The following is a 57,671-nucleotide window of genomic DNA, read 5'->3' on the forward strand; positions in this document are numbered from 1 at the left end:
CGCATCGATTGTCCGTCTCGTCTTCTTCATGGTCCGCTCCGTTTATCAAAACGGAACGGCATCCGCACCACCTAAGCCGCCGGTCCAAAATCCGGGGTCCACTTCTCTATGCAGGAGCGCCGCATGATGGCGTTCAAGAGGCGCGGCATCGCGATGTGAAGAGCGCGGTCCGTCACCGCCCGCGGGACGACTTTCGAGACTGCCAACACCTTCGTCCCGGCAGGGACGCATGTTCCGTCGAAGGCGGATCTCGCCGGCAGCTACATTCGATCTCATCCATGCATCAATGTGACGGTGGCGGATGTCTAACATTCTGTTCAGCACGCGACAGCACTCGCCCAAACACCTCTGATAAATCAGCTCTACACGCTTGGCACGACTCTTGATTATAGCTAGCGCACTCAAGTGACCCCGGTTTACATGGAGATGATCTGTGCTTGAAGTGCGAAAGAGTGTGATCTCGAAGCTGAAGGTGGCTGCCCCTCTGACTGCAATGGCGGTAATCTTGCCGATAGCGGCCAAACCAGTGATTTGGAGTTCGAGCGCTCAATACGGAAGCTATAGGTTCGACGGCTATACTTGGAATAACGACGTATTTGGCTCAGGTGCGGGGCCTCAAACAATCTCGGTGAGTTCAATCAACCAATGGAGCACCGGCGGCGTCAAGAGCTATCCCCACGAGGCCCACGATGTTGCCAAACCGCTAGACTCGATCATCACCCTGAAATCGAGCTTCAACCAACTCGTACCCTCTGCGGGTGCCTGGGACACGGCCTACGATATCTGGAGCAGTTCAAACGACCAGGAGATAATGATCTGGACGAACTATACGGGAGATTCGAACGGAGGAGGAAACGTCAAGCCGATCTCGTACAAATATGACCCTCATTCCGGAGCTGCGATACCGGTCTACACGAACGTCAACTTGGCGGGCGTGAACCGCCCCGGGTTTGCCGGAGGCTCCAACTCCTGAGAGGATGGAGCCATGACAAGCGAGACGACGAACAAGTTTTCACCCGAGGTCCGGGCCCGAGCGGTCCGGATGGTTCTGGATCACGCGAGCGAGCATCCCTCGCGCTGGGCGGCGGTGACCTCGATTGCCGCCAAGATCGGCTGCTGCGACGGGACTGGTTCGGCGCGTTTTTCTTCGGGGTTGCCCAGACGCGTTGCTCTACTGTTTCGAGCCTGACCGCCGGGCGCTTGATCCAATAGAGGGTGATGTGTTGCTTAGGAAGATGAGCCTTTAGAGCAACCGACCCCCGCTTCCCTCATGCTACGGGCTTGGTCGCAATCGCCGCATTTATGAACGTGGCGTGGCCAGACTTGTTTGCGAATTGGCATCAACTTCTGGAATGCGAGCGTCTGCGATGGCATTTACCGAACTTTTCATAAGGCGTCCGGTGCTATCTATCGTGGTCAGTCTCCTGATCCTGCTGATCGGCCTGCGCGCGGCCACAGTTCTGCCGATCCGGCAGTATCCCAAGCTGTCGAACACGGTCGTCAATATCACGACCTCCTATCCGGGTGCCTCCGCGGACATGATCCAAGGGTTCATCACGACCCCGTTGGAGCAGGCAGTCGCTTCGGCCCAGGGCGTCGACTTTACAACGTCCTCCTCGGTTCTCGGTACCTCGGCGATCCAGGTCTACATCAAGCTCAACTTCGATCCAAACGAGGCGCTCACCGAAGTCCTCTCTAAAGTCAATTCGGTCAGATACTTAATCCCGAAGGAAGCGAACGATCCGGTCGTGACTAAGTCTACCGGTCAGACGACAGCTGTCATATATATGGCCTTCTCCAGCGAGGAACTGACGGCTAGCGCGATCTCCGACTATCTCTCGCGCGTAGTGCAACCGGTTCTGTCAACCGTGGACGGCGTCGCAGCGGCGGACATCCTGGGCGGCCAAAGTTTTGCGATGCGGCTATGGCTCGATCCTGCGAGAATGGCGGGGCACGGGGTGTCGCCGGCTGATGTTTCGACTGCAATCGCCGCCAATAACTTTCAGTCCGCAGCCGGCCAAGCTAAGGGCTATTTCATCGTCTCTGATGTGACGGCCAATACTGATCTGCGAAGCGTCGATGACTTCAAGCGCATGGTCGTCAAAGCCAACGACGGCGGCTTTGTGCGCATAGAGGACATTGCGACAGTCGAGCTTGCCGCACAGACCGCAGACGTCAGCATTGCCATGAACGGCGAGCACGCCATCTTTATCGGCGTGCAGGCGAGCCCGCAAGGCAATCCGCTCAACATAGTGCGAGACGTTCGGGCACTGTTTCCAGAAATGGAACGTAATCTGCCGCCATCGATGAAAATGAATGTGGCCTACGACTCCACCAAGTTCATTCAATCATCGATCGATGAGGTGGAGAAGACGCTCATTGAGTCCGTCGCGATCGTGGTGGCGGTGATCTTCCTGTTCCTGGCTACGCTGCGGTCGGTCATCATTCCCGTCGTCACCATTCCGCTGTCGCTCGTTGGCGTCTGCAGCTTGATGCTGACGCTGGGGTTTTCATTCAATCTCCTGACCCTCCTCGCGATGGTGCTTGCGATCGGTCTCGTGGTCGATGACGCAATCGTTGTGGTGGAGAACATTCATCGCCATCTGGAGGCAGGCGCGCCGCCAGCGCAGGCAGCTAGGGAAGGCGCGCGCGAGATCATCGGCCCCGTCGTCTCCATGACGATTACGCTGGCCGCTGTGTACGCGCCCATCGGCTTTCTCGGCGGCCTCACCGGGGCGCTGTTTCGCGAATTTGCCTTTACGTTGGCGGGGTCGGTAATCGTGTCGGGCGCGGTTGCGTTGACGCTGTCGCCGATGATGTGCTCGATCTTCCTGAAGAGCGCTGAGGAGGGGCGGTTTGCGAGATTTGTGAACCGCGTGTTCGGCGCCATGACACGCTGGTACGGCCGCAAGCTCGACCGCTCGCTCGACTATCGCCCGATTACCGGGCTGTTTGCGCTGACCATGCTAGGCCTCGTCGGCTTTCTCTATATGCATACCTCCAAGGAACTCGCACCCGAGGAGGATCAGGGCATCGTATTTGCGCTGACTAAGGCGCCGAAATATGCCAATATCGACTATCTCGACTATTACGGTGCCAAGCTCGACAAGGCGTTTCAGGAATTTCCCGAGACCGACTTGCGTTTCGTGCTCAACGGCACCAGCGGTCCGCAGGGCGGCATGGCCGGCATGTTGCTCAAGCCTTGGGACGAGCGCAAGCGATCATCAATCGCGCTCAAGTCATTAGTGCAGGCGGAGCTGTCCAAAATCGAAGGTATCAACGCATTTGCCTTTAGCCTACCGCCCCTTCCGGGCAGTTCGGGAGGGTTGCCAGTGCAGATGGTGATCAACTCGACGCTGGGTTTCCAGTCCATCTATGAGCAGATGTCGACGCTGAAGGATGCCGCGCGCAAGAGCGGTCTGTTCATGGTCAGCGACTCTGACCTTGAGTTCAACCAGCCGGTGGTGCGAATCAAGGTCGATCGGTCCAAGGCCAACGAACTAGGCATCACCATGCAGAACATCGGTAACGCGGTCGCGACCCTGCTTGGCGGAAACTACGTCAACCGCTTCAACCTACAGGGCCGCTCCTACCAGGTAATCCCGCAGGTGCCACGCGAGCAACGCCTGTCGCCGGAATCACTCGGGAATTTTTATGTGAAGGCTGCGACGGGTGCGATGCTGCCGCTGTCAACGGTGGTCTCCATCGAGACTGCGACCGATCCGAACGCGCTCACCCACTACAACCAACTCAACTCCGCAACATTCCAGGCCGTACCGATGCCCGGCGTCACGATCGGTCAGGCTGTGGACTTCCTGGATGGGGAGGCAAAGAAACTGCCCGCAGGCTTCAGCCACGACTTCCTCGCCGATGCCCGCCAATATGTGCGGGAAGGTAGCCAACTCGCCATCACCTTTGCGTTTGCGCTCATCATCATTTTCTTGGTGCTTGCGGCGCAGTTCGAAAGTCTGCGCGATCCTCTCATCATCATGGTCAGTGTGCCGATGGCAATCGTCGGCGCCTTGATCCCGCTATTTTTTGGCGTGGCGACGATGAACATCTACACCCAGGTCGGATTGTTGACACTGGTCGGGTTGATTTCCAAGCATGGTATCCTGATGGTCGAGTTCGCCAATGAGCTGCAGTTCAAGAAGAGGCTCGATCGTCGCTCGGCCATCGAGTTGGCGGCGCGCGTCCGACTCCGTCCAATCTTGATGACCACTGCGGCGATGGTTACTGGCCTTTTACCCTTGTTGACTGCAGTGGGTGCTGGCGCCGCGAGCCGCTTCTCGATCGGGCTCGTGGTCGTCGCGGGCATGTCCATCGGCACACTGTTCACGCTCTTCGTGCTGCCGGCGGTTTATGTCGCGATCGCGTCCGATCACCGCGCCGACGCGCGTGCGCGCCACGCCAAGATGGCCGCCGAGCTCGAACTCACAGGAAGCTGATATCGTGCCGCCCCGAGCAAGTGGGGCCGATGATTTTGCGGCTCTAATGCCAGCCGTGATACGGGCTGCACCAGCCCGAGCGTTCGTTCATCACGCCGGATCAGCCACGTGCCAGGGCTTGCCGCGAAGGACGGGATCGACATCCAGGTCACGGTGGACGATGCGGCTCTGGTTGAGGAGTCCGTGTTCGAACGAGAGAGCTTCGAGCGCATCAGCGGTCAAGATCCGGAAAGGGGCGGTGTGAGGAGCCTATTCCTCGGGAGGAAGGACACGCATCTCCTGCCCGGCGATGAACTTAAGGAGAACGGACTTACGCGCGCAAAGCATCGATCCAAAGCGAAAGACCGGCAATTTCGACCGCTCCGCCAGATAGTAGACCTTGCGTCGATTGCGATCGCGCTCGGCATCGTTCGTGCCAAACAAGAATTCGGCGATAGCGTCCGCACCTTCGAGTATGTCGTCGGCAAGCTTGTCGGGCTCAGTCTTCGCTATCGCATTCGGCTTCATTGGACCCCCTGTTGCTGTTGAACAGTTCTCCACGGACGCGGAGAACATCCCTGTCAGACAAAAAGGGAGCGTTCGCTCGAACGTGGATTCGTTCGCGCGACTTGGCCTGGTTGCCAAAAATGGGTAGCTCCCTGGGTCTGCGCCCGCTCCCTGTGGTAGGAAGTCAGGGCACTTGCGAACAAAGTCGGCCTTCAGCGAGGGCACGTCGATGCCCCGGGGACAGGACAAAATTTTCCGCGTTGCTCAGACAGGGCTGCTCATTGCTGGTGTATGCGTGCCATGTCGACGCCTTTCTCAGGTCCTGGCGTGCGTATCAATGAATTCCGAAGGAGATCGCCTACATGTCCGTTGTTCGGGCTAGCCCGTCTTATTCATCAGCGGATTGTTGAGAGGTTGGCGAGCGTGGCGTAAGCCGCTGAGGTGGCGTAGGATTCGGTTGCTGACACCCACCCTCCGCGCATCGGGCCGCCGCCACACTCGCCATGACTGACAATACGAGTCTGCCGTTCTCATTTCCAGCCGTTTCCCGCAAGAAGATCACAGCCGCGTTTGACGGCGGCAGGCTGACGTCGGATGGCGGCGTCATGCTTCTGGCCATGGCGGACCAGCGCCTCGGCTTGGCCGCGAAGTTGTCCTGCGTATTCCCCGAGCGGCGCGATCCGGGACGCATCGTGCACAGCCTTGGGGATATGATCCGCGCCCGCATCTTCGCCATCGCGTGCGGCTACGAGGATGGCAATGATCTCGATCGGTTACGCGGCGATCCGGCGTTCAAGCTGGCCTGCGGCCGGCTGCCGGACACTGGCCGTGATCTGTGTTCGCAGCCGACGCTATCGCGCCTAGAGAATGCACCACACCTGCGTGAGGTGATCCGGCTGAGCTATGCGCTGGTTGACCTATGGATGGACAGCTACGCGCGAGCGCCGAGCGCAATCACGCTCGACATCGACGACACGGTCGACGTGGTGCATGGCCGTCAGCAACTCTCGCTGTTCAATGCCCATTATGACGAACACTGCTTCCTGCCGATCCACGTCTACGACACTGAGCACAGCCGGCCTGTTGCGGTCATGCTGCGCCCCGGCAAGACGCCGAGCGGCATCGAGGTGCGAGCACATCTGCGCCGCCTGGTTCGGCGCATTCGGCGGCGCTGGCCCGACACGCGTATCACCTTCCGCGGCGACAGCCATTACGCCTGCCCCGAGGCGATGACTTTTTGCGAGCAAAACGGCATCGATTACGTCTTCGCGCTGGCCGGCTGCACCAAGCCGCTCGCCAGAAAGGTCGACGAGGTCTGCGATGCTGTTCGAACCAAACGTGCGGTCGAGAACAAGATCGTGGTTCGCGGCTACACCGAGACCCGCCACGCGGCAGGTTCCTGGCATCGTGAGCGCCGCGTCATCGCCCGCATCGAGGCAACCCAACAAGGGCTCGACATCCGCTACGTCGTCACCAGCCTGAATATCGGCTCGGCCGAGTGGATCTATGATAGCCTCTACTGCGCACGCGGACAGGCCGAGAACCTGATCAAGCTGCACAAGACCCAGCTCGCCTCCGATCGCACCAGCTGCCGCTCGGCGCTCGCCAACCAGGTCCGCCTCGTCTTCCACACCGCCGCCTATTGGCTCATCCTCGCCGTGCGCGACGCCATCCCGAAGCCGCGTGATCTGGCAACCGCCGAGTTCAACACCATCAGGCTCAGACTTCTCAAGATCGCAGCCCGTGTCATCGAGACCGCCACCCGCGTCCGTCTGGCCTTCGCTGCAGCTTGCCCCGACGCCGACCTGTTCCGCGGCTTGGCGAACGCTCTGGTCCCGCAAGCGCCCTGACGCGCGGGGCATGAGCCCCGGTCATTCCCGCCGACGTCCTCCAACGCGTTCACGAAGTCCGGTCGAAAAGCGGCGACAAAGCCGAAGCGCTCGCGCGCGCCTTCAACCCCGACCGGAAATGTTCCAGAAGCCCGCCCGGCAATCATGAATAAGACGGGCTAGAACGGAAAGGCGCGGTGCGCAGTCAACCCGACGCCTGTTGGCGGGGATCGATCTGCTAACCGGGAAGGTCCACGCTCTTGTCAGAGACCGCCACCGCAGCCGCGAGTTCGTCGAATTCCTCAAGTTTCTCGACGCGGCTTATCCCCGCAGCACGGCGATCAAGCTGATCCTCGACAATCATTCCGCACACATATCGAGAGAAACCAAAGCCTGGCTCGACACACGACCCGCAGGCCGCTTCGAATTTACCTTCACGCCCAAGCACGGCTCCCGGCTCAACCTCATCGAGGGCTTCTTCTCCAAATTCGCACGCTCCGTCCTGCGTCACATCCGGGTGACCTCAAAACACGAACTTAAGGAGTGCATCATGGCCGGCATCCACGACGTCGATCGGTACCCCGTCATCCACACCTGGTCCTACAAGCTCGCCCAGGCTGCCTGATAAGATTCGAACCACGAAAACGCAGACCTAGTCCAGTACTCCATTCACCGTGACCGGAAGGGTCGTATTGGCCTCAGTCAAGGCCGTTCCACCGAAGTAAATTAAATTACGCCGCGTTCGCCGCTACTGACGGCGAATCAGCCTCACCAACCTCCAAGAATCTTGAGGGTTCTGTGAGGTCGCGTGGCAGGCGCGAGCCGCGCGCCCGGTTGTGCGTGCGACCTCATAGAAGCCGGATTGAACGAAGCTGCGGAGTTGTGGGCGCTATGGGAATAGTGCAGCGGTTGGGACTGCGGGGAAGGCGCGCCTGGGGTCGCCGCGCGTCGGCGAGTCATGGATCGGATCTGAGGGGCCGGATTGATCGGGCCAAGGGCGCGATCCAGCGAGCGACTTGCTGCGCTGGGATGCGTGGCCGAACGATTGGCAGGGTGTTCGGTGACGAGCGCGGCCACGGCGACTTTGGACGTTGCCGACGAGAAGGTGATCACAGAAGGGGTGGGTGGAGGCGCTGGTCATGACGTATCACAGCGAAACGGCTGGTCGCGGGCGCAGGCTCGCGGGACAACATCGATGCGCCGCATGGTGCCGCCGCAATGCGGGCAGACGGGGATCTCACATATGGTGAGGGGATCGTCGCCGGCTTCTTGATCAGTCGGAGCGTTGCGGACAGCAAGGAGTTGACGGCAGAGAGCGATTTTACCGTTGCGTCCGCCATTGGCGAGGAAGCCATAGTGGCGGATGCGGTGGAAGCCGTCCGGCAGGGTGTGCAGGAGAAAGCGACGAATGAACTCATCGGCATCAATCGTCATCAGTTTGGCTTTACGATTCTGCCGATAGTCCTTCCAGGAAAAGCTCACCCTGCCGTCGGCAAGCGAGATCAGCCGACTGTTGGCGATGGCAACGCGATGCGTATAGCGGCCGAGATAAGCCAGCACCTGTTCGGGCCCGCCAAATGGCGGCTTGGCATAGACGACCCAGTCGGTCCGTCGAAGTTGATTAAGGCGCGCGGCGAATGCAGCTGGATCGGCGAGATGGGCGAGAGCGCCGAAGAAGCCCAGCTCGCCAGCCGCGAAGGCAGCTTGCAGCTCTTGCAGAAACAGGCGGCGGAACAGCCGGGAGAGGACGCGCACTGGCAGGAAGAAGCCGGGCCGGCAAGCGACCCAGCGTGTGCCGTCGAGCGAGGGTCCACCGCCCGGCACGACGCAGTGGATGTGAATGCTGATCGAAAAATGACCCCCATCGGCGTCGTCGGGACCCCTTCAGGCCATTGATTTCATTGAATTGAAATGATGGGACCCCCACGCCGATCATGGTTGAGACCCCACGCCGAAACACAGTAACTCGACGCAACGCTTTCCATTCGACGCGGAATATTTCCGCAATCATGCAACGGCTAGCCTCTCTTTGAGAGACGCCGGCAACTACAAGGTGGTGATTATCTTCACGGATCGTTCCCTCTCCCGAGAAATGAGACAGGACCGATCGAGGCCGTATTCGACATTAGCGTGAAGCAATAATTCTGGGACCGTCCCATTTAACGATTTTCTACCAAATTGCTAACAGCCTATCTCCATTGCAGATAGCTCGCGATGAGCGACAGCGACGTGTTTGGACTTTTCAATGCGTTCTCGCAAGCTCCTATGTTCTTAATGCCACGCGGGAGCATTACCGCGACCGCAAGAGGACGCAGATGTCAGATCCAGAAGTTGCCCGTCAATCGGCAGGTCGCTCACCCGTCTGGCTCGCAGCTGATCCGCTCGTACCACTTCGCATCCGCAAGCTCTGTCTATATTCGATAGCCTCAGCTACTTCGCGAAACTCCAATAGTTGCCCAGTTAACTGACCGAGTTGCGTCTTCACCTCTGAGGGCGTCGCCCGAAAGAACTCTCGCCTTCGGTTCACCTCGTTCACGCGGCAGCCCGACAGCCGATCATGCATCAAAGTTTCGATTCCTATAGCATCATCAGAGAAGAAGAGTGCATGAACATCAAAGTTGAACGGCACCGATGCGTCGCTTAGTTCCCGAATGCGCTCCATTGGATCGAGCCGTCTCGTCATTCCAATCTTTACCATCCTCTCGCCGAATGACCCAATGTTGGAGATCACGTACACATAGCCTGCGCGTGTATTGGCTGCGCGAGCTTCCACGCTCTCGATTGCCTTATCCACGTCGGCGATTTGCTCCCGAAGCCGCTCCATGCCGTGCTGGTCGCCATTTATGGTAACTGCTTCCAGCGCATTCTGGTAGTGCTGCTTCTCCTTAGCCAGTTTTGCGCGCTCGCGCTCGATCTCTTGCTGCGCTCTCCGCTCATCTCGCATCCGCTCGCGTTCCTGCCGTTCAGCCTCTTTTTCTTCAGCTTGCTTCTGGAGAAAATCGGCAGTGAGTTCGAGTTCGTCGATTCGCAGTTGAACGTACGCGGGCGAGATGCTCACCTGCAACGTGGCACCCAGCTTTCTCACGGTCTCCTCTACCTTCTTCAACCGCTCGATTGCACTTTGCAGCTTGTATGGTTTCAGGCCCCGCACAAGGTTGTCAGCTTCGGCGTTGAAGGCGCGCAACATGAGCTTGGAAACTTCTAGCGTCATCTTGCGGCCTTCAGCTTCGGAGCCGCCGACCGTCCAGCTAGTGGCAGCGAGTACCGCGCTGCCATCCTTTTTTGCCGTTGCCTTGGTGGCATCTTGGAGCCGATCCAACGCTTTCTTGTAAGCCAGCGTATCTGTGAGAGGGTGCCGGTAATCATAGATTCCAATTTCTTGAAGCAGGGCAGTCTCCCTCGTTTCGACGATAGTTTGGCGAGCTTCTTCGACCTCTTTCCGCAAGGCGGCTTGTTCAGCAGCAATGTCCGCGCGAGCCTGTGCAAGCTGTTTGTTCAGTGCATCCACCTGCACCTGTAATTCCCGTCGCCGCGCGTCGATGTCGAGGAGCGGAGCGGCTCCGATTGACTCAAGCTGCTTCCGCCCGAGATCGCGCTCCGCTCGAACTTGCTCTATCTGGGTCCTCAGTTGTTCGACAGTCGCGCTGAGGTCGGCGTTTTTCGACAGAACTTCCTCCCGCTCCCGCTCGGCGGATAGAAGGTGTGAGTTGAGCTGATCCACCTCCGCCAGAAGTTTGCGGGCAAAGGCGCGAGCACCGAACATTGGCACGGTCCGGATTGGCTTGTACGCAACTTCCTGCATCGAAATACCCCAAAGAATCAAAATCTGGACCGCGCCAACGCGACCTCAGGTTGATGGATAATTCCAGAGCAACATTCCGCTTTCAAGCAGAGTTGTGTGTTTGCGACTTGCGACCTTGGGCGTAGCGGAGAAGCCGCCCGAGAGGCCCGAAGCGCTCGCAAGTGCGGATCATTTTGCCGACTCGCAGCTGGCGCAGATCAGGGGTGGCGCACTGTGAAAGCAGAAACCAAGCAGTGGTGGGAAAGGTGGCCGACGAGGACATCTGAGCTGCCACTGAGTTTTCATCCAGCGACGGTTAGAGTCTCGGGGGTTTTGACGTCCGCCGGCCATCTGCTCGGACGAGTTGCCCAGGCTCTCTAGCCCGTCTTATTCATGATTGCCGGGCGGGCTTCTGGAACATTTCCGGTCGGGGTTGAAAGCGCGCGCGAGCGCTTCGGCTTTGTCGCCGCTTTTCGACCGGACTTCGTGAACGCGTTGGAGGACGTCGGCGGGGTGACCAGGGGCTCATGCCCCACGCGTCAAGGCGCTTGCGGAACCAGAGCGTTTGCCAAGCCACGGAACAGGTCGGCGTCGGGGCACGCCGCAGCGAAGGCAAGACGGACGCGGGTGGTGGTCTCGATGACGCGGGCCGCGATCTTGAGAAGCCTGAGCCTGATCGTGTTGAACTCGGCCGTTGCCATATCACGCAGCTTTGGGATGGCAGCGCGCACGGCGAGGATGAGCCAATAGGCGGCGGTGTGGAAGACGAGGCGGACCTGGTTGGCGAGCGCCGAGCGGCAACTCGTGCGATCGGAGGCGAGCTGGGTCTTGTGCAGCTTGATCAGGTTCTCGGCCTGTCCGCGTGCGCAGTAGAGGCTATCATAGACCCACTCCGCCGAGCCGATATCCAGGCTGGTGACGACGTAGCGGACGTCGAGCCCTTGTTGGGTTGCCTCGATGCGGGCGATGACGCGGCGCTCACGATGCCAGGAGCCGGCCGCGTGGCGGGTCTCGGTGTAGCCGCGAACCACACTCTTGTTCGCGATCGCACGTTCGGTTCGAACTGCATCACGGACCTCGTCGACCTTTCTGGCGAGCGGCTTGGTGCCGGCCAGCGCGAAGATGTAATCGACGCCGTTTTGCTCGCAAAAAGTCATCGCCTCGGGGCAGGCGTAATGGCTGTCGCCGCGGAAGGTGATACGCGTATCGGGCCAGCGCCGGCGAATGCGCCGCACCAGGCGGCGCAGGTGTGCCCGCACCTCGATGCCGCTCGGCGTCTTGCCGGGACGCAGGATGACCGCAACAGGCCGGCTGTGCTCGGTGTCGTAGACGTGGATCGGCAGGAAGCAGTGTTCGTCATAATGGGCGTTGAACAGCGAGAGTTGCTGACGGCCATGCACCACGTCGACCATGTCGTCGATGTCGAGCGTGATTGCGCTCGGCGCTCGCGCGTAGCTGTCCATCCATAGGTCAACCAGCGCATAGCTCAGCCGGATCACCTCGCGCAGCTGTGGTGCATTCTCCAGGCGCGATAGGGTCGGCTGTGAACACAGATCCCGGCCAGTGTCCGGCAGTCGGCCGCAAGCCAGCTTGAACGCCGGATCGCCGCGTAACCGATCGAGATCATTGCCATCCTCGTAGCCACACACGATGGCGAAGATGCGGGCGCGGATCATATCCGCAAGGCTGTGCACGATGCGTCCGGGATCGCGTCGCTCGCCGATACCACAAGCCGGTGCCTGTCGTGATATCGAGGTGTTTATCGGTTTGCCCGCCATACCAGCTTGAGGCGACGATGCGTTGCCACACCGTCTTGGGGTTGTTGAGGACGGCTTTTAGCTTGGGCAGGGGCATGCCTTTTTGTGCAGGCCGTCCAAGCGTGTGTTCGTGTCGCGGATCTGGCTGGGCAAACAGACTGGCGTCTAGACGCAGGCGCGTGATGAGGGTGGCCCTGTCTGGCAGCGCTGCGGCCAATGTGTGGACAGCAAAACTGCTGTCGCCAACAAAGATGAGATCGCGTCCAGGCAGCCAGCGGCAAAGTTGCATCACGCCCTGTCTTGCCCAATCTGTCAGCAGTTTGTGCTTTCGCCCCTTCTTTTTGTCGTAGCGCTCTGAGCTCGACTTTGGCCGATTTATGCGGCGTAGGCGAGCGCGTTCTCCATCCGGCGCCAGATATGGCGCGGAATTTCTATGCTGTCACGGCGCGGCCGGGACATGAAAGAAATCTGATGAGCCCATATTTGGCGTCGAACGGCGGCGATCGCATCGCTAAAGGTCAGGGTGGCTTTTGGATACCAAGCTGCGGTTCTGGGCTTCAGCTTTCGTGCCTTGGCGAGGTCGTGGGTCCATAGAGTGATGATGGAGTAGAGGCCGAGCAAAATCGGGGTGGAGCGCAGAATGGCTTTGTCCGACCACTGGCGCTGGGTCTCGACACCGAGGTGAGCGCGAACTTCCTCGAAGGTGACTTCGACCTGCCAGCGACTGACGAACCAAGCGAGGATGTCGCGGGGATGAGCGTTGAGATCGGTCGCCAGGAAAGCCTGTGGGTCGAGTTCGCCGGTTGGGTCGCGGACGAGCAGCCAGCGGATCGGCACCGGCGGAACACCGCCGCGATACCACAGCGCAGTGCCGGTTGCGATCTCGACGGTGCGATTGGTTCGGCCGTACCAGAGACTGACCCGATAACGCGTCCAGGACACGTTGCGATCCTTGAGGATGGCAGAGAGTTTTTTGTGGGGCTTGCCTCGAATTGGAGGGCGGCCACGAGCTTTGCGCTTTGGTCGGGGAAATTCGAACAGGTTGGCATCGAGGCGCAGGCGGGTGACGACGCAGACGTGCTTGCGGACTGCGGCAAGGAATTCGATGGCCGCAAAGGCGCTGTCGGCGACCAGTACGATATATCGATCGGGCAACCAGCGGCGGATTTGCCGGGCGGCCTGGCGGGCCCAATCGAGCAGCGTCTTGGGCGAGCGCGATTTGCCGTCATAGAAGCGTTTGGAGGGGGCGAGCAGCGTGAGGAAAGGCAGCGCCATGACGCGATCGGCCCACGGCACGCGCACCAGCAACATGGCAGAAAGCCAGCGCAGGCCGCTGGCTTTGACGAAGTGCCCCTTGGAGGAGCGCACCGGATCGCGATAGATGCCGCGGGCGCTGATCTTGGGCCCCCAGCGCCGCTCAATGGTGTCATCGAGCCCGATCACCACCGCCTCGCCGGCCGGCACGAAGACCTTGATCAGCAGGAGCAGCAGGTGGCCTGCCGCGGCCCGCGACGACCACGCCACTCGGTTGAGGACGCGATGGAAAGTACAGAAATCGCGATCGCGCTCCCGCCCTAAGATGCGCAGCGCCGCCGTGACAGTGCGCCGGCCGGGCGCCAGGATAACGCCGGCGAGCAGCGTCAGAACATTCAGCCAAGTGGGGCGTGTGAACAGATCGGTGAAGACGGCAAGCCGGGCCACAAAACGCGGCGGCAGCGGATCGCAAGAGCGGGGGAGAAGGCGGGCATGTTGCATCCCATCGGTAGAATCGGCACGATGAATCGCAGCAACCTCGTCCAGCTGCGACAAATTGAGTCGGCAAACCGATTCATCCTGGCCCGCGCGGCACCCATCGAGCACATTGAGCGCTATGGCAAAATCCGACCCAACGCTTGCCCAGATTGCTGCTCAGTTCACGCATCACGACATAGAAAAGAGCAGTGGCGGTTATTTAATTATCAACCGTCGGACATCAAATCCGGTCGCACGGCTGCGCCCCATTCCAGATACCGATCGCTTCGAGCTCTTCTACTGGTCGAACGTGAAGGGGCGCTGGACAACCTTTGGCAATATGGGGCGCATGAAACTCATGCTCACGAGCGCTCATGAAATCGTCGAGAACGATCCGATGTTCAGGGTTCCGCGTACAAGATGAACAAGTGTAAAATTGGCCAAAGTCAAGCTGAGGGGCATAAAAGCGTCAAGACTGGTAGGGCCTTGATGCATTTGGCCCATGGGACCGGGGCAAGAACCATGAAGCTCAACCAGCGCAAGCCGCTGGCTTTGACGAAGTGACCATGACTGGAGCGCACCGGATCGCGATAGATGCCACGGGCGGCAATCTTTGGTCCCCATCGGCGCTCGATAGTGTCATCCATGCCAATCACAATGGGACCGTCGGGTACGAGGCTAGCGACAACGACCGATAGCAGCCGCGAAGCCAGCGTGCGCGGATTCCAACGCGCTCGATTAAGGAGCTGATGGTAGAGGGAAAACTTGCCAGCCTCAGCGCGGCCGGTGATCCGCAAACAGGACGTCACCGTTCGTTTGCCTGGAGACAGGATCGCGCCCATCACCAGGACCAGCAGATGCTCCCAACTGGGTGCGGTGAACCAGGGACGAAACGACGACAGCCACTGGCGAAGGATGTGCGGAACAGGATCTCCAGACCCGACGCAGTTCTCGTTATGATCGGTCATACACCGGTTCGAATCCGGTCAGGCGAAGTAGGCAAGTCAGTGAGAGTGAGACTGCGGCGAATTGATTCACCCCGTTCAAATTGCCACAAAATGAGAGGACCGCGCGCACCTCACGCTGCCAGTACGCGGAAGATCAGCGCCGCCGCTACAAACCTGAAATGCCCAAGGGATTTTGTACAAAGTCAAGCTTAGAGTCTTCTCTATTCGGCCGGATTTGGTCAAGGGCTTTGGTTGGGCGCCTCCTCGGGTTCGGTGCCGCTCGCGGGGCCGTGCTTCTCTTCGGGATCAGCCGTATGGCTCTCCCAGCATGGGATCAGTAGAACGAGACGGAACAATCTGACTCGCGTGCTGATCGCAGGGACGCGACCGTACAAGAGCCCAAAGCGAACTCATCTCGTCCATCGTCCCGCGAGGGACCTCGCCCCACTAAACAACGAGTGTGTGGACCGCGCGTCGCACTATTGTGCCGCGGGCGAGACCTCCCGTGTCCAGCGGAATTCCGTTCCATCGCTCCAAATGCGGTGCATGATGACGGCGAGCCGCCGCGCCAGAGCGACGATCGCCTTTTGCTGCCCGCGTCGTTTGGCGATCTGCATGGCCCACGCCTTGAGCCAGGACCATTTCTGGACCCGCGTCAGCATGACCTGCGCGGCCTCATAGAGTAGCGCTCGCATGGCTTGATCGCCGCACAGCGAGATCCGACCGATGCGGTGGCTTTCACCGGACTGGTTGAGGACTGGCGTCAATCCGAGGGAGGGCCCGACGGCTTTCGAACTCTTGAAGCGGGCGGGAACGTCGATCGTGCTGATAAAGGCCAACGACGTGACGGGACCAACACCGGGGATTGTCATCAACCGGCGACAGACCTCGCTTTCCCGGGCAAGCAGAACCACATTGCGATGCAGTCGCGTGAACTGTTCGCGTAAAACGCGTCGGGCGACGAGAAGCGGTTCCATGAGTTCGGTCAGCTCCGGCTGACCAACGGTGAGTTCGTGGATGCGTTGTTCGAAGCCGATCACCCCCACAATTCCAACCTTCAAGCCGAAGTTGCGCAACAGCCCACGAATGTCATTCTCGATGGCAATGGCCTTCTCCTGAAGCAGCTTGCGACCGGCAAGCAGGACCCGTCGCTTCTGACTGGTCAGGGTCTTGACGTGGACAGGCCGGAACAAGCCGACACGCATCATCTGCGCAATGCCACGCGCATCATTACGGTCGCTCTTGTTCACCTGCGCCTTGAGGAACGCCTTGGCGTGCCGTGTCTCGATGCAGATTGCCGGCAGGCCAGCTTCCGCCAGCCCGCTGAACAGCCATTGTGACAGCGGCCCGGCCTCGAGTCCGATCCGGTCAAACCGCCAAGTCGGATCGTTGAGTACAGCAAGAAGATCTTCCGGGTGGCTCTCCACTTTCACTTCCCGGCAGATGCGGCCTGTTTCATCGACAATGCATAGGGACGTCTCTTTGACCGACACGTCTAATCCGGCGTAATGTTTCATGCTGCGCTTCTCCGTCCGATGCTTGTGGCTGCTCGACACAGACCACGTTTATCATCAACCTGAAGCGCACCACCCTGCTAACACGGGGCTCAGCAACAGGCCGAATACCCCATCTGACTCAAATTGCATTGCTGTTTTTATGGCTGCGATGCGCCTTGTCATGAGTTGGACGGAGGCGAGGAAGAGCCAGGCAGTTGCGCTTTCGATGGTTCGCTCGAAGTCCTTGGCCAATCTGCGGTTGCGGCCGAGCCAGGCGAAGGTTCGTTCGACCACCCAGCGGCGCGGAAGCACCTCGAAGCCCTGTGCGGCATCGGAGCGCTTGATGATCTCGACAGTCCACCGGCCGATCTTTTCTAGCACCGCCTTGAGCTTTTCGCCGGCATAGCCGCCATCGGCGAAGACATGGCGCAGCCAGGGGAAGCGGTAGCGAATGCTGCACAGGACATCTGGCGCGCCATCGCGATCCTGGACGTCGGCAGCGTGAACGATCGCGCCGACCAGGAGCCCTTGGGTGTCGGTGACGATGTGGCGCTTTCGACCCTTGATCTTCTTTCCCGCGTCGTAGCCGCGAGGGCCGCCACCTTCGGTGGTCTTGACCGATTGGCTGTCGATCACACCAGCCGTCGGCGAGGCCTCCCGGCCGATCGCCTCGCGCGCCAGCATCAGGAGTGCGTGGTTGATCGATTGCCACAATCCGCTGTCGCGCCATTGGTAGAAATAGTACTGCACCGTGGTCATTGGTGGAAACAGAGTGGGCGGCAGCATGCGCCACGGCAACCCGCCGCGCAGCAGATAGAGCACTGCCTCGACGATGTCCCGATAGCTCCATTTCGGGCGCCGCCCGCGCTTGGCCCGCACAGGAAGCAACCTCTCCAGCACGACCCATTCCGCATCCGTCAAGTCGCTTGGCAAACGCAGCTCCTCTCGGGCAAACTGTGCCCGGGTGATATCAGTCCACATTCTCGATCCCTTTGATGCTTCGCAACACCAATGGAATCAGAACTCGCTGATATCACTCAACTTATTTTTCGGTCGGACACTTAGCCGCCGACCAGCCTGGGGAAGAAGACGGTTTCTTCCGCGTTCGGGTCGAACGATCGGATCTGCGAGACCTGACCTGGACCGGTCCGGACCGCTGCGGTGAAACCGATATTCGTCAGTTCGTAGAACCGCTGCTCCGCCTTCGCCAGTTCTTGTGCGTCGTCGAGGTTGAAAGGATGACGGCTGTCGCCGCTGTGGTCCATCACGATCTGGATTGCCATAATCGCCCTCCTCGGATTGCTGATAGCCATGGGACCTCGATCGAGTATCGAGCCAAAGTCGTGGATTTTCAAGGGTGGAGCATTCCATCGCAAGTTGCCGCTGGTCTACTGATCGCAGCGGCGCGCAGCCCAAGGCCGTTGCGCATCCGACCGACGCGCGGCAGATGCATCGGGCAATCGTCAAGCTCATTGGGCTCGCCAAGCGCGCCGCCATCACGATCGGCCGTATACCCACGCTGACCAGTTCAAGCGCGCCCGGCGCCAACTCAAGTTCCTGCGAACACGGCTTGGCCGGATCATTCGCGGCATCCGCCGCAAGATTGATGGCGATGCGGTGCTGGAAGCTCGCTTCGGCCCGCTGCTCGGTTACACAATGTACTTTCTGCACCGGCTCCTGAAGCAGCTTGGACTGTTGCATCGGTATCACCGAGAGCCAGGGAATTGGACGACGTTGCTTATTGCTGCGCGCGTGCGAGCGGCTCTTCCATCATGCTGTTCGGCGAACACCCACACCTGCCAAACTCAGAGAGCCTGGGCAACTCTCCGAGCAGATGGCCGGCGGACGTCATCAGCCGCCGGCCATCCTACGCTGCCTTGGGCCTGGGGGCTGGATAAGGCAGCGATCCACTGAGTGATCGCAAGCTTGCCCATCGCCGATTAACAACCCGCGAACCAATTTCGGCAAGCTCCGGGCTTGATCGAACCCTAGAAATCGGTGGTCTTGCATTATTGAGCAAGCCCCCCGTTAGTCGGCGTTCAGCGTCGCAGCGGATTCTATGGCTTTTGCTTATTCGCTGTTTCTCGCGTGGCCAAGCTAAGCTCCAATACTCTGAGCTGCTCGATCAGCAGGTCCACGATCTCTTCGTATTCAGCTGGCTTTAGTGAATCAACGCCGCGTAATGCCATTTGGTTCTGCAGGATCGTCGCCATCATGGCTTTGACGTTCATGGGGCCTCGTCTGGAAATAAGATCGCGTCCAATTCAATTTGAAGTAGATGCCAAACATCACCGATGTGCAACGCCCGTAGAATTACGGGCAGCCTGTAGTGCCGCGAGATGTTCGCAGCGCACAAATAGGATGTCCTCGTCGGCCACCTTTCCCACCACTGCTTGGTTTCTGCTTTCACAGTGCGCCACCCCTGATCTGAGAGCTGGCTCCGCAAATTCGGACAGTAGCTTGAGTGGATTTTCTGCCTGACAGCGGCGAGGATTCTTGCCGCGAATCAGGAGCGAAGATGACGAAGAGGAGTCGCCGGACGCATTCTCCGGCATTCAAGGCGAGGGTGGCTTTGGCGGCCGTGAGGGGGAGAAGACGCTGGCCGAGCTGGCGCAACAGTTTGATGTTCATCCGAACCAGATCACGACCTGGAAGAACCAGCTTCTGGAAGGCGCCGCCGGCGTGTTTGGGCAGGACAAGGGATCGGCCGAGGCACCGGTCGATTTGAAGGCGTTACATGCCAAGATCGGCGAGCTTGCGTTGGAGAACGATTTTTTGTCCGGCGCGCTCACCAAGGCGGGCCTGCTGAGCGCAAAGCGATGATCGACCGCGATCATGATCTGTCTGTTGTTCGCCAGGCAAAGGTCCTGAACCTCGCCCGCAGCACGGTCTACTATGAGCCTCGGCCGGTTTCGGCCGAGGACCTTGCCTTGATGCGTCGGCTCGATGAGCTGCACCTCGATTACCCCTTCGCGGGAGCCCGGATGCTGCGATCGCTGTTGCGGCGTGAGGGCGTGCGGGTTGGCCGCCGCCACGTCGCGACGCTGATGAAGCGGATGGGGATCGAGGCGATCTATCGCCGTCCGAACACCAGCAAGCCGGCACCTGGCCACAAGATCTACCCGTACCTGTTGCGCGGATTGAAGATCGAGCGGCCCGACCAGGCGTGGTCGATGGACATCACCTACATTCCGATGCGGCGTGGCTTCGTCTACCTCGCGGCGGTCGTTGATGTGTTCAGCCGACGGGTCCTGGCCCATCGCGTATCGATCACGATGGAGGCGGCCTTCTGCGTCGAAGCGCTCCAGGAGGCATTGGTGAAGCACGGCAGGCCCGAGATTTTCAACACGGATCAGGGCAGCCAGTTCACCAGCCTCGACTTCACCAGCGTGCTGCTGGACGCTAAGATCGCCATCAGCATGGACGGCAAGGGCGCCTGGCGCGACAACGTGTTTGTCGAGCGGCTCTGGCGGACGGTCAAATACGAGGAAGTGTATCTTCGTGCCTACGACAGCGTGTCTGCGGCGCGAGCGTCGATTACCAAGTATTTGACGTTCTACAATCAGGGACGCCCTCACTCGAGCCTTGACGGACGCACGCCCGACGAGGCTTACTTCGGCGCGCAAGCAATGGTGATGGCCGCATGACCGTCGTTTACGATTTTGTCGTCGCTCAGGTCGGGCTACGCCCTCCCGACGCAACGACAAAATCGTAGAGCCCCGCGTTCAGCGTAACCCGGCAGGAATCCACTTAATTTCCGCGGGGCGCTGTCCAAACAACCGGAGCCAGCTCTCTGCGCCAGCTACGAGTCGGCAAAATGATCCGCACTTGCGAGCGCTTCGGGCCTCTTAGGCGGCGTCTCCGCTACGCCCAAGGTAGCAAGTCGCAAGCACACAACTCTGCTTGAAAGCGGAATGTTGCTCTGGAATTATCCATCAACCTGATGGTCGCGTTAGCGCGGTCCAGGTTTTGATTCTTTGGGGTATTCCGATGCAGGAAGTTACGTACAAGCCAATCCGGACCGTGCGCATTGCCTCATCGAGAATGTTACCGAAGGATTCCACGCCGATGACTGGGGCCGCGCCACCGAATCAGGTCGGTGGCGCCAATGGCGAGCGGGATCAGCATGGGCGCACGGCGCGAGGTGTTGGCGGCGGTGGCGAAGCGCTACCGTACGGCAGGGCGAGTTGAGAAGGGACGCATCCTTGATGAGTTGACGGCAACGACGGGTTGGCATCGCAAGCACGCGATGCGAGCATTGTCGGCAGCCGGAAGGAACAGGACCGGATTGCGATTGAGCGAGGAGGCGACCGTCGCAACCGAGCCTGCGAGCAGTCGGTGGCGCAAGTACGCCAGTGTGCGCGACGCGCTGATCGCGCTGTGGGAAGCCTCCGATCGCGTCTGCGGCAAGCGCCTCGTATCGATGATCCCAGCGCTGTTGCCCGCACTCGAGCGGCATGGTCGGCTGAAGCCGACGAGCGAAGAGCGTGCGCTGCTGGCAACGATGAGCGCGGCGACAATCGATCGGATGTTGATTGACGCTAAAGTTGCGGCTGCTGGTGGTCGCCGGCGCCGGGGCGGGTTCAGGTGGATGCACTGAATAAACAGCTTGCACAGGCTCGCGCAGACATTGCTGCTGAACAAGCCACCTTGCGGAAAGAGGTCGAAGAAGCTCGCCAAACTATCGTCGAAACGAGGGAGACTGCCCTGCTTATCTGTGAATGCTGATCGAACATTGCCCCCCCCCATCGGCGTCGTCGAGACCCTTTCAGGCCGTTGATTTCATTGATTTGAGATGACGGGACCCCTACGCCGATCATGGTCGAGACCTCACGGCGAAACACAGGGTCTCCTTTATCAGTGTGAAGGGTGTGGGTCGGGCATCCCGCGTGACCGGGAGGCAGAGAAGTTCGCGCTCCACCGGGAAATCAGGCGCAAGCTACTGATTAAATTGACTTTTCCTGTGCCGCCGAGACGTTTCTGGCGACGGGCGATCTACTCGCGATGGGCCCTTGCAATTCTCCGTTTTTGGAGTATATTCACTCCTAATTCGGAGGATGTCATGCAAGCCCAGCTCGCCTACCCAAAGGCCGGTTACGAGCCTTCGCCGCTGATCAACTTGAACGATCAGACGGAGCGGGAGCGTTTGAGCCCGTCCGCCATCAAAGCCTTCTTCAACATCATGGAGAAGTGGGCGATCAAGGACGCGGACGCTCGCGATCTGTTGGGCGGCGTTTCGAACGGCGTGTTCTACGAGATGAAGAAAAACCCGGACCGGGTTCTTGATACGGATCGGCTCGCACGGATCTCGCTGCTCATCGGCATCTTCAAGAGCCTCAATATCCTCTACCCAGAAGATCTGGCCGATGCCTGGGTGACGCTGCCGAACAATAACCGTCTCTTCAGTGGCGGAACGCCCTTGTCGTACATGATCCAGGGCGGACTGGCCGCGATGTGGACTGTTAGACGGTTGGTCGACTCACGGCGGGGTGGACATTGACGGTCTCCCCGCCGGTTTCGCTCGTCCGTCAATTCGACACGCATCGACTGATCCCGTCGAAATACAGCGACAACAACGACAGCGTGCTCACGCGCATTGCTGACGACGATGCGCACCTCAAGGATATTTTCGATCTCGATCACGCGACGAACGATCGCCTCTTGGCCGAGAATGATCGCTTGCCGGGCATCGGGCTTGGCGAGCTTGTCTTCGGTGTTCCTTACTACCGCATCATCAATGCGGCCTTCTGTCATGCTCATCCTCATGGCAGCCGTTTCAACGGCCCCGACCGAGGTGCCTGGTATGGTGGCTTCGAGATCGAAACATCGATCGCGGAAGTCGGCTTTCACAAGCGGGTCGAGCTTGCCGAGGTCTCTTGGACGAAGCCTGTGTTAGTGACCTACGACGATTATCTGGCCGATTTCACCGGCAGTTTTCACGATCTGCGGGGAGCCGCCGCGTTCGCCGCTTGCCTCGATCCCGAAAGCTACATCGAGTCTCAGCGCCTATCGCAGCAGCTGCTTAGCGAAAACTCCCTGGGACTCGTATACCCGAGCGTTCGCCATGAAGGCGGCACCTGCATTGCGTGCTTCCGCCCCGCAGTTGTGGGCAATGTCCGGAAAGATCGAACTCTCCGCTTCACGTTTGAAGTTGGCGCAGATCCGAAGGTCGAGCCCGCCTAATCCATCTCTCGGAAGCCGCAGATCGTCGAGATTGTGAATGCTGATCGAACATTGACCCCCATCGGCGTCGTCGAGACCCTGTCAGGCTGTTGATTTCATTGATTTGAGATGACGGGGCCCCTACGCCGATCATGGTCGAGACCCCATATGTGGACGGCCCTCTCCTCGCAAGGGTCTTTTTGCATTGTTTTGATCAGATCGCTTGCGTCCATATGTCCGTGTGTGGATGCCCCCGGGAATGCAAGAAGTTTTTATCGACGAACTTGAGAACATGCGATCAGGTGCGGTCGTGTGTCCGGCCTCATAAGTTGCGGCATTCGCACGCCGCGGGCCTGTATGGCGATACGCGGATTAGGTCCAAATCGGCCTGGCGAGCTCAAAGCTCCTGGACATATTCTGGTTATCCAAATCCCGTCTCTAAGACCGTGTTCCCTTACCCGTCCTTCTGCCCTTCTCACATTCCGACGCTATCGGCGGATGGCGCGTCTCAAGCCACCGCTGCTGCCGGATCGCGGTAATTCTCTTTTTTGGTCATTAGGGCCCAGACTATCCGCGCCATCTTATTGGCCAGCGCAGTTGCAACCAGAATGCGCGGTTTGCATACCAGCATCCGGGTAAGCCACGGACCCTTTGGCACGCCCGTTCGTCCAGCCCAATTAACGACCGATGTTGCGCCAAGGATCAAGAGGCGGCGGATATCGCGCTGGCCCATCTTTGATGTTTTTCCGAGCTTCGGCTTGCCGCCAGTAGATTTTTGCCGAGGTACGATCCCAAGCCACGCGGCAAAGTCACGGCCATTCCTGAAGACCTCCATCGGTGGTGCGAAAGCCTGAATCGCCATGGCGGTGATCACTCCAATTCCCGGTATGGTCATTAGTCGCGTGACATCTTCATCCTGCTTGGCACGCTCGCGGATGATCTTTTCCAACGCTTTGATCTTGTCGTCGTACATCGTAATTTGATCCAAATACAGCCGGCTCAAGTCTCGCACCTGTTCAGGTAAGCCGAACTTTGGATCCTCAATAACCTGCTCGAGCCGATGCACATGAACTGTGCCTTGGGGCGCAATCACACCATATTCGGCTAGGTGGCCTCTTAACGCATTGATCATCTGCGTCCGCTGGCCGACGAGAATATCTCGCGTTCGGAACACCATGCTCTGAGCCTGCTGAGCTTCAGTTTTCACGGCGACGAAATGCATCGTTGGGCGCGAGGCGGCTTCAACGATCGCCTCAGCATCGGCAGCATCGTTCTTCTGTCTTTTGACAAACGGCTTCACATAGATGGGCGGAATGAGCCTCACCTCATGTCCAAGCTTAGCAATCTCACGGCCCCAGTAGTGCGAGGTAGCGCAACTTTCCATCGCCACCAGACACTTCGGCTGGCTGTCCAGAAAACCTAAAACTCGCTCGCGCGATAGTTTCTTGCGGAAGATCACCGAACCATCGGCGCCTGCCCCGTGCAGCTGGAAAGTGCGCTTTGCCAGATCAATCCCAATGATGGTAACATTTTCCATGGATGTCTTCTTCCTTGATGATTGCGAATATCCTCATTGGCACATTGCGATGCCGGCGGGAGGGGCATCCACTCCATCAGCCTGTTGTCGCGCTCGCAGATGAACGCTGGCCAAGATGGTTTCCGCGACGCGAGTTCCAAACACGCCGGCGACCTTTGCGGGGTCAGTGGGGTCCACGGAGTATCTCGTGTCTAGGATCGATCGATCACACCATCTGCTTGTCACCTTGCAAGTTCCGGCATCGGCTCAGCACGGTTGCAGTTAAGTTGCTCCCCGTGCCTGGCTGATCTCTATGCCGCGCCCGCCGGAGCGACGCGCGCGGATGTCATGGCGTAGTTTTCGCCCGTGACCATCAGTTTCCAAGCGATACGGGCCATCTTATTGGCTAACGCTACGGCGGCCAGCTTCGGCGGCTTGCGCTTGAGAAGGTCGAGGAGCCAGGGCGAGGCGCGTCCTCCGCAGCGAACAGCATGCCTGATCACGGCGGTGGCCCCCGACACCAGCACGGCGCGCAAAGCTTCATCGCCGGCCCGGGTGATGGCGCCGAGCCTGACCTTGCCGGCCGTAGAATGATCCTTCGGCGTCAATCCGATCCAGGCCGCAAACTGGCGCCCTGACCGGAATAGCTCAGGCGCCGGGGTCTTCATCATCAACAGCGCCGCGCCGATCGGACCGACGCCAGGGATCTTGGCGAGACGTCGGCTGCATTCATCAGCCTTGTGCCAAGCCATGAGCTTGGCGGCGACTTCGGCGATTTGCGCCTGCAACTGAGCATATTCTTCAGCCTGGGCCGCGAACAGCTCGCGAGCCAGGTCGGGCACGCTCTCATCCGCTTGAATGTGTTCGAACAGCGGATCGAGGTGCACCATCCCTTTGGCGGCGGTAAAGCCAAACTCGGCGGCATAGCCGCGGATGGCATTCGACAATTGCGTGCGATTGCGGATGAGCCGATCGCGCAGGCTGACCAGCATCAGGGCCGCCTGTTGCTCGGCAGTTTTTACCGGCACAAAACGCATCGTTGGCCGGCTCATCGCCTCGCAAAGCGCCTCGGCGTCAGCCGTATCGTTCTTGCTGCGCTTTACATACGGTTTGACCAGTTGAGCCGCGATCAGCTTCACCTCATGGCCGAACGACCGCAAAAGCCGCGCCCAATGGTGGGAGGCGCTGCAGGCTTCGATCCCGATCACCGTCGGCGCAAGCTTCTCGAAGAACTCAACCATCTCCTTGCGCCGCAACTTCTTGCGCAAAACCACCTTCTCGGCGGCGTTCACCCCGTGAAGTTGGAAAAAACGCTTCGACGTATCCATGCCGATTCGGCTAATCTGTTCCACGGACGGTCTCCTTTGTCTGAGATCTGCAACGACCTCATTCTGGCACAATCGATGCCGTGGGGGCCGTCCACCCCAACACGCCGAAACACAGTTGATCTCCCGGGCGTTTCCGGTCCGGAGCGCCCTGCTCGCAAAGATAGGTGTGCAGCGTCTGCACGCATGCATCTGCGCTCTTGTTGTCCCGCTTTTCGCACGGAACGACGGTGAGATCGGCTTGGCGATAGTGGGGCGTGCGCTGCTTGACGAGTTCCTCGAAGCGCACCTTCTTGATGGCCGACGTGTTGGAGCTCTCGGCGACGTCGCTATCCTCCGCCTTGTCGATGCGCAGCAACGGACGGCTGGTGTCCTTTGCAAGGCGCTTCCATATTTCGTCTCGGTTGGTGTCGAGCCAGATCGACACCGCCTTGTCCTGGATGAGGCGCCGCGTTTCCTCGCGCTCGAACGCCCCGCCGCCGGTTGCCAGGACCACGTTCCCTTTCTCGACGCACTGCGCGATCACGCTTGCCTCGCTGTCCCTGAACCACTGCGGGCCCTTGGCATCGAAAATCTTCGATATCGACATGTCGGTGGCCTGCTCGATCTGTTTGTCGGAATCGATAAAGAGCAGCCCCAGTCGTCTTGCGAGATACCGGCCGATGGTGGATTTGCCAGCGGCGGGCAGGCCGACGAGCACGATGGGCCGCGCACCGAGAGCTGCGACAATCTCTTTTGCAATAGTCGACCTCTCTGGCCTTCTTTGTTGTTCGGCAGCACGCAGGCCAAAGGCTGCGCTGGTGCCGCCTCTGAGACCCGCTTCACCGCCCCAGTGGGGGATGTTCCTGGCGCCATCGGGGATGGCGACCTCCTTGCAGACGGCTCGCACGCTCTGAGTGAGCTCCTCCGCCTTACCTTGCTCCAGAGCATCGCCGCTCGCTTGCTTGCGAAGCTTCTCCAGCTGCTTGTAGGTATCGTGATTGTCAATCTTGGCCTGGTAGCTGTCTGGCGTGTGGAACTCTACCTCGAAGCGGTAATCCTCCGGGGTGGCGAGCACGGTTTTGATGCCGACGAAGCTCGGATTGCGCATCCTGAACCAGTTGGTCGTGCTGACCTCGGCGTAGCCCCGCTCCTCGAACGCCAGCATGGCCGTCTTGAAGGCGCGGGTAAAATCCATCTCAGGGACTTCGAAGACATGGCGGACGGCGTTGCTGATCAGCTGTGCGGCGGCGCCGGATGGGACGCTCGTGCCGGTGAGCTGGTCTGAGATGGAGTGTTTTGATTTTAACCTGCGACCGTAATGGGGCATATTCACCCGAATGCCCGCCTGCCTAAGGGTTTCGGCGACCCACATCGCCGTTCTGGTGATTTCCCCCTCTTCGGCCTTAGCGCGGGCAGTTTCCGTGTGGCCGCGCTCTGCCGCCTCGTCGCTGGTCAGCGTGACCGTCATGGCGGAATTCCCGGCGACCGGCTGTCGATCAAAGGGGCCGGGCAGAATCCGCTTCTCCACCGCAAGCTTGATCGAGGCTTCCATGATGGAAGCCGCCAGCGTGGGATTGTCCTTCAGATCCTCCAAGGTCGCATCGGCATCGAACCTGCCCTGGTTGAGGGTCGCCGCCAGTCCCTTGCTGTAGGGCACGGACTGCAGACTTGGCGTCCGCTGCAGGAGCCGCTGAAGCGTTTGGCCCTTCTTCATGAAGATGCGAGCGCCCGTGTCTGATTTATAGGCGTCGGTCCCGACTTTGATGCCGAGGCTCAGGAGGTTGGTTGCGCTTTGCAGGAGGTCGTCCGCGTTGTAACCATCCGGGCGGGGATCGATGCGCGCAGGATAATGGTCGAGCAAGGCCTGGACTCTATGGCGTGGGTCAGGCGTTGCCGGATAGGTCGCCGCCAGCTCCGGGAAAAGCTCGGAGAGCGCTGGGCTCAGCGTTGGGATTGCGTCGCTCCCGCTGTCAACTCCCTCGGGCAGGACCTGCTTATCCGCGCTAGCGGCCCACGCCTCGAGATCGGACATGAGCAGCTCGGCGACTTCGCCGGCGACCGGATGGTCTGCAGCCTCGATCTCGTCCCTCGCCCGCTCGAGCCTGTCCTGGATATCCTGGCCGCGCACCTGGTCCTGGTTCAACAGGTCCCGGATATCCCGCTTGAGCTTGTGATGAATGCCCTCGAAAGTCCCAAACACGGCACGTTCGGCAAACCAGCATCGGGCATCATGCGATTGAGCCAGAAAGTCTCGCTGCAGGCAGCTATACGTTTCCAGAACGTCCTGCGTGGCAGCGAGGATCTGGCTGGCACGACCGAAGTGGTAGAGCTCGCCCTCAATTGCCGGGGTATGCGACTTTGGCGGCTTGAGCGAGCGAAGTCCGCGCGCTTGCTCGGCCTGATCGAACTGCCGGACATGCTCGTAAAGCTGCGGCCGGTCGGCGATGACAATGGCCGTGTCCCCGTCGAAGTCACCGTCAAGCTTGTTCTGCTCATCGATCGGAATGGCCACCAACGAGCCCGGGGCGAACAGCTCGGTCGCCTGGAGGATGCCGACGCAGTCGACCGGCGTGTCCTCCGCTACGCGGTCCTTGCGCTTGGTCCAACTCGAATGGGACTTGACGTCCTCGGCAGACATGACCAGGCCGTGGCCGGCGTGGTTGGCCGGCCACATCTCGTCCGGCACCACGATCAGAATGCCTTTGGCAAAAAACGTCGGATCGTCAGCTGACAAGTGCTCGGCTGACTTTTGGGCGACGTTAAAACTGTATTGCATGGCCACGCACTGATCCAGGAACGCGGCAGTCGAGTCGCCATCAACCGCCGACCTCACTCGCTCGGCTTCGAACGGGCGCAGGTTGGGCTTGTCATAGGGGGACCGCCCGAGCAGCACGCCACTCGTTCCCGTCAAGGTGTCGCTCTTGAGCGTCGGCACATGGAGGCAGCCATCATCGGACGGTACGGCGACTGCGCCGGGACCGTCGATGTGTCCGGCTGTCACGGTGCGAAACAGCTCTTCAGACGTCAGCTTTTCCTCTTGCCTGCGCTCGAGCCAATTCATGGCCTTCTCGTGCGCCTCATCCGCCACCTGCGCGCTGCGCGGATAATGCTGTAGCGCCGAGGCGGGCAGCGACGATCGCCTTCCTTCACCAAAGGCATGCATCCGGTCGGGACCTTCGTGGTGGCCGGCCCGGCGGACCGCTGGCATGCGCTCGGCCAGCGAGGCCTTGATGAAGCCGCAACCGTCATGAGGGCGCAGGGCAATCGGGCCTTGCGGCCCAGTCAGCTTGAAGGGATGCTCCTCGGTGGCAGGGCGGTCCGGCAGCAACAACAGTTTGAAGGTACCCTCCAGCGCGTAGTCGTGAGGCCCTAGATCTTTGATCGCCGGTGGCGCTGCAAACCCCCTGCGCTGAGTGTAATAATAGGCCTCTTCGAAGGGCGCCCAGGCGCGTGACAGCTGCTCGAACGCCGTGCCGGGTGCGGTGTCGGCATAGGGAATGGCCAGCAGCTTGCCTCCGGAAGACGCCGCGGGCTGCTCGCCTGGCGCGCGGGCGGCGATCTGCGAGACGGTCGGTTTTGGTGGTTTCAACTTGCTGCCGCCGAACAGGTCCATACGGTATGGCACCCCTTCGACGGTGACCGTGCGTGACAGCATGAAGGCGCTCGGCCTTGCCGGCAGCTGCACCGCGACCACCGGCAGCGTCCCCGACGTCAGGCGATGAAAAATCGAATACCTTGTCTCGGGCTCCGTGGCCATTTGCCGTCCCTGGACATCCACCACCGGCAACCGCATCAGTCCCGCCTCCCCCTGCGGCGGCCTCGGCTCGTGATCCATGGTTCGCAACACCTGATGGACATCGAACACTGCCGCAGAATGTTGCGCCTGGATCCTCGGCGCCTCCTCGGCCATGAAGGGGTCCAGCACATCGACCGGGCTTTCCGCCTCGATCTGCGCGATCAGATTCCAGCTCATCTTGGAAAGATCGCTTTGGATGAGGTCGCGTGCGCCGGCCAGGATCTCCCTGGTCCCGCACCGCAGCTCTTGCTGCCTTATCCCCAAATCGGACCTCTTGCCCTCGACATGCGGCCGTCGGTACAGAGTCTCCAGGACCGCACGCGCCTTGAGCACCTGATAGATCGACAGCGCGGGACGGCGGGTCGCGAACGGCCCACGGGTCCGCTCCGCATCGCTCGCGATGAGATGCGCCGCGATCTTCTGCTCCACGACCGATTGCAGATCGTTCAGCAAGCCTAGAGCCTGTCTGCGGTGCCAGCGCAGCGGCTTCTGCGAGCTGCGGGCCAGCGGCAGCAGAGCTACGCACAGATTGCCTAGAGTTTCGAGGTCGTTCTCCGCGATGAAACCAGGGTGACGACGCAACTCCTCTAGCCGACCCAGGCCTGTGGGCGCGAGCGAACCGAGTTCGTCGAATAGCCTGGCCTTACCCAGCACCTTGAAAATGGTCGCGATGCTCAGAGCATTGGCCTGCTCCAGGCGATCCGTGGCATATTGAAGGTGGTGCGCCAGCTGATGGAGCCGACCGTTCAGCAGAGCGGTCTGTGTGATCTGTCCAGTGTCCTCCGCCCTCATGACAGTTCGCCCGAGGGCATTGGCAATCAGGCTGAGCTGAGGCGTTGTGAAAACACCGAAGCGCCGGCCTCTCGTACCGAGATTGCGCGCGATGTCTATTACTGCCTGGTGGCATGCCGCCTCGTCGGGCCACCTGCTAATGCCGTTCACGAGGTTCGCCAGTTCCTGCGGATTGAAATCGGAGAGCTGGTGGAGAGGCACCTCGCTGGCGATGGCGACGATGGCCTTGCGACAATCAGCCTCGTCCGGCCACTTGCTGAAGCCGTTCACCAGGTTCGCCACGTGCCGTGGTTTAAAATCGGAGAGCTCGCGGCGACTGATCTCACCGGCGATGGCGACCGTGGCCTCACCACAGTCCGCCGCTTCCGGCCATTTGCTGAAACCATTGACCAGGCTTGCCAGGTGCTGCGGAGTAAAATCGCAGAGCGGGCGACGACGTACCTCACCGGCGATGGCGATCGCGGCCTCGCGACAGGTCGCCGCTGCCGGCCACTTGCTGAAACCGTTTACCAGGTTCGCCAGCTCCTGTGGCTTGAACTGCGCCAGCTCCAGCGCCTTGAACTCGGAGAGCCGGCGCCAACGGATCGCACCGGCGATTGCGACTGTGACATCGCGACAGGCCACCGCTTCCGGCCACTTGCTGAAGCCGTTCACCAGGTTCGCCAAGTGCTGCGGTGTAAAATCGGAGAGCTGACGACGACAGATCTCATCCGCGATGGCGACGGTGGCCTTGCCACAGTCTGCCGCTTGCGGCCACTTGCTGAAGCCGTTCACCAAGTTTGCGAGCTGCTGTGGTGTAAAATCGGAGACGTGGCGAGGGATCGCACCTGCGATCGCGACGGTGGCCTCGCGACAGGTCGCAGCTTCCGGCCACTTGCTGAAGCCGTTCACCAGGTTCGCCAGCTCCTGTGGCTTGAACTCGAAGAGCTCGGGGCGGGGGATCGCACTCGCGATTGCGACTATGGCCTCTCGACAGTCCGGCGCTTCCGGCCACTTGCTGAAGCCGTTCACCAGGTTCGCCATCTGCTGCGGTGTTAAGTTGGAGGGCTCACGGCAAGGGATCTCACTCGCGATGGCGACTGCCGCCTCGCGACAGGTCGCCGCTTCCGGCCACTTGCTGAAGCCGTTTACCAGGCTCGCCAGATCCTGCTGAGTAAAATCGGAGAGTTCGCGGCAAAGGATCTCACCGGCGATTGCGATGGTGGCCTCGCCACACGTCGCCGCTTCCGGCCTCTTGCTGAAGCCGTTCACCAGGTTCGCCAGCTCCTGTGGCTTGAACTCGAAGAGCTCTGGGCGGGGGATCGCACTCGCGATTGCGATTGTGGCGTCGCGACAGGTCGCCTCTTCCGGCCACTTGCTGAAGCCGTTCACCAATAATGCCAGACCTTGACTCTCGGCTCCCTGAAATATCCCACTTTCGCGACAAAATTCTGCGATCTTGACCGTTCCGTCGCGGCATTCCGTTGCCTGGGGATGCCGACCGAACGATGATGCGAAAAGGGAAAAGGCCCGAGGGTCGACTTGCTTCAAATGCGCCTTGTCAAGCCGCGATACCTGAGCCGCTAGGGCTCGACAAGCTCTTATTCCGGCCTGACCTCCGGCGTCCCGGCTCACCGCGTTGCAAGTCGTGGCGTACCCCCATGACGATCGGATATTGTCTTCCAACTGCGCCACAAACCGAGCATCAAAATGGCCAGCTGCGTTTTGCAGAAATTCTGAAAGGTCCTCCCCCTTCAGCTGCTTGTTGTGATGCACCACTCTACGTGAGAAAGTACCGATGTTGCGAGCTCTGGCGATTTCTCCAAGCGCAGCATTGAGTTTATCTGGACGTCTCAAATAGCTATCCGATATTGCACCTTGGACGTTCTGCGCAGTCGCATTGTCGACATGCGGCCTTTCTGGTATGTTGCTTAAGCTGGAGACGGATTGGCGATGCGCCGGCAGCGCAGCTGGTTGCAAGCTTTCGGCAGCTTGATCTGGGCGCCACCGACCGCCATCCGAATGCAACAGGCTTGCATCGCGACTTACTGCGCCACTGTAAGATCGATGTGGCCGTTCCGGGCGTTCACCCTGGATCGGCCGCGCAGGCACATCGCCCATGCGCCACCTTCCTAGCCAGCCACTTCGCTCGGGCACGGATTGCGTATCCGGCGGAAGCGCCGCTCTTTGCGAGCTTTCGGCCGTTCGATCGGCGCGCCACGGCTCGCCATCCGAGGGCAAGGAGTCCGCCTCGCCGCGTGGTGCGCCACTGTCAGGTCGACAGGGTCGCTGCGAGCCTGAACCCTGGACGACCCGCGATGGCACATCGTGCACGCGCCCTCCTTCTGGTCCGCCACGCCGATTGGGGACGGATTGCGTGTGCTGCGGGCGCGCGCTTGTTTGCGCGCTTCCAGCCGCCGGATCGTCGCGCCAGCGCTCCTCATCAGAACGCGACGAACTGGATTCCGGCAAGGAGCGGAAACGACGACGGCTTCCACCCATTGCGCCCTGCAGCGCAGCGCCAAGGATACGATGCGCGCCGATGGGGGGACCGGCAGACCGGTCCGCACCGCTGGCGGGTTGCGCGATACGCAATGCGGAAGCGCCTGAATCCTGAGGCTCAGAGCGAATCCGCTCCACAGCAGAATCGAATGATCGGGTCTCTTCGCCGGGGGCACGCACGGCTCCTGCGCGAGAACCGTCGGCGCCCCCATCTTCGTTGGCGCGTTCCGAACCGAGCGAGTTCCCACGCTCGTCAATGCGCCTCATGATTCAACTCCGATGCAGAGGGGCTGGACTGCCTACCCTCACGAATTCGAAACTCATGCCGGCTCGGCCACCTATAGCGGTCTTGCCTGACGTAGAGCTGACCGAATGGGAGCCGCCGATCCGGTCGCGAGCACCGCGGGGCCCCCGCTCAAGCACATGTGCGATCACCCTCGCCTCGAGATCCCCGAGATGTTCCTCGCCAAGGTTCTCCAACGCAAGCTCGCCGATCTTGGCATGAAGCGCCTCCAAATCGACCGGCGCCTCGACCAATCCCTTGTCCTGCCCAAACACGCCGGCGGCGCCTTCCAGAAGCTGGTTCTTCCAGGTCGTGATCTGGTTCGGATGAACATCAAACTGTTGCGCCAGCTCGGCCAGCGTCTTCTCCCCCTCACGGCCGCCAAAGCCACCCTCGCCTTGAATGCCGGAGAATGCGTCCGGCGACTCCTCTTCGTCATCTTCGCTCCTGATTCGCGGCAAGAATCCTCGCCGCTGTCAGGCAGAAAATCCACTCAAGCTACTGTCCGAATTTGCGGAGCCAGCTCTTAGAGCCACGGCAGCACGGTTTGCAGGTTCGTTGTCCGCGCTTTCGGGAGGAGCTTGAGCAATTCGGGTTTGTAAGGCCGAGCGCAACCGTGGGCACGAAAACCCAAGGGATCACGAACTATTCCTCATCGACCAACGTGTCTTCCGTCAGCGTCGAGCCTTGCAACCGTTTACGAGAGCGCGCGGTTTCGTCGCGCTTCGAGTAGAAAATGACCGTTGCAAACGCCTGGGTTGTATGCAACCTTAGGGTTGGGCCTCAGAAACCCAAGGAAACCCGAGCAAGATGGCATCAGTGGCCATCAATGGGCCAGCGTTCTAACAGCCCCGTTCGGTGAGACGGTGCGCCCATGTCCAAGGGGCACGCCCCCCAAGAGCACATTGGCCGTTCGCGATTGCGGTTTCTGAACCCCGGCAGCCAGTCCGCTACCGGTATCAGAGCTAAAAGCAAAATCCATGAATCATCAGCGAATCTCGCGCCGCGCCGTGGCGATCGCTCGCGTCTGCAGCCTCGAGGTGTTGCACGACAACGAAACATCTCAACAGAGAGCCGACCGGTTGCTGGCGCCGCACAAGCGGCGTAACCGTTCTCCGTCGTCAAATGATTTGAGGCTAATTAGGCGGCTCGCGAAAGGAGGGGCTGGCTCCTCAGGGGTTAGAGTTTAAGCGGCCGGCACTCGTTGCTGCGAGCGACGGTTTGCATTTCATCGGCGCCATCCTGCTCGAGCAGCGCCCATATGTGGCCCCCCAAAGCGCCTTCCGAGCCGCAAAGCGTTTGCTCCCAGCGAAAAGCTTCCTTTGGGCAGTGTTTCGGGGACCTGAGAGAGCATTGTGCTGGGGGCATCAACAGGATCGCGACGCCGCAGCCGCATGCGCCGGCGACAACACCACCTGCCATGGCGGTTTACCTCTTGCGACAACACGGCAACGAGAACCTCTACGTCTGTGTGAGCTCTCGTCGAATTATCGACCAGGACACAATTCTTGGCGTATTTAGCCCGATCTATTCACGAGAGCACGGTCGTTCTTGACGTCTGACGGGGGCTGGCGGCTGGCGTGGGTGACCGTCCGGCCTTTTGTCACCGGGTTCTACATCAAGCTGTTTTGTACGCGTTGGAGGAGTGGGGCGGGTGAGCGGGCGCAGGCCCGGTCGGTTACGGGCCGAGCGGGAGCAGCGCGCCGGGCAAGCTGCGGAAGAGGTCGGCTTCGGGGCATGCCGCGGCGAACGCAAGGCGAATGCGGCTCGCGGTTTCGACGACCCGGGCTGCGATTTTCAAGAGACGAAGACGCAGCGTCGCGAACTCGGCAGTGGCCAATTCCCGGACTCTAAGCTTGACTTTGGCCAATTTTACACTTGTTCATCTTGTACGCGGAACCCTGAACATCGGATCGTTCTCGACGATTTCATGAGCGCTCGTGAGCATGAGTTTCATGCGCCCCATATTGCCAAAGGTCGTCCAGCGCCCCTTCACGTTCGACCAGTAGAAGAGCTCGAAGCGATCGGTATCTGGAATGGGGCGCAGCCGTGCGACCGGATTTGAAGTCCGACGGTTGATAACTAAATAACCGCCACTGCTCTTTTCTATGTCGTGATGCGTGAACTGAGCAGCAATCTGGGCAAGCGTTGGGTCGGATTTTGCCATAGCGCTCAATGTGCTCGATGGGTGCCGCGCGGGCCAGGATGAATCGGTTTGCCGACTCAATTTGTCGCAGCTGGACGAGGTTGCTGCGATTCATCGTGCCGATTCTACCGATGGGATGCAACATGCCCGCCTTCTCCCCCGCTCTTGCGATCCGCTGCCGCCGCGTTTTGTGGCCCGGCTTGCCGTCTTCACCGATCTGTTCACACGCCCCACTTGGCTGAATGTTCTGACGCTGCTCGCCGGCGTTATCCTGGCGCCCGGCCGGCGCACTGTCACGGCGGCGCTGCGCATCTTAGGGCGGGAGCGCGATCGCGATTTCTGTACTTTCCATCGCGTCCTCAACCGAGTGGCGTGGTCGTCGCGGGCCGCGGCAGGCCACCTGCTGCTCCTGCTGATCAAGGTCTTCGTGCCGGCCGGCGAGGCGGTGGTGATCGGGCTCGATGACACCATTGAGCGGCGCTGGGGGCCCAAGATCAGCGCCCGCGGCATCTATCGCGATCCGGTGCGCTCCTCCAAGGGGCACTTCGTCAAAGCCAGCGGCCTGCGCTGGCTTTCTGCCATGTTGCTGGTGCGCGTGCCGTGGGCCGATCGCGTCATGGCGCTGCCTTTCCTCACGCTGCTCGCCCCCTCCAAACGCTTCTATGACGGCAAATCGCGCTCGCCCAAGACGCTGCTCGATTGGGCCCGCCAGGCCGCCCGGCAAATCCGCCGCTGGTTGCCCGATCGATATATCGTACTGGTCGCCGACAGCGCCTTTGCGGCCATCGAATTCCTTGCCGCAGTCCGCAAGCACGTCTGCGTCGTCACCCGCCTGCGCCTCGATGCCAACCTGTTCGAATTTCCCCGACCAAAGCGCAAAGCTCGTGGCCGCCCTCCAATTCGAGGCAAGCCCCACAAAAAACTCTCTGCCATCCTCAAGGATCGCAACGTGTCCTGGACGCGCTACCGGGTCAGTCTCTGGTACGGCCGAACCAATCGCATTGTCGAGATCGCAACCGGCACCGCGCTGTGGTATCGCGGCGGCGTTCCGCCGGTACCGATCCGCTGGCTTCTCGTCCGCGACCCAACCGGCGAGTTCGACCCGCAGGCCTTCCTGGCGACCGATCTCACCGCTCTTCCCCGCGACATCCTCGCCTGGTTCGTCACTCGCTGGCAGGTCGAAGTCACCTTCGAGGAAGTTCGCGCTCACCTCGGTGTCGAGACCCAGCGCCAATGGTCGGACAAAGCCATTCTGCGCACTACCCCGATCTTGCTCGGCCTCTACTCCATCGTCACGCTATGGACCCACGACCTCGCCAAGGCACGAAAGCTGAAGCCCAGAACCGCAGCTTGGTATCTCAAAGCCACCCTGACCTTTAGCGATGCGATCGCCGCCGTCCGACGCCAAATATGGGCTCATCAGATTTCTTTCATGTCCCGGCCGCGCCGGAACAGTATAGAAATTCCGCGCCCTATCTGGCGCCGGATGGAGAACGCGCTCGCCTACGCCGCATAAATCGGCCAAAGTCAAGCTTAGCGTCCTTCAAAATCCGGCCTATGCTGGGGCGTATGTTTATGGCCGCCGGCAAAAAGATCCGAGCCGATGCCGGCCGGGATCGTTGACGGGAACGGTCAAGGTGGCGATCGCGGATTGGGCGGTTTGCCTCCACGCCGCTCACCCAGGCTATATCAGCTGGGAGGAGTTCATGGCCAACCAGGGGCGACTGGCAGATAACGTCTGCCGCTATGAGGCAGGACACTCTGGCGTACCGCGCAAGGGGGCAGCCCTGTTACAAGGAATTGCGATCTGCGGCCGTTGTGGACGGCGCATGAGCATGCGCTACACGGGCCCGAATGCCGACTATCCGGTCTATTGCTGCCGCTCGGATCGGGACCAGCAAGGCAGTGCACTATGTCAGGAAGTCCGGGCCTTGGCGGTTGACGCGCTGGTTGAGCGGGTGGTCCTCGATGCCCTGGTGCCGGATCAGATTGAGATCGCACTCGCGGCGGCGGGCCAACTGGAGCAGGAGAGCCGTCAGCTCGAGCACCAGTGGGCGCTTCGCGTGGAGCGCGCCCGCTACGAGGCCGAGCGTGCTCGGCGTCAGTATGACGCCGTAGAGCCCGAGAACCGTCTTGTGGCGCGCTCACTTGAGCGGGTTTGGGAAGAGAAGCTGCGTGTCGTCGAGACGGTCGAGCAGGAGCATGCGCGTTGGCGCGTGCAAGAACCGCTTCTGATTGGCCCAGTGGAACGCGCGGGGCTACAAGCGCTCGGCGAGAACCTGCCGCGGATTTGGAACGCGGCCATCACGTCGGCAGCCGATCGCAAGCGCATTCTGCGATTTGTCATCCGCGACGTCGTTCTTGATCAGAAGCGGAGCCGAGGTCAGGTGTGGTTCAAGATCGTCTGGCAGACCGGCGCAACCAGCGAGCATCACGTACAACGGCGCGTTCACGCCTACCGCGATTACATCGATATGGATCGGTTGCGGCAACGGATCGTCGAGTTGAATGCTGAACACAAGATGGATGCCGAGATCGCGGCGATACTCAATCAGGAAGGCTTCGTTGCGGCCCTAGGTTGTGCGTTTAAAGGCAAGAACGTCTGGGTGTTGCGTACCCGCTGGGGCATTCCCACCGTCAAACTCAACGGCGTGGACAAGAATCCGATGCGCTGGCCCGACGGTAGCTTCTCGATTCAGGGCGCAGCGGCTGCGCTTGGCGTAACCGCGCAAACGGTGTTCGATTATCTCGCGCGCGGATTGCTGGCAGGTCGTCAGTTAGCCAAAGGCCAGCCATGGCAGATCGAACTCTCAAACGAACAAATCAGTCAGCTTCGCAATCGGGTACGACGCACCAAGCGTTCGAAGAAGGAGGCATCATGAAGTCATCGGCTCGCCGAAGACGCTCGGCCATTCGCCAAAGGCGAGATTGGTGGTCAAAATGACGGAGGCGCGCTCATAAAGCCGGCTGACGAGGTGGAAGAGAAGCTGGCCCCCCGACTGAGCGAAGGGAAGATATCCAAGTTCGTCCAGAACGATGAAGTCCATCCGGGTCAGATGCTCAGCAAGCCGCCCCTGCCGTCCGCTGCGGGTCTCGGCCTCGAGCCGGTTGACGAGGTCGACGACATTATAAAATCGTCCCCGGGCTCCGGATCGGATGCAGCTCCTGGCGATTGCGATCGCAAGATGGGTCTTGCCGGTCCCGGTACCGCCCACCAGCACGACGTTGCGTTGTTGGGCGATGAAGCCACCGCCGGCGAGGTCATTGACGAGCGTCTGGTTGATCGGCGTGCCGTCGAACTGGAAGTCGGCGATATCCTTGGCGAGCGGGAGCTTGGCGATCGTGAGCTGGTATTTGATCGATCGAGCTTGCTTCTCGTTGATCTCGGCGTTGAGCAGGTCGCCGACGATGCGCTGAGGTTCATGCTGTCGCTTGACGGCGGTCGCCATGATCTCGTCGAAGGCGGCCTTCATGCCGTAGAGCTTGAGTTCGCCCATGAGGTCGAAGATTTGGGTTCGTTCCATCAGCTGGTCCTCCTGAGGTTGTCGTAACGGGCACAATCGGCGATCGGCGCATGGCGGAGCGTCAGTGCGGCGGGCGTCATGATGTTGGCCGGTGGAGCGGGTTCGCGTTGCCGGGCCAGGATGTTGATCACGACATCGGCGGAATGGACGCCATGACCGAGGGCTTCGGCACAGGCGGCTTCTACCGCCGGCAGGCCGTCAGTCAGCACGGCGTTGAGGATGTCGACCATCTGCCGATTGCCATCGTCGGTGCTGGCGAGCCTGCGCCGGATCCGCTCGATCGCTGCCGGCAGCACCCAGTCCTTGAAGGGAGCGCCATTGCGCAAGGCGCCGGGTTTGCGAGCCAGCACCGGCACGTAGTGCCAGGGATCGTAGGTCGTCTCGCCGCGGCCAAAAGATCGCGGGTGCTCCGCGACGATGCATCCATCCTGACGGATCACGATGCGGCCGGCATAAGCTTGGACCTCGACCGGGCGCCCGACCGCGCTGGCTGCGACTGAGTATTTGTTGTTGTCGAAGCGCACCAGACAGGTCTTCGAGACCGACGCCGTCACCGCATGGAAGCCGTCGAAGCGGCCGGCATAGGGAACGAGCTTGGGACGCTCGGCTTCGAACACCTCCCAGACCGTCTGCTCGGCAAACTCCGGATGGCGATGCGCCTTGGCGTAGGCGATGCATTTATCGAGCAGCCAGGCGTTCAACTCGTCCAGCGTCTTGAACCGTAGCCGAGGGGTGAAAAAGCGCTCCCTGACCAACCCGACCTGGTTCTCGACCTGGCCCTTCTCCCAGCCCGAGGCTGGCGTGCAAGCCACCGGATCAACCAGGTAATGGCTACACATCTGCAGAAAGCGGCGATTGTAGAGGCGATCCTTGCCAACGAAGATGGTCTCTACCGCGGTCTTCATGTTGTCGTAGATGCCGCGGCTGCAGGTGCCCTTGAACAGCGCGAACGCCCGGTCGTGAGCGTCGAACACCATCTCCTGTGTCTCGCGCGGATAGGCCCGCACGAACAGCATGCGACTGTGGCAGAGCCGGACGTGGGCGACCTTCACCATCACCGTGGTGCCGCTCAAAAGCACCACCTCGTGGCTCCAGTCGAACTGATAGGCTTCGCCTGGCGCAAAGCTCAGCGGGACATAGGCTGATGCTGTCGAGGTGCCGCGCTCCCGGCTCCAGCGTCGCGCGTAGCGACGAACCGCGTCATAGCCGCCGTTATAGCCCAAGCCGCGAAGCTCTTCGAACAACCGGATCAGCGTCAGCCGTTCCCGTGCCGCCTTGCTCTCATTTGCCGCCAACAGCCGGTCAAGCTCGGAACTCCACAGCCCCATCTTCGGGAGCGGCTGCGTCTCCCGTTCGTATCGGAACTCCGTTGCTTGAGAACGAATAACCTTGCGGACCACCTTCCGCGACACGCCGAGTTCTCGGCAGATCGCCTTGATCGGACGACCATCAACAAAATAGGCGCGACGGATCTTGGCAATCGTCTCCACTACCTGCATCCCAACCTCGGCTTCCATGACTCAATGGAAGCCACTGTGGACCCTTGCCCCGGGGTCCCGATTGGATGCCGATTACCCCGAATACGGGGTCCTTATTCCATGCCGAAACACACATGATTCATGCGCTGCCCAGCGCACACTATCGGTCAGTCTGACTTCCACCCGGTCATCAGACCCTTCTCACCTCAGCGGCTTGGCAGGTCTTACAAGCTTGCGCTTGAACCGGATGGATCTCCCTTGTTCACGCTGCTTCCTTTGATTGCATGCTGGCGGTACGAACCCCGGGAGCACCTCTGACCGCTCGCGTTGTCGCGGCCTGCGGTTCCGCCTTCCCCTTTGAGAGACAGGGTCGGCTACTCCGATCACGTTCGATTTCGGGGCTATTTTCCCGTTCACTTCATTCCGGCCTACAACCTCCCTGTCTACGCTTCGCAACGGCCGTTACCCGCCGACCTCCTGCATGACCTCGATCGATTTTTCAATCTTCGACGGCGGCAGCGTGATCCGATCGCCCGCACTCAACGACTATGGAGCTGGAGCCGCACGACCGCGTGGCGACGCGTCAAGGAAATGATGGCGGCCGCCCAGATATTCGGAGCCTGCGCAATGCCCAAAGGATTGCGCCACGCCTTCGGCGTCAACGCCTATCGGGTCAGTGTGCCGCCAAACACTTTTGCAAAAGTGGCTCGGCCACACCTCGCTCAAAACGACGGCGATCTACGCAGATGTAGCGGGCCCTGAAGAACGGGCCTTCGCAACCCGGATGTGGAAGGACAGATAGGATTGGGGGCCAGCAAGCCTCCTCTCCGCCATTCAGGCACCTCACGGACCAAGGCATTGAAATAAAACATATTTTCTCTATTGACCAAGATTGGCCATCTGTATAAAATATGTTTTATCTTACATCTACGTAACGCCAGTCGTATAAAAGGTGTTTTATATGGCCGCAGCATTGTGGAGCAGAGTCTACTATAACAATGATCTCTTCGCGGGCATTCTGCGGCAAGAGCCGGGTGGCCGCTGCGTCTTCACCTACGACGAAGCCTATCTGGCAGCCCGGCATCCCTCGATCGCGTACACCCTGCCGCGCCAGGAATCACCCCATCTCTGCGAAGCCGGACTACACCCCTTCTTCGACAATCTGGTGGCCGAAGGCTGGCTGCGCAATGCGCAGGCCCGGGCACTCAAGATCAACCCCAATGACCGTTTCGCGCTGCTGCTCGCGTTCGGTCGTGACTGTGCGGGCGCCGTCAGCGTCATTGATCCCGCGCCCATCAAGGATGTCGCTATCGACATCGGCGATCCAACCGCAACCGCTGCGCTTGCCAGCCGCGGGTCCCTGTCCGGAGTCCAGCCAAAACTACTCGCGGTAAAGGACGGCAAGACCTACCGCCCCGCCCGCACGGACGAGACATCAACCTACATCGCCAAGCTGCCGTCGGGCAGCCTGCGCGACATCATCGAAAATGAATTTCTGGTCTTGCATGCCTGCCGTTCGCTCCTCCCGAACGACACCATCGTCGATGCCGCCATCGCCCCCCTGAAGGACATCGGCGACAAGGCCCTGCTCGTTCCACGATTTGACCGTCTGCGCAGCGGGGCGAAGATTCATTTCGAGGAGTTCAACCAGCTTCTCGGCCACCGTTCGGGCGACGACAAATACGATGCCGCCTACGAGGATATGGCGACCTTCATCACAAAGACGCCGGGATGCGTACCTGCCGATGCCTGGCGGCTCTATGAACGCGTGCTTGCCTGTCTCCTGACCGGCAACACCGATGCGCATCTCAAGAACTTCGCGATGCTGCATACACCCGAAGGCTTGCGGTTAAGTCCGGCCTACGACCTCGTTGCCGCCGCACTCTATCCGGAATATCGCACCTTTGCTCTTTCGGTCGGCGGCGCCGCCAATCTCACCATCGATCAGATCAAGCCAAAGCACCTCGTCGCGCTGGGGCATGCCTGTAATCTTACTGACGAGGTGATCGTGCAAACCGTGCAGCGCCTTGATGCGCGCCGCAAGCCCACCGAAAAGACGCTGACAGCCCAAGCCAAGAAAATCGGTGCGACGGGACTCGGCACCGACATCCTTCAGCTGATGGAGCATAGATGGAACGGGAGTTTCTCCTCAATTGGTCCGTTCTTGTCGAAGAAGCGATCCGCCGCCGACAAGGAATGAAGCTGACGCAGCGGGATCTCGCGGCACTGGCGAAAGTCAGCACGCCCACGGTTTCGCGCTTCGAGCAGGCCGCCAAGGATGTGCAGCTATCGTCGGCACTGGCTATTCTGGATGTGCTCGGCATGACCGACAAACGCACGCTGACCTTCGCGGACAAGGAATACAGCTACGACATGGGTGCCGGTGTCACCTTCTGGGGCCAGGACGGAGATCAGCGCGTCCGCTGCCGCATCGCGCGCGAAGCGCTCGACGACCATTTCTCAGATGACGACAAGCTGCGACCGCCCAAGGCGTTCGAAAAATATCGCACGACGATCGAAGCTCTCGCACGCCGCAAATATCTGCGTGGCCAGCTTGAGCCCGATAAGTCTGTCCTTATCCGCACCCACGAGATTTCCCCGACAGCATCATCGCGTTAGCCGTCGGCCTTCATCCGCAAAACGGCGAGACTCTATGTCAGATACTTATTCGCCTACCGACCGAGAGGTCATTGTCCTCAAATCGATATGGGATTCCATCGATGAGATGGTCAACTACTCCCTCTTCATGAAGCTTACGCAGACAACGGATGCCGAGCTGAGGTTTCTGTCCTCCGTGCATCAGCGCCTCTTCAATGTGCTCCTAACTGACTTTCTGACTGTGTTTCGGCGTGGGACCTCGACCATGATCGGCGTAGGGGTCCCGTCATCTCAAATCAATGAAATCAACGGCCTGAAAGGGTCTCGACGACGCCGATGGGCGTCAATGTTCGATCAGCATTCACACTCAATTGCCCTCGGAGCGTTGCTGCCGATACTGGCAACAGGCTGACCCCTGCGCCGATTCACAGGCGCCTCTGATGCGGCCAACGTCGAGCGATCGAAGGACCTTCGAACATGCCAGCCGACGGTCTGATGCCCGCAGAACACTGACCAGCGCGGCAATGGTCATTTGTTTCCATAGGAAAGCCACGCGATTTCCCGGAATTCCTCCGCGCCATTTCGCAACCGCAGGGGACCGACATGCTCATCGTCGCCGACAAGGAGAAGTTCGATCAGCACCGCGATCTGCTGGATCGCGCCTTTCGCTTGCGCCACGACGTATTCGTCGAAGAGAAGGGCCGGGAGGACCTTCGCCGAGCCGACGCGCGCGAGCGCGATCAGTTTGATGATGAACATGCTGTCCGCCTCATTCTGCTGCGCGACGACCAGATTGTCGGCTATCAGCGCCTGCTTCCGACGACGCGCCCGCATCTCCTCAGCAGCGTCCTCAGTGACCTCTACCATACCACACCGCCTCGCCGCTCGCACGTCGCCGAATGGATACGGTTCTGCGTCGCGCCGGGCTTTCGCGAGACTCGGCCAATCGTCGCGTTCCGAATGTCCTTTACCCGCGAGACGCACGCCGTCATCCACGAAGTGCGCGGATCGGCTGACCCGGTCCTGAATCTGCCGTCCGCTCTCTCGTCGGCCGCTTGAATCTGGGGTTGAGACCAAAGGAAAGGAGCATCCCAATGATCCGAAAGGCCGATACCAAGCGACTGGCGGGCGAGTTGCACTCGCGCTACGAACCGATGCGGGCAGTGGTATTGATGAGCCGCCTTTTGCAAAAGGCGCTGTTTGCCGGGCGCTCCGACGAGGTAATCTTCTGGGCGCTGGTCCACGCGCATTACCGCGGCGGCGATCTCAGCGACGCGTCCCACCGCCATCTCGCGGCGTTCTCGGATTATATTCTGCCAGATCCGTCGGAATTTCACTGAACCCGTGAGGCCTTGGTCTAAGCCTGCCGCCTCGATCGAGATGCCAGCGCGATCGAGGCTTCTGCACTTCTCCTGGTATTATCTCTCACCTCTTGCCTTACTATTTTCATCGACCCGCCCTGTCTCGAAATGCACGCCAACCCACGACAGAATTTGACGTTGGCGCGCTGCAAGCTCTTCGCCACAGTCGAGTGTGAGGATCCATGAGCAATGAGTCGCGGCTCCTGGTCCGGTCGAAGGAGGACCTCCGCCGGTCCAAGAGCGACCGGAATGCCTTTGCGCGGGGTGTCATTCACCATCCGTCATGTCAACGCCCGTGCGCTTCTGGAGCGCACGTTCGATTCCGCGTGTTTGCGCCAAATCAGAGAAGAGGCAGAGCGAAATCGCCGACATCGCGCCGACGCTGACGCTCGACTCTGGGCGGAGCTGTGGCTGATGGTGACGACGCAATAACCTTCTGCAAACATCCGCCGGTCCAACGATGATATTCGCGCTGCTTGCCGGCGGCGGATTCCCCGCCACTCCGCTGGGTGCCGGGAAGTCTCTTGGCCCCGAAGGCCCGCACACCGCCTGTCCATCCTGGCAATTGGGGGCAGCTTTCGCCCGCGCGTTCTGTACCATGTTGCAGATCGTCGTGCCGTTGATGTCCGAGAATCCGGAGCACCGCCCCGAATCCAGCATCTTCTGGCAGTTGCCCGTTCCAAGCTGGATACAGGCGGCGATAAAGCTCAAGTCGACCTTCTGGCCATCGAAGGTCGGCATCAACGCGAGCTGGCGCACAGCCGGCGAATCGTAGCCGTCGTTGGTGAGATTGGCCCAGGCGTTGACCTGGTCCTGCAGTGACATGCAGCTATGGCCTTCGCGATCGGTGTTCGCATATTGGCGGATGCTGGCGTTGTTCAACTGGAAGATGCCCGTGCAGCAAGAACCGTTATAGACGCCCTTGTTGCCGCTCGATTCGAAGCGTCCGAGTCCGCCGAGTGAGCACGACGTGCCCTTGAGATCGTCGCACAGCGGCGAATTGCGTACGGTTTCGGTGATCTCCTGCGGAACAATTGGTGCGCTCGCAATACTGGCCCGACGCCACGGCCGGGCGAATTCCTATTCCAAGGACGAGCATCAGAAACAACAAAATGAAGGTCTAGCCGCCGAATCGCGTGCGCATGATTTGTCCTGCCTTTTCGTAATCACTTGATGGAATAGGTGGGCGCGCAGCACAGCACGTCGGGTGCCGCCGACATTGGTGCGAAAGGCGATCGTTCCAGATTTTGCGTCGAATCGGGTAGGAATCGTCATTGCGATTCTTGGCCGGAAGGTCTGGGTCCGAATGATCGGCGTAGCAGCCGGTCTCGGTTTTGCTGGTCACGCCCCTGCCGGCCTCGATAATGACGATGCGGAAGGGACAGACTGAGGCGGCGCCCTTGTCGTTGGCGCGCACGATCATGTCAGGCCACACGAGCGCCTGGAGCACATCCTGTTTCGAGGGCGTGCGCAGATCGCGACACTTCATCGGCCGCCAATCGGCAGCGAATTCCTGGGCGAGAGCCGCCCCGGACGATAGGACCGCGCCGATCGCGACCGTGATAATGAACGTTCGCATCAAACTCTGCTTGAGTGGTGGTTTGCGTTCACGATTCGGCCGGATGCAGGCAGCCCACGACCACGCCGAGCGCGCAGCCGCCTCGACGTCCTGGGCAGCGTCGGGATGCGCGGGATTTGGCGAGTGGTTCATGGTCGAACGAGCGGAATGTCTTGCGAGCAACCGTCAATCGCTTGATGGTCGATGACAAGCCCAGTCCTGACTGGTCTTCGATCCGACGTCGTACGCCGCATAGGCGACCGCTCGGTTCGGATCGATGGGTTCGCCCGCCGCCGGCGCGGCGAGCTCGAGAAAGCAGGCGCGACCGCCGTCGGGCCTGCTTACCTGCACGCCTTCGTAGATCGCGATGCGGAGTGGGCACGATTTTACCGTCGCGCGGAACGACGGATTTTTCGGGCTCCAGATCACGAAATGCGCCTCGATTGTGTTCCCGATCGCGTCGCGCCAGATGTTGGCGTAGGTGGCCGTTGCTGGCGTAGTACGTTGCAGATCGGCGTATGGGAGCGGCCGCCAGGCGCCAGGATTGGGAGTCGGCGTTTGCGCACCCGTCGGCGATCCTTGCGCGAGGAGAAGGACGGCCCCGCAAAGCACGCCGCCGTGCCGCTTGGCGGAAGCGCCGGGCGCTTCACTCATAGCGATCTCGCCCCGGAACCCAGCGCCACGGACCATTGGGCGAGGCCTCGCGGTCACGCCAGGGAACCAAGGACAGCGGCGGATCGACAGGCTGCATGCGCCAAAGCAATCGCGAGTAGTAGAAATTCACCGTTCGACGCCCGCTCTGCCGGCCGGTCTCGTCAAGAAAGTCGGTCGCGCAATGGACGACGGGACCAGGTAAACGGGCGACCCGCGCCGTCTGGGGATCGAGCGCGCCCGGTTTGCAGCCGAAAAGCCGGACTGATGATGGCGCGTCTTCGGGGCGACGGTCGGCTAGAAGCCGCCGATAGGCGTCATTGGCCTGGCCCTGCGTCGGATAGGCGACGCGTTCGGTGAGTATCGGCGCGAAGGTGTTGCGATTCGGCGCATATTCGAGCCGGCCAGGCTCGACGCGCCGCGGGCGGTAGAGCGCGTCTTTCGCCGGAGCGGCAACCGGATCGGGGGACGGCGGCGGAGCCTTCGTGGCCGCGCAACCGCTCAAGGCGAGCGTAGAAGCAAGCACGAGGCTAAAGACGGGACGGATCATGGCGTCGCCTCCGCGCAAGACGCATTGGAAGTACGGGCGGCGACCCTGGCGCGGTACTCCCACGGCATCTCAAAGCTTGAGGCCCAGAGGCCGTGATAGGCCTTGCGCGCCTCACGTTCGGCGGCGACATAGGCGCGGATGGTGGGATTCCCGTCAGTTGGCGGCGGCGTGACGGCGACGCCCTCCCGGATCATGTCGGCGCCGAGATCGGCGTGATCCGCCGAGGCGCAGCGCGCGAGGCGCTCGCCATTTTCTTCATGCAACGTATTGCAGGCAACCCATTTGTTGAGCGTCGCCGAAACGAGCCAGGCAACGGCGATTGCGCCGCAAGGCCAGGGCTGCCGACCGAGGCGAGCGATCTGGCCGGACGCGCAGGTCTCAACCCCGTAGAGGCGATAGATCGTTCCCGTCTCAATGTCGCGAAACCGCGCGCGGTCGAGAACTTCGACGCGCATTGGCACAGACTGCGGCGCGCCGCGCGGCGAATAATGGCCTACTTTCAGGGTGACATCGGCTCCTTGAGCCAATGCGGCAAGCGGCGCGATCGAGGCCACGACAATTACGCCGGCGCCCAGCGCCTTACAGGCTCGCGTCATTCTTCGCCCCGAGATCGAGTTTATGAAACACATTGGCGACAATGTCCGTCGTGTAGACGGTTTCGCCGTCGCGCTTGTAGGAGCCCTCAGCGATCCGGCACTCGGCGTAGACCGCGTCGCCTTTTCCGATATGAGCGAGCACCCATTCCGCGACTTTTTCGTTGAGCAGGGTGACAGTCACCCAGTCGGTTTCTTCGCGCCGCTCGCCTTTTCCATCGGTCCAGGCTCGATCGGTGGCGACGCTGAGTTTCGCGGTCTTGCCGAAGGCTTTTGGCGCCTGGCCGACGCGGCCGCGCAGGATGAAGAGGTTGGTCGTTCTCACGTTATGGTCTCCATGGTCACAATCAGAATTGGCGTCTCATCGAGGGCACTCGCCAGTCGCGGCCGCAGCGCTTCCTCCGGCGCGCAGTGCGCCAAAGATGATGGCGTTCGGCTCGGGCAGGTCCGAAAAAGCCCAAAGGCCGGCGCGGCTCTTTTCGGCGACCTGTTGCGCGACGAGATATGGCGGGTGGACCGGCCTGCAGTTGGGGGTGAGCGCGGCGAACGCGTAGCCCATCGCGATCAGCGCCGTGCCGAGATCGACGCGGGCGCTCATCCCGGTGCCGTTCGGTCGCTGCGCCATGCAGAACACGAAGACCGTGCGCGCCTGGGGCGTTTTCGCCGCCTCGTAGCATTGCGGGCGAAGATCGCGCGTCAACGCGATCAGCATGGCGAGCGACGCCTCGCCGCAGTCGCGCTTCACGCCACGGGCGTTGGTGAAACTCGTGCCCCGGATGCAGGACTGGACGCCATAGAGGCGGTAGGTGACGCCGTTATCGATCCAGGAATCGCCAGTGAGATAGACGGCGCTCGCCGGGACCGGAAACCATGGCGACGCCTGATCGGCACAGACAGGCGACGAAACCGCCAGAAACGCGGTCGCTAATGCGAGGGCCTTGCTCATCGTCAATAGCCCCGCAACGAAAAATAGAACCGCTGCGCGCCGTTCGCGGTCGACAGGTCGACGTAATTCGGCTCCGACCGCAATGGCCGCGGTATCGTCGAAGCGCCCGCCGAACACGACGCGCTGAGACCGGAGCCTGGACAATCGCGTTGCGCGGAGGCGTCGAGGCAAAGGCCGCCATTCGCGGAAGCGACGAAGCCGGCCGAATCGCCGCCTTTCACTTCCACCGGAATCATTCCAGCGGGGCAGGGGGAGTATGGCTCGTAGCCCAAACCGCTCGCGCTTCCCTCGGCGCATATCGGCCAGGCTGCGCCGAACGGCGCGCTCGCCAGAACCAGCGCGACCAGGCCGCGTGCAACAGGCTTCATTAGCATTTTGGTCGAACCTCTGTGGACATTTCGTTCGAAGCGGGTTGCATGTTAACTAACATTCAATATATTGTCTATTGTACACACTGAGATTAGGGGACTACATGAGGTTGGGCGCGGTTGTTATCGCGGGAACATTGCTGACGGGCTGGGCAGCGGCCGGCGCTCAGCCTCTCGCACCCGTGGACGCGCCCCCGAAATTCGCGGCGGTCGACGCCGCCGGTCGCACCATGCCAAGCGCCGCCCCTGCTCCCGCGACGGAGCGAATCAAACATCCCGACGCCGGTGCGTGCGGCGCAGCGGACGCGCTGACGCTAGAAGCGGCCCGGGCCCTCGTCCAGCGCGTTGCGACGGAAGAACATTTCTATCCGGAATTCGTGCTGTCGGTCGCCAAGATCGAGAGCCGCTACGATTCCAAAGCGCTGTCCGACAAAAACGCCTTCGGCTTGATGCAATTGACCGCCGAGACCGCCGCCCGTTTCAATGTTGATCGCTGCAACCCCGAATCAAACGTGCGCGGCGGCGTCCGTTATTTGCGCTTTCTGCACGAACGCTACCGGAATCCGCTGTTCATCCTCGCCGCTTACAACGCCGGCGAAGACGCCGTCCTGAAGAGCCGTGGTGTGCCGCCATTCCCAGAGACCGTTCGCTTCATCGCCGACGTCCTTAACGATTTCTACAGCTGGCCGGATTCTGCGCCGAGGGCGAGGCTCGCGGCGAAGAGTCTCATCGCGCCTGTCATTATCGAACCCAGCGGCGACTCTGCGCCCGCGCAAATGGCGGCGGGCGACAAGCCCGCGCGCGAAAACTGGGGCGGCGGTTTCGTCCTGCACGTCCAGTAAACCAATCCAAACAACAGGAGATTGAAATGCTCGCCTTGCCGAAACGCGCGCCTCTTGCCGCCGGACTCGCGCTGCTGTCGATGATCGGAGACGCAGCGGCGCAAACGAGCGGTACGCTGCAGCCGGTGCAGTCGACGTTGACCCAGCTCGTCTCGGCGCTGACCGGACCGATCTCAACGGCCCTGGCAACGCTCGCCGTCATCGCCTGCGGCTTCTTCGCCTGGTCGGGGCGGCTCACCTGGGGCATCGCCGGCAGCGTCATTTTCGGCATTGTTCTTGTCTTCGGCTCCGCCCAGATCGTGCAGTTCTTCCAGTCGGCGGTCGGGCAATGAATGCGTCCGATCTCGAGGAGCCGCTGATCACCCCGCTGGTCAAGGCTTTGACCCGCGCCCCGACGCTGATGGGCGTGCCTTATCTCTATTTCATGTTCAACGGGGTGGTCTCCTCCGTCTGCTTTCTCGTCTCGCACAACCTCCTGATGCTGCTGGTCGCGGTTCCGCTCCATCTCTTCGGCTATGTGATGACGCTGAGGGACGACCGGATTTTCGAAATCCTGTTCGTCCGCTCGACCCAATGTCCGCCCCGTTCGCGCGCGCTCTGGGCCGCCGACAGCTATTGCGCCTGAAGCGGGCCGATGGTCGCGAAGTCTCTCTTCAACGAGCTGAGTTTTGGCGCTCTCGCGCGAGGCGAGCGCCCGGTCGCGTCGCATATCCCCTATACGCGCCATGTCGACGACCATATCGTCAAGACCGGCGACGGCCTGGTCATGGCCTTCCTCAAGCTCGAAGGTTATTCCTTCGAGACCGCTGATATGAGCGAGGTCAATTCGCGGCTGCTCGCCCGCAATGACATCGTCCGCACGCTCGCCAATTCCCGCTTCGCCCTCGTCAGCCACATCATCCGGCGCGAGGTGCAGCCGCGCATCGACTCGACCTTCGACAATGCGCTCTGTCGCGAGATCGACGAGCGCTACGACGCGGCGCTGTCGAAACGGCGGATGTTCGTCAACGATATTTACCTCACCATAGTCCGCCGCCCCTTGCAGGGCCAGGCGGGAACCTTCGACACGCTGCTGACCGCGCTCCTCGGCCGCAAGGACGCGGCCGGCGATTCGGTCGCCGAACAGACCGCGCTCAACGAGCTCAGGGACGCCGTCACTGCGGTTCGGGAAAATCTCGCCGCCTATGGCGCGCGCCAGCTCGGCGTCGTGCGCCGCGACGGCGTCTGGTTCTCCGAGCCTTTGGAATTCCTGGTCCAGCTCGTCAACGGGGGCCTGCCGCGGCCGATGCACCTGCCGCGCATGGCGCTTTGCGACGCCCTGTCGATGAAGCGCCTCTTCTTCGGCAAGAACGCGATCGAAATCCGCGGCGCAGGCGAATCTGACTCGCGGTTCAGCGCGATCGTTTCGATCCGCGAATATCCGGCCCAGACTGGGCCCGGCTCCTTCGACAATTTGCTGCGCGTCCCGCACGAATTCATCGCGACGCAGAGTTTTGCGATCATCGACCGGCCGGAGGCGGCGAAACAGATCGACCGCGTCGCGCGCCAGGTCGACATGTCGGACGAGGCTGGCTCGATCGTCGCCGAACATCTGGATGAGGCCCGCGACGAACTCCTCGCCTCCGAAGCCATCTATGGCGAGCATCATATGACGGTGCTGTGCCTTGGCCAGACCATGACCGAGGTCGGCGCGGCGGCCACCGCCGTCGGCGCGGCCCTGACCGACCGCTCGGTAATCTGGACGCGCGAGGATTTGAACTGCGAGCCGGCCTTCTGGGCGCAACTGCCAGGCAATTTCGCCTACATCGCGCGAAAATCGGTGATCTCATCGAAGAATTTCGCCGGCTTCGTCTCGCTGCACAATTATCCGAGCGGGAGGCCGGATGGCAATCATTGGGGGCCGGCGATCTCGATCTTCGAAACGACGTCGCAGACCGCCTATTACTACAACCATCACATCCGCGATCTCGGTAATTTCACCGTGGTCGGCCCATCTGGCTCCGGCAAGACCGTGTTCCTATCCTTCATCTCGGCCCAATCGCAACGGGTGACGCCGCGGCCAAAACTTCTGTTCGTCGACAAGGACCGCGGTGCCGAAATCTTCATTCGCGCCATCGGCGGGCAATACGAAGTTCTGACGCCGGGCGAGCCGACCGGCTTCAACCCCTTGTCGCTGCCGGACACGGCGCCGAATCGCGAATTCCTGTTCCACCTCTTCGGCTTCATGCTGCGGCCGGCAAACGGCGGCGAGCTCACGGCGAGCGAAGAACAGGTAATCCGCAACGCGATCGGCGCGGCGCTCGGCGGCGGCCCCGAGGGGCGCACGCTTCAAGCGTTCTCGACCCTGCTGCGCGGGCGCATCCGCGCAGGCGAACACGATCTTCTCGCCCGGCTCGAGAGCTGGATGCGCCACGATCAGCGCGGCTGGCTGTTCAACAACGAGCAGGACCAGTTCTCGCTGAAAAACATTTTCGGCTTTGACATGACCCGCGTCCTCGACGATCCGACGATCAGGACCGCGGCGCTGATGTATATTTTCCATCGCACGGAAGAACTCCTCACCGGCGAGCCGGTGATGATCTTCCTTGACGAGGGCTGGCTGCTTCTCGACGACCCGGTCTTTGCCCTGTTCATCAAGGACAAGCTCAAGACCATCCGCAAACAGAACGGGATCATCGGCTTCGGCACGCAATCGGCCGCCGACATCGTGCGCTCGAGCTCGGCCAACACGTTGATCGAGCAAACCGCGACCAATGTGTTCTTCCCCAATCCCAAAGCCGACGACGAGAGCTACCGCAAGGCGTTCCGGCTGTCGGAGCGGGAGGTCGCCTGGATAAGGAGCACGGCCCCGGAAAGCCGATCATTTCTGATCAAGCATGGCCGCGACAGCGTGGTCGCCAGGCTCAATCTTTCCGGCATGCCCGACATTATCAAGGTTCTGTCTGGCCGCACCGAGACGGTCGCGGAGCTCGAAGAATTGCGTAGCTGCGTCGGCGACGACCCGAACGTCTGGCTGCCGATTTTCATGGGGGGCGGCGAGCCATGAGAGCGCTGCTTGGTCCCACCCTTTTCGTCACGCTCTGCAGCCCCCTGTCGCCGGCGTGCGCCGACATTCCGACGATCGACGCGGCGCAACTGACGCAGCATTCCAAAACGGCGAGCCTGAAGGTCAAACTCGTGCCGCTCAGCAATCAGCGGCAGGACGCCGATCGCGGCGTCCATTGCGCGGTCTCCACCGGCAAGAAGGCCAATGTCGCCGATCCGACCGTGCAGCCGCAGGCGGGCGCGGGCGCCAAGGCGATCCAACCTTATGCGCCCGACATGCCGGCCGCGCCGGAAGCCGGTGCGCAGGGCGCCAGGCTCGATAGTCAGACCTTGTTCAAATCGACAGGCGACGTTGTCGCCGGCATCAACGCCAGCCGTTCGACGCTTCAAGCAGCGCAAGCGGCGTTTCAGGCGGTGGGAGCGCAAGTGGGCTTGGCCCCGACCCTCATGGGCGCCTTCGACATGAATAGCGCGGCGCGGCTTCAGAACAATCTCGCCTGGAACGGCGCGATTGGCTCGGCGAATTTTTGGGTCACGGCGCTCAACGCGTGCGAACTGGCGCTCGTGGGCGATCAAAGCCGCGCCGCGATCGCCATGCGCGCGACGCCACCACAGGTCTCGACCGGCAGCGCGCCGCTCTGCCCGGTCGGAATGATCGGATCCGGGACGCCCGCCGATCCCGCCGTCCGCATCTTCGGCGGCAATGGCGACATCCTGCTCTTTCTCGCCGGCGTCCAGGACGCAGCGAGGGCGGCGGCCACCGCCCAATCCGGCGCACGCTAAGAGGTCCTCATGCCGATCATTCGACCATTCGCCGTGATGCTGGCGTTCGCCTGCAGCGCCTTCGCGTTCGAAACAAAGGCGCAAGTCCCGGTCATCGACAGCCCCAATCTCACCAAGGCGCAGGAGATCGCGACCAGCACCCAGCAGATTCTGACCGCCGATCAGCAGATCCTCCAGTACACTCAGAAGACGCTACAGGCCGTCACCGGCGACCGGGCGTCGGTCGCTCAGGGTAGCCTCGCCCAGATGGCGCTCGGCGGCGGTTTTTCCATGGCGCAGGCGCCTTCGCTCGGCTCGGTGATCTCCGGCGGGACCCTGTCGTTTGCCGGCATGGGCGCAAATTCGCAGAACATCGTCTCGACGCTGATCAACGGGTTGCAGCTCGTCCAGACCATCACCGGCCTGAGCCAGGGCGGGCAGACCCACCCGGTCGACGCGGCGTACAAGAATTCGGTCAATGTGGCGGCGACCCTTTCGGGGCTGATCAATTCGACCCAAGGGGCGGTGCAGAGCCGCTCCGCCGCCTTCACCCAAGGCGGCCAGCAGATCGGCCGAGCGCCGGACCTCAAGGGCAGCATCGACCAGAACACGCAGGTCCAGATCCAGACCGGCCAGACCATCAACGAATTGAACGGCGTCGTGAACAATGCCGCCGCCGCCGCCAACCAGGCCAATCTCGACCGCATCGCGGCGGAATCGGCCGCCGCCCGCGCGATGAAATTCACCCAATGAGCCATCCAGCCGAAAACGACGACCGCGCCATGAAGATTGAAATAAAACTTTTGCGACGAACTATCATTGCCGCAGCCGCAGCCCTCAGCGCGCTGTTCGGCGCGCTTGCGCTTGCCGAAAAACCGCATTCGTGGTGGCAGCAGATGGGCTCTTCGACGGCCCCGGCCGAAGAGGATGCCGCCAAAGCCGCAACACGGGCGATGACCTTCACCCAACGGCCGGAGGTGGCGAAGTGAGGGCCCGCCCGGCGCTCGCCGCAACCCTTCTCGCCGCCCTGGCCTCGTCGGGCTGCGCCTACCGGCCGCTTAAGGCGCCGTGTTCGCCTGACGAAGGCGGGGCGCCGTTAGCCTATGCTTATCCGCCACCTGCGCTTCCCCTTCCGGAGCCGCTACAAGCGATCGATTCCTGCGGCCCGATGCGGCCGATCGGAGCGGAGTAAATGGCAACGTTCAACATCACTTCGCTCCTCTCGTCCGTCGACCAGATCGGTCAGAACTATGTCTCGACGGCCTATCAGGCGCTCGCCAACGCCGCGACCTCCGGCGGCGGGACCGGCGTTGCCGGCCTGCTGCTCACGCTCTACGTGATCTTCTGGGGCGTCGGCGTCTGGCACGGCACGGCGACCGGCGGGCCTGCCGACCACGCCTTCCGGCTGCTGCGCGCCTTTCTCATTTACGCCATGGCGACGAAATGGAGCGACTTCCAGGCACTTGTCTACAATTTCATGAACCAGGGCCCCTCGGCGATCGGCAACGCGCTGCTTAGCGCCGTGACTTCGGCCAACGGCACTGGGACCTCGGCGAATCTCAATTCCGTCAACGGCGTGCAGAGCGCGCTGCAGAACATCTGGGACACCACAAACAGCGCAACCGAGGCCTTCCTGCAGAACGCCGGCATCACCAATTGGGGCCCCTATATTTTCGCCGCGGTCTTCTATCTCGTCATGGCGCTGCTGATCGGCTTCGCTTTGTTCCTGATCGTTCTCTCAAAACTGTTCATGTGGCTGCTGCTGGCGCTCGCGCCGGTATTCATCCTGCTGTTGCTCTTCGGGGTGACGAGCCGGTTTTTCGCCAGCTGGCTCGGCGCGCTCGCGCAGTATTTCTTCGTTCAGGTGCTCGTCTACGCCTTCCTCGCCTTCTATGTCTCGCTGATCCAGCAGTCGATCGACGCCTTGAACGGCGTCGCGAGCAGCAAATCCGCGACCTGGGCGACGATCGGGCCGGTCGTCCTGCTCGCGATCATCGGAGTCCTGCTGCTCGCCCAGATCAACCATGTCGCCGCCTCGATCGCCGGCGGCGTGCCGATCTACAGCCCGCGCATCGGAGCGTTTCTCGCGACCGTCAGCGGCTACCGGCTCGGCATGACCGCGAACCGCGCCCGCCTCGCCTTCCGCAATCCGCTGAACCCTGCCTCGGTCTCCCACCGCGAGGAATTGGCCGCGCGGCAGCGGGCGCGGGTCGGATCGCGGGCGGCGTCCTGGGCGCAGACGCCGGAATTCCGGCGTCTCGCCGAGCAGATCAAGCATCCGGGCGTTCCCCCGGCGCAGAACGGGGGCTAAGGCATGAACTACAATGTGAAATTGGCCCCGGAAACGATAGACCCGCGTTATTACGTCGAGGGCGCGACCTGGGAGCACGACATCGCGCGCCGAAACCGCAACGCGCGCGCTCTCGCCTGGACGGTCGCTGCGGTCATGACGCTCGTCGCGCTCGGACTCCTCGCAATTCTGGCGCTGCTCGTGCCGCTCAAGACCTATGAGCCTTACATGGTCGTCGTCGACAAGACGACCGGCTTCGTCGAGGTCAAGCGGCCGATGGCCGAAGGCCCGCTGACCCAGGACGAGGCGGTCACGACCTTCAATGTCGTGCGCTATGTCAAGGCGCGCGAGACCTATGATCCGAAGGCGCTCAAGGATAATTTCGACCTGGCGCAGCTGCTCGCGGCCAAAGAGGCGGCGCGCGATCTCACCGAGATCTATTCGCCGGCCAATCCGCAGAACCCAGTCAAAATCTATGGAACCAACACCGAGGTCGCCGTAGCGATTAAATCGGTGACCTTCCCCAACAGCCGGACGGCGCTGGTGCGCTTCTCGACCGACGAGAAGACGCCGACCAACGCCATTGCTCGGAACTGGGTCGCGCTGGTGCGGTTCCGCTACACCTCGGCGCCAATGCGCAACGAGTACCGTTTCGATAACCCGCTCGGCTTCCAGGTGCTCGAATATCGCCGAGATCAGGAAACCGCTCCCTCGCCGGGCGCGATCGGAGCGCAGAAATAATGACCTTGTTCGTTTCACGCGGCGGTCGCATTGCTTCCGTCGCCGCCTTGGCGCTCGCCATCACGATCCCCGCCGCCCGCGCCGAAGCGATCCCGGCGCCCGGACGCACTGATCCGCGCATCCGCAATGTCGTCTACAACCGCGACAATGTCACCGCGATCGACGCGACCTACGGCACCTCGACGATGATCGAGCTGCAGCCCGACGAGAAGATCGAGACTTTGGCGCTCGGAGATTCGCTCGCCTGGAAGGTCGAGCCCAATCACAAGGGCAACATCATTTTCGTCAAGCCGGTCGACAAGAACGCCCAGTCGAATCTCAACGTCGTCACCGACCGACGAGTCTATAGCTTCATCCTGCGTTCGAACACCCAACCGCCGACGAGCCAGCTTTACGAAGTGCGCTTCCGCTTTCCGGACGACGACGCCGACGCGCGTCTTCTTGCCGCGGCCAAAGAGCGCGCGGCCTATCCGAGTCTGAAGGCGCTCAATATCGCCAACGCCAACAGCGACTATGGCTACAAGGGCTCATCCGCCAACAGGCCGGTTGCGGTGTTCGATGACGGAACGAAAACCTGGTTCCGTTTCGAGGGCGAGACGCCGGCGATCTATATCGTCGACGCCGAGCGCAATGAGAGCCTGATCAATTTCCGCACCGAGGGCCCCTATGTCGTCGTCGACAAGGTAAGCCCGCAATGGACCTTGCGCAACGGGCCGGAATCGACCTGCGTTTTCAACAGGCGGCTGACCAACCTGCATGAGCCGAATGGGCTCGAGCCCTATGCGCCACAGCGCGTGGGCGCCGTGAGAACGGGAGGCTGACGCGCCATGCCGACCCCGCAAGACTATCGCGCGCTCGAACTCGAGGCGGCGGCCGCCACCGCCGTCGCCCGCGGCTCAACCGCCTTCGGCAATCTGATGAAATTCGGCGTGCCGCTCGGTGCGCTCGCGGTCGCCGGCTGGATGATCCACGGCTCGCTTCAGCGCCCGCGCGCGACCATGACCGCGCCGGATAAGGAAGAGTTCACCACCACCCAGTTTCCGGCGCCCTCTCTGCAGGCGGCGAGGCTTGAGGCCGGCCCGCCGACGATTCAGCTTCCGCAGGCACCGGCCGTCCCAGCGGATCCCGCTCTCCCGCCGCCGCCCGCCGCGCCCCCGATGGCGCTGCCAGCGCCGCCGCCACCCGAGCCGCCTTTGGCGCTTGTCGCGCCGAACGACGACGAGGCGCGCCGCCTCGCCGAGCTCGAGCGCTTGCGGCTCGAGGAAGAACGCCGCAAATGGGAGCGTTTGCGCAGCTCCCAGGTGATTTCTGACAACGCCGTCCCTAACAGCGACGGGGCGCTGGCCGCAGAGGCCGGACGCGGCGCGGGCCCTGACGACGATCCGAACCGTCGCTTCCTCGCTTCG

The 57,671-nt window shown here is 61.2% G+C and carries 44 protein-coding genes and 11 pseudogenes (2 of these 55 running past the window's edge); 29 read left to right on the top strand and 26 right to left on the bottom strand.

Annotated elements, in window-relative coordinates:
• Positions 1–30, bottom strand: partial view of a transposase gene (locus NLN62_RS51740; RefSeq protein ID WP_254113983.1) — the beginning only. It extends 258 nt beyond the left edge of the window; the window shows 30 of its 288 coding nt (coding positions 1–30); its start codon is at positions 28–30; the stop codon falls past the left edge of the window.
• Between the two features lie 403 nt (positions 31–433).
• Between NLN62_RS51740 and NLN62_RS51745 the strand changes: the two genes are divergently transcribed.
• The 3 genes and pseudogenes from NLN62_RS51745 to NLN62_RS51755 all read left to right on the top strand — a co-directional run bounded on the left by NLN62_RS51745 (position 434) and on the right by NLN62_RS51755 (position 4,448).
• Positions 434–973 carry a hypothetical protein gene (locus NLN62_RS51745; protein WP_254114337.1) on the top strand — a complete coding sequence of 180 codons (540 nt, stop codon included), beginning with the start codon at positions 434–436 and terminating at the stop codon, positions 971–973.
• 12 nt (positions 974–985) lie between these two features.
• Positions 986–1,117, top strand: a pseudogene (locus NLN62_RS51750) (IS3 family transposase); the annotation flags it as partial.
• 250 nt (positions 1,118–1,367) lie between these two features.
• Positions 1,368–4,448, top strand: coding sequence for an efflux RND transporter permease subunit (locus NLN62_RS51755; RefSeq protein WP_254114338.1), 3,081 nt, complete (start codon positions 1,368–1,370; stop codon positions 4,446–4,448).
• Between the two features lie 249 nt (positions 4,449–4,697).
• On the opposite strand, the gene NLN62_RS51760 is transcribed toward NLN62_RS51755, so the two are convergent.
• Positions 4,698–4,955 carry a DNA-binding protein gene (locus tag NLN62_RS51760; RefSeq protein WP_254114339.1) on the bottom strand — a complete coding sequence of 86 codons (258 nt, stop codon included), beginning with the start codon at positions 4,953–4,955 and terminating at the stop codon, positions 4,698–4,700.
• A gap of 482 nt (positions 4,956–5,437) precedes the next feature.
• Here NLN62_RS51760 and NLN62_RS51765 point away from each other — a divergent pair, with 482 nt between their 5' ends.
• Together NLN62_RS51765 and NLN62_RS51770 are read left to right on the top strand one after the other, a co-directional pair.
• Positions 5,438–6,784 (top strand): IS1380 family transposase, encoded by a 1,347-nt coding sequence (locus tag NLN62_RS51765; protein ID WP_254114340.1) that lies wholly within the window; start codon positions 5,438–5,440, stop codon positions 6,782–6,784.
• Positions 6,785–6,932: 148 nt separating this feature from the next.
• The gene (locus NLN62_RS51770; RefSeq protein ID WP_256576128.1) at positions 6,933–7,388 is read left to right on the top strand and encodes an IS630 family transposase; all 456 of its coding nucleotides are present in this window, start codon (positions 6,933–6,935) and stop codon (positions 7,386–7,388) included.
• 512 nt (positions 7,389–7,900) lie between these two features.
• On the opposite strand, the pseudogene NLN62_RS51775 reads toward NLN62_RS51770, so the two are convergent.
• From NLN62_RS51775 to NLN62_RS51790, 4 genes and pseudogenes are all read right to left on the bottom strand, one after another.
• Positions 7,901–8,602 (bottom strand): annotated as a pseudogene (locus NLN62_RS51775) (transposase); the annotation flags it as partial.
• Positions 8,603–9,101: 499 nt separating this feature from the next.
• On the bottom strand, positions 9,102–10,565 hold the full coding sequence (locus NLN62_RS51780; protein WP_254114233.1) for a DUF4041 domain-containing protein: 1,464 nt from the start codon (positions 10,563–10,565) through the stop codon (positions 9,102–9,104).
• Between the two features lie 518 nt (positions 10,566–11,083).
• A pseudogene (locus NLN62_RS51785) lies at positions 11,084–12,262 on the bottom strand (IS1380 family transposase); the annotation flags it as partial.
• Positions 12,263–12,676: 414 nt separating this feature from the next.
• Positions 12,677–14,056 (bottom strand): transposase, encoded by a 1,380-nt coding sequence (locus NLN62_RS51790; RefSeq protein WP_371933178.1) that lies wholly within the window; start codon positions 14,054–14,056, stop codon positions 12,677–12,679.
• Between the two features lie 115 nt (positions 14,057–14,171).
• Between NLN62_RS51790 and NLN62_RS51795 the strand changes: the two genes are divergently transcribed.
• Positions 14,172–14,456, top strand: coding sequence for a hypothetical protein (locus NLN62_RS51795; RefSeq protein ID WP_254107166.1), 285 nt, complete (start codon positions 14,172–14,174; stop codon positions 14,454–14,456).
• 22 nt (positions 14,457–14,478) lie between these two features.
• Here the strand turns inward: NLN62_RS51795 and NLN62_RS51800 are convergent, their stop codons facing one another.
• The 4 genes and pseudogenes from NLN62_RS51800 to NLN62_RS51815 form a co-directional block, all read right to left on the bottom strand.
• The gene (locus NLN62_RS51800) at positions 14,479–15,000 is read right to left on the bottom strand and encodes a transposase (RefSeq protein ID WP_254114342.1); all 522 of its coding nucleotides are present in this window, start codon (positions 14,998–15,000) and stop codon (positions 14,479–14,481) included.
• A gap of 458 nt (positions 15,001–15,458) precedes the next feature.
• A complete protein-coding gene (locus NLN62_RS51805; protein WP_254114238.1) occupies positions 15,459–16,496 on the bottom strand; it encodes an IS110 family transposase in 1,038 nt (345 codons plus the stop codon).
• 144 nt (positions 16,497–16,640) lie between these two features.
• A pseudogene (locus tag NLN62_RS51810) lies at positions 16,641–17,456 on the bottom strand (IS5 family transposase); the annotation flags it as partial.
• 80 nt (positions 17,457–17,536) lie between these two features.
• On the bottom strand, positions 17,537–17,758 hold the full coding sequence (locus tag NLN62_RS51815; protein WP_254114343.1) for a hypothetical protein: 222 nt from the start codon (positions 17,756–17,758) through the stop codon (positions 17,537–17,539).
• A 125-nt stretch (positions 17,759–17,883) separates the two neighbouring features.
• On the opposite strand from NLN62_RS51815, the pseudogene NLN62_RS51820 reads away from it, so the two are divergent.
• Positions 17,884–18,167, top strand: a pseudogene (locus NLN62_RS51820) (IS5/IS1182 family transposase); the annotation flags it as partial.
• A 365-nt stretch (positions 18,168–18,532) separates the two neighbouring features.
• Here the strand turns inward: NLN62_RS51820 and NLN62_RS51825 are convergent.
• A complete protein-coding gene (locus tag NLN62_RS51825) occupies positions 18,533–18,706 on the bottom strand; it encodes a hypothetical protein (RefSeq protein ID WP_254114344.1) in 174 nt (57 codons plus the stop codon).
• A 287-nt stretch (positions 18,707–18,993) separates the two neighbouring features.
• Here NLN62_RS51825 and NLN62_RS51830 point away from each other — a divergent pair.
• The 4 genes and pseudogenes from NLN62_RS51830 (at position 18,994) to NLN62_RS51845 (ending at position 22,658) form a co-directional block, all read left to right on the top strand.
• Positions 18,994–20,122: pseudogene (locus tag NLN62_RS51830) on the top strand (IS3 family transposase).
• A 461-nt stretch (positions 20,123–20,583) separates the two neighbouring features.
• Positions 20,584–21,075: a hypothetical protein gene (locus NLN62_RS51835; RefSeq protein ID WP_254114345.1), complete on the top strand. Its 492-nt coding sequence runs from the start codon at positions 20,584–20,586 to the stop codon at positions 21,073–21,075.
• A gap of 462 nt (positions 21,076–21,537) precedes the next feature.
• Entirely contained in the window at positions 21,538–21,975 is a 438-nt protein-coding gene (locus tag NLN62_RS51840; protein WP_254106404.1) for a DUF2384 domain-containing protein, read from the top strand.
• Positions 21,972–22,658 carry an RES family NAD+ phosphorylase gene (locus tag NLN62_RS51845; RefSeq protein ID WP_254114346.1) on the top strand — a complete coding sequence of 229 codons (687 nt, stop codon included), beginning with the start codon at positions 21,972–21,974 and terminating at the stop codon, positions 22,656–22,658. The genes NLN62_RS51840 and NLN62_RS51845 overlap by 4 nt, the downstream gene beginning before the upstream one ends.
• 487 nt (positions 22,659–23,145) lie before the next feature.
• On the opposite strand, the gene NLN62_RS51850 is transcribed toward NLN62_RS51845, so the two are convergent.
• The 6 genes and pseudogenes from NLN62_RS51850 to NLN62_RS51875 form a co-directional block, all read right to left on the bottom strand.
• Positions 23,146–24,174: an IS110 family transposase gene (locus tag NLN62_RS51850; protein ID WP_254114347.1), complete on the bottom strand. Its 1,029-nt coding sequence runs from the start codon at positions 24,172–24,174 to the stop codon at positions 23,146–23,148.
• A 290-nt stretch (positions 24,175–24,464) separates the two neighbouring features.
• Complete coding sequence (locus NLN62_RS51855; RefSeq protein ID WP_254106570.1) at positions 24,465–25,505, bottom strand: IS110 family transposase; 1,041 nt, start codon at positions 25,503–25,505, stop codon at positions 24,465–24,467.
• Between the two features lie 34 nt (positions 25,506–25,539).
• On the bottom strand, positions 25,540–32,148 hold the full coding sequence (xopAD, locus tag NLN62_RS51860; RefSeq protein ID WP_371933194.1) for a XopAD/skwp family type III secretion system effector: 6,609 nt from the start codon (positions 32,146–32,148) through the stop codon (positions 25,540–25,542).
• Positions 32,149–33,000: 852 nt separating this feature from the next.
• Positions 33,001–33,251, bottom strand: a pseudogene (locus NLN62_RS51865) (transposase); the annotation flags it as partial.
• Positions 33,252–34,490: 1,239 nt separating this feature from the next.
• Positions 34,491–34,664: pseudogene (locus NLN62_RS51870) on the bottom strand (transposase); the annotation flags it as partial.
• 30 nt (positions 34,665–34,694) lie between these two features.
• Positions 34,695–34,979, bottom strand: coding sequence for a hypothetical protein (locus tag NLN62_RS51875; RefSeq protein WP_254113946.1), 285 nt, complete (start codon positions 34,977–34,979; stop codon positions 34,695–34,697).
• A 169-nt stretch (positions 34,980–35,148) separates the two neighbouring features.
• Here NLN62_RS51875 and NLN62_RS51880 point away from each other — a divergent pair, with 169 nt between their 5' ends.
• From NLN62_RS51880 to NLN62_RS51890, 3 genes and pseudogenes are all read left to right on the top strand, one after another.
• Positions 35,149–36,474 (top strand): transposase, encoded by a 1,326-nt coding sequence (locus NLN62_RS51880; RefSeq protein WP_254114349.1) that lies wholly within the window; start codon positions 35,149–35,151, stop codon positions 36,472–36,474.
• A gap of 13 nt (positions 36,475–36,487) precedes the next feature.
• Positions 36,488–36,634 (top strand): annotated as a pseudogene (locus NLN62_RS51885) (hypothetical protein); the annotation flags it as partial.
• A 30-nt stretch (positions 36,635–36,664) separates the two neighbouring features.
• Positions 36,665–37,840 (top strand): zinc ribbon domain-containing protein, encoded by a 1,176-nt coding sequence (locus NLN62_RS51890; RefSeq protein ID WP_254114350.1) that lies wholly within the window; start codon positions 36,665–36,667, stop codon positions 37,838–37,840.
• 15 nt (positions 37,841–37,855) lie between these two features.
• Here NLN62_RS51890 and istB read toward each other — a convergent pair.
• A pseudogene (gene istB / locus NLN62_RS51895) lies at positions 37,856–38,482 on the bottom strand (IS21-like element helper ATPase IstB); the annotation flags it as partial.
• A pseudogene (gene istA / locus NLN62_RS51900) lies at positions 38,379–39,981 on the bottom strand (IS21 family transposase). The pseudogenes istA and istB, both read right to left, overlap by 104 nt.
• 940 nt (positions 39,982–40,921) lie before the next feature.
• Here istA and NLN62_RS51905 point away from each other — a divergent pair.
• From NLN62_RS51905 to NLN62_RS51920, 4 genes are all read left to right on the top strand, one after another.
• Entirely contained in the window at positions 40,922–42,160 is a 1,239-nt protein-coding gene (locus tag NLN62_RS51905) for a type II toxin-antitoxin system HipA family toxin (RefSeq protein ID WP_254114351.1), read from the top strand.
• Positions 42,157–42,579: a DUF1488 family protein gene (locus NLN62_RS51910; RefSeq protein ID WP_254114352.1), complete on the top strand. Its 423-nt coding sequence runs from the start codon at positions 42,157–42,159 to the stop codon at positions 42,577–42,579. Before NLN62_RS51905 ends, NLN62_RS51910 begins: the two co-directional genes overlap by 4 nt.
• 582 nt (positions 42,580–43,161) lie before the next feature.
• Positions 43,162–43,617: an acyl-homoserine-lactone synthase gene (locus NLN62_RS51915; RefSeq protein ID WP_254114353.1), complete on the top strand. Its 456-nt coding sequence runs from the start codon at positions 43,162–43,164 to the stop codon at positions 43,615–43,617.
• 35 nt (positions 43,618–43,652) lie between these two features.
• Positions 43,653–43,898 carry a hypothetical protein gene (locus NLN62_RS51920; protein WP_254106579.1) on the top strand — a complete coding sequence of 82 codons (246 nt, stop codon included), beginning with the start codon at positions 43,653–43,655 and terminating at the stop codon, positions 43,896–43,898.
• A 288-nt stretch (positions 43,899–44,186) separates the two neighbouring features.
• Here NLN62_RS51920 and NLN62_RS51925 read toward each other — a convergent pair whose 3' ends face one another.
• The 7 genes from NLN62_RS51925 to NLN62_RS51955 form a co-directional block, all read right to left on the bottom strand.
• Positions 44,187–44,801, bottom strand: coding sequence for a hypothetical protein (locus NLN62_RS51925; RefSeq protein WP_254114354.1), 615 nt, complete (start codon positions 44,799–44,801; stop codon positions 44,187–44,189).
• A gap of 238 nt (positions 44,802–45,039) precedes the next feature.
• Positions 45,040–45,498, bottom strand: coding sequence for a hypothetical protein (locus NLN62_RS51930; protein ID WP_254114355.1), 459 nt, complete (start codon positions 45,496–45,498; stop codon positions 45,040–45,042).
• Between the two features lie 165 nt (positions 45,499–45,663).
• A complete protein-coding gene (locus NLN62_RS51935) occupies positions 45,664–46,131 on the bottom strand; it encodes a hypothetical protein (protein WP_254114356.1) in 468 nt (155 codons plus the stop codon).
• Positions 46,124–46,678 (bottom strand): hypothetical protein, encoded by a 555-nt coding sequence (locus NLN62_RS51940; protein WP_254114357.1) that lies wholly within the window; start codon positions 46,676–46,678, stop codon positions 46,124–46,126. Before NLN62_RS51940 ends, NLN62_RS51935 begins: the two co-directional genes overlap by 8 nt.
• A complete protein-coding gene (locus NLN62_RS51945; protein WP_254114358.1) occupies positions 46,675–47,274 on the bottom strand; it encodes a thermonuclease family protein in 600 nt (199 codons plus the stop codon). The genes NLN62_RS51940 and NLN62_RS51945 overlap by 4 nt, the downstream gene beginning before the upstream one ends.
• On the bottom strand, positions 47,258–47,596 hold the full coding sequence (locus NLN62_RS51950; RefSeq protein WP_254106583.1) for a single-stranded DNA-binding protein: 339 nt from the start codon (positions 47,594–47,596) through the stop codon (positions 47,258–47,260). Before NLN62_RS51950 ends, NLN62_RS51945 begins: the two co-directional genes overlap by 17 nt.
• A 36-nt stretch (positions 47,597–47,632) precedes the next feature.
• Entirely contained in the window at positions 47,633–48,217 is a 585-nt protein-coding gene (locus tag NLN62_RS51955; RefSeq protein ID WP_254114359.1) for a thermonuclease family protein, read from the bottom strand.
• Positions 48,218–48,689: 472 nt separating this feature from the next.
• On the opposite strand from NLN62_RS51955, the gene NLN62_RS51960 reads away from it, so the two are divergent.
• From NLN62_RS51960 to virB10, 11 genes are all read left to right on the top strand, one after another.
• Positions 48,690–49,427 carry a lytic transglycosylase domain-containing protein gene (locus NLN62_RS51960; protein WP_254114360.1) on the top strand — a complete coding sequence of 246 codons (738 nt, stop codon included), beginning with the start codon at positions 48,690–48,692 and terminating at the stop codon, positions 49,425–49,427.
• A 26-nt stretch (positions 49,428–49,453) separates the two neighbouring features.
• Positions 49,454–49,759 carry a TrbC/VirB2 family protein gene (locus NLN62_RS51965; RefSeq protein ID WP_256576126.1) on the top strand — a complete coding sequence of 102 codons (306 nt, stop codon included), beginning with the start codon at positions 49,454–49,456 and terminating at the stop codon, positions 49,757–49,759.
• Positions 49,756–50,052 carry a type IV secretion system protein VirB3 gene (locus NLN62_RS51970; protein ID WP_254114361.1) on the top strand — a complete coding sequence of 99 codons (297 nt, stop codon included), beginning with the start codon at positions 49,756–49,758 and terminating at the stop codon, positions 50,050–50,052. Before NLN62_RS51965 ends, NLN62_RS51970 begins: the two co-directional genes overlap by 4 nt.
• Positions 50,053–50,061: 9 nt before the next feature.
• Positions 50,062–52,473 carry a VirB4 family type IV secretion system protein gene (locus NLN62_RS51975; RefSeq protein ID WP_254114362.1) on the top strand — a complete coding sequence of 804 codons (2,412 nt, stop codon included), beginning with the start codon at positions 50,062–50,064 and terminating at the stop codon, positions 52,471–52,473.
• Complete coding sequence (locus NLN62_RS51980) at positions 52,470–53,255, top strand: hypothetical protein (RefSeq protein ID WP_254114363.1); 786 nt, start codon at positions 52,470–52,472, stop codon at positions 53,253–53,255. Before NLN62_RS51975 ends, NLN62_RS51980 begins: the two co-directional genes overlap by 4 nt.
• Positions 53,256–53,291: 36 nt before the next feature.
• Positions 53,292–53,987 (top strand): type IV secretion system protein, encoded by a 696-nt coding sequence (locus tag NLN62_RS51985; RefSeq protein ID WP_371933196.1) that lies wholly within the window; start codon positions 53,292–53,294, stop codon positions 53,985–53,987.
• Entirely contained in the window at positions 53,984–54,223 is a 240-nt protein-coding gene (locus NLN62_RS51990; RefSeq protein ID WP_254114365.1) for a hypothetical protein, read from the top strand. Before NLN62_RS51985 ends, NLN62_RS51990 begins: the two co-directional genes overlap by 4 nt.
• 203 nt (positions 54,224–54,426) lie before the next feature.
• Positions 54,427–55,545, top strand: coding sequence for a type IV secretion system protein (locus NLN62_RS51995; RefSeq protein ID WP_254114366.1), 1,119 nt, complete (start codon positions 54,427–54,429; stop codon positions 55,543–55,545).
• A 3-nt stretch (positions 55,546–55,548) separates the two neighbouring features.
• Positions 55,549–56,265 (top strand): virB8 family protein, encoded by a 717-nt coding sequence (locus tag NLN62_RS52000; RefSeq protein WP_254114367.1) that lies wholly within the window; start codon positions 55,549–55,551, stop codon positions 56,263–56,265.
• A complete protein-coding gene (gene virB9, locus NLN62_RS52005) occupies positions 56,265–57,086 on the top strand; it encodes a P-type conjugative transfer protein VirB9 (RefSeq protein ID WP_254114368.1) in 822 nt (273 codons plus the stop codon). The genes NLN62_RS52000 and virB9 overlap by 1 nt, the downstream gene beginning before the upstream one ends.
• A 6-nt stretch (positions 57,087–57,092) precedes the next feature.
• Positions 57,093–57,671, top strand: the start of a protein-coding gene (gene virB10, locus NLN62_RS52010) for a type IV secretion system protein VirB10 (protein WP_254114369.1). The gene runs 771 nt beyond the window's last position; 579 of the gene's 1,350 nt are visible here — the first part of the coding sequence; it begins with the start codon at positions 57,093–57,095; its stop codon lies off the right edge, out of view.

The organism is Bradyrhizobium sp. CCGUVB23 (assembly GCF_024199885.1).
Lineage (GTDB): Bacteria > Pseudomonadota > Alphaproteobacteria > Rhizobiales > Xanthobacteraceae > Bradyrhizobium.

Bases quoted from the DNA above. Each gene is read 5' to 3' on its own strand.
- NLN62_RS51755 (WP_254114338.1), top strand. From the start codon at position 1,368: ATGGCATTTACCGAACTTTTCATAAGGCGTCCGGTGCTATCTATCGTG.
- NLN62_RS51760 (WP_254114339.1), bottom strand. From the start codon at position 4,955: ATGAAGCCGAATGCGATAGCGAAGACTGAGCCCGACAAGCTTGCCGAC.
- NLN62_RS51765 (WP_254114340.1), top strand. From the start codon at position 5,438: ATGACTGACAATACGAGTCTGCCGTTCTCATTTCCAGCCGTTTCCCGC.
- NLN62_RS51780 (WP_254114233.1), bottom strand. From the start codon at position 10,565: ATGCAGGAAGTTGCGTACAAGCCAATCCGGACCGTGCCAATGTTCGGT.
- NLN62_RS51790 (WP_371933178.1), bottom strand. From the start codon at position 14,056: ATGCAACATGCCCGCCTTCTCCCCCGCTCTTGCGATCCGCTGCCGCCG.
- NLN62_RS51795 (WP_254107166.1), top strand. From the start codon at position 14,172: ATGGCAAAATCCGACCCAACGCTTGCCCAGATTGCTGCTCAGTTCACG.
- NLN62_RS51800 (WP_254114342.1), bottom strand. From the start codon at position 15,000: ATGACCGATCATAACGAGAACTGCGTCGGGTCTGGAGATCCTGTTCCG.
- NLN62_RS51805 (WP_254114238.1), bottom strand. From the start codon at position 16,496: ATGAAACATTACGCCGGATTAGACGTGTCGGTCAAAGAGACGTCCCTA.
- NLN62_RS51815 (WP_254114343.1), bottom strand. From the start codon at position 17,758: ATGGCAATCCAGATCGTGATGGACCACAGCGGCGACAGCCGTCATCCT.
- NLN62_RS51825 (WP_254114344.1), bottom strand. From the start codon at position 18,706: ATGAACGTCAAAGCCATGATGGCGACGATCCTGCAGAACCAAATGGCA.
- NLN62_RS51835 (WP_254114345.1), top strand. From the start codon at position 20,584: ATGGCGAGCGGGATCAGCATGGGCGCACGGCGCGAGGTGTTGGCGGCG.
- NLN62_RS51840 (WP_254106404.1), top strand. From the start codon at position 21,538: ATGCAAGCCCAGCTCGCCTACCCAAAGGCCGGTTACGAGCCTTCGCCG.
- NLN62_RS51850 (WP_254114347.1), bottom strand. From the start codon at position 24,174: ATGGAAAATGTTACCATCATTGGGATTGATCTGGCAAAGCGCACTTTC.
- xopAD (WP_371933194.1), bottom strand. From the start codon at position 32,148: ATGGGCGATGTGCCTGCGCGGCCGATCCAGGGTGAACGCCCGGAACGG.
- NLN62_RS51875 (WP_254113946.1), bottom strand. From the start codon at position 34,979: ATGGCAAAATCCGACCCAACGCTTGCCCAGATTGCTGCTCAGTTCACG.
- NLN62_RS51890 (WP_254114350.1), top strand. From the start codon at position 36,665: ATGGCCAACCAGGGGCGACTGGCAGATAACGTCTGCCGCTATGAGGCA.
- NLN62_RS51905 (WP_254114351.1), top strand. From the start codon at position 40,922: ATGGCCGCAGCATTGTGGAGCAGAGTCTACTATAACAATGATCTCTTC.
- NLN62_RS51910 (WP_254114352.1), top strand. From the start codon at position 42,157: ATGAAGCTGACGCAGCGGGATCTCGCGGCACTGGCGAAAGTCAGCACG.
- NLN62_RS51915 (WP_254114353.1), top strand. From the start codon at position 43,162: ATGCTCATCGTCGCCGACAAGGAGAAGTTCGATCAGCACCGCGATCTG.
- NLN62_RS51920 (WP_254106579.1), top strand. From the start codon at position 43,653: ATGATCCGAAAGGCCGATACCAAGCGACTGGCGGGCGAGTTGCACTCG.
- NLN62_RS51930 (WP_254114355.1), bottom strand. From the start codon at position 45,498: ATGCGAACGTTCATTATCACGGTCGCGATCGGCGCGGTCCTATCGTCC.
- NLN62_RS51935 (WP_254114356.1), bottom strand. From the start codon at position 46,131: ATGAGTGAAGCGCCCGGCGCTTCCGCCAAGCGGCACGGCGGCGTGCTT.
- NLN62_RS51940 (WP_254114357.1), bottom strand. From the start codon at position 46,678: ATGATCCGTCCCGTCTTTAGCCTCGTGCTTGCTTCTACGCTCGCCTTG.
- NLN62_RS51945 (WP_254114358.1), bottom strand. From the start codon at position 47,274: ATGACGCGAGCCTGTAAGGCGCTGGGCGCCGGCGTAATTGTCGTGGCC.
- NLN62_RS51955 (WP_254114359.1), bottom strand. From the start codon at position 48,217: ATGAGCAAGGCCCTCGCATTAGCGACCGCGTTTCTGGCGGTTTCGTCG.
- NLN62_RS51960 (WP_254114360.1), top strand. From the start codon at position 48,690: ATGAGGTTGGGCGCGGTTGTTATCGCGGGAACATTGCTGACGGGCTGG.
- NLN62_RS51965 (WP_256576126.1), top strand. From the start codon at position 49,454: ATGCTCGCCTTGCCGAAACGCGCGCCTCTTGCCGCCGGACTCGCGCTG.
- NLN62_RS51970 (WP_254114361.1), top strand. From the start codon at position 49,756: ATGAATGCGTCCGATCTCGAGGAGCCGCTGATCACCCCGCTGGTCAAG.
- NLN62_RS51975 (WP_254114362.1), top strand. From the start codon at position 50,062: ATGGTCGCGAAGTCTCTCTTCAACGAGCTGAGTTTTGGCGCTCTCGCG.
- NLN62_RS51980 (WP_254114363.1), top strand. From the start codon at position 52,470: ATGAGAGCGCTGCTTGGTCCCACCCTTTTCGTCACGCTCTGCAGCCCC.
- NLN62_RS51985 (WP_371933196.1), top strand. From the start codon at position 53,292: ATGCTGGCGTTCGCCTGCAGCGCCTTCGCGTTCGAAACAAAGGCGCAA.
- NLN62_RS51990 (WP_254114365.1), top strand. From the start codon at position 53,984: ATGAGCCATCCAGCCGAAAACGACGACCGCGCCATGAAGATTGAAATA.
- NLN62_RS51995 (WP_254114366.1), top strand. From the start codon at position 54,427: ATGGCAACGTTCAACATCACTTCGCTCCTCTCGTCCGTCGACCAGATC.
- NLN62_RS52000 (WP_254114367.1), top strand. From the start codon at position 55,549: ATGAACTACAATGTGAAATTGGCCCCGGAAACGATAGACCCGCGTTAT.
- virB9 (WP_254114368.1), top strand. From the start codon at position 56,265: ATGACCTTGTTCGTTTCACGCGGCGGTCGCATTGCTTCCGTCGCCGCC.